The sequence below is a fragment of the Streptomyces sp. NPDC002680 genome, from assembly GCF_042889145.1.
GTDB classification, from domain to species: domain Bacteria; phylum Actinomycetota; class Actinomycetes; order Streptomycetales; family Streptomycetaceae; genus Streptomyces; species Streptomyces adonidis.
Window position 1 is genome coordinate 56260 of sequence record NZ_JBIAQP010000015.1, and the last position, 55379, is coordinate 111638.

At 70.9% G+C, this 55379-nt stretch carries 56 protein-coding genes (2 of these 56 only partly in view); 26 read left to right on the forward strand and 30 right to left on the reverse strand.

Annotated features, from left to right (window positions below; translation table 11 throughout):
• The 6 genes from ACFYXF_RS34205 to ACFYXF_RS34230 form a co-directional block, all read left to right on the forward strand.
• Positions 1-111 carry the 3' end of a phosphatidylglycerol lysyltransferase domain-containing protein gene (locus ACFYXF_RS34205; RefSeq protein ID WP_389355595.1) on the forward strand. The gene continues 1698 nt to the left of window position 1, outside the view, so the window shows 111 of its 1809 coding nt (coding positions 1699-1809); the start codon falls outside the window, past its left edge; the stop codon is at positions 109-111.
• A 95-nt stretch (positions 112-206) separates the two neighbouring features.
• On the forward strand, positions 207-1103 hold the full coding sequence (folP, locus tag ACFYXF_RS34210; protein WP_389355597.1) for a dihydropteroate synthase: 897 nt from the start codon (positions 207-209) through the stop codon (positions 1101-1103).
• Positions 1100-1603, forward strand: a complete 504-nt coding sequence (locus ACFYXF_RS34215) for a nuclear transport factor 2 family protein (protein ID WP_389355599.1) — start codon at positions 1100-1102, stop codon at positions 1601-1603. Before folP ends, ACFYXF_RS34215 begins: the two co-directional genes overlap by 4 nt.
• Positions 1604-1848: 245 nt before the next feature.
• Positions 1849-2208: a dihydroneopterin aldolase gene (gene folB, locus ACFYXF_RS34220; protein ID WP_189150548.1), complete on the forward strand. Its 360-nt coding sequence runs from the start codon at positions 1849-1851 to the stop codon at positions 2206-2208.
• A complete protein-coding gene (gene folK / locus ACFYXF_RS34225; RefSeq protein ID WP_389355601.1) occupies positions 2205-2816 on the forward strand; it encodes a 2-amino-4-hydroxy-6-hydroxymethyldihydropteridine diphosphokinase in 612 nt (203 codons plus the stop codon). The genes folB and folK overlap by 4 nt, the downstream gene beginning before the upstream one ends.
• An 80-nt stretch (positions 2817-2896) precedes the next feature.
• Entirely contained in the window at positions 2897-3361 is a 465-nt protein-coding gene (locus ACFYXF_RS34230; protein WP_389355982.1) for a DUF3180 domain-containing protein, read from the forward strand.
• Between the two features lie 76 nt (positions 3362-3437).
• Here the strand turns inward: ACFYXF_RS34230 and folE are convergent, their stop codons facing one another.
• The 6 genes from folE to dacB all read right to left on the reverse strand — a co-directional run bounded on the left by folE (position 3438) and on the right by dacB (position 11173).
• The gene (folE, locus tag ACFYXF_RS34235; RefSeq protein ID WP_389355602.1) at positions 3438-4043 is read right to left on the reverse strand and encodes a GTP cyclohydrolase I FolE; all 606 of its coding nucleotides are present in this window, start codon (positions 4041-4043) and stop codon (positions 3438-3440) included.
• Between the two features lie 148 nt (positions 4044-4191).
• Positions 4192-6228 (reverse strand): ATP-dependent zinc metalloprotease FtsH, encoded by a 2037-nt coding sequence (gene ftsH, locus ACFYXF_RS34240; protein WP_389355984.1) that lies wholly within the window; start codon positions 6226-6228, stop codon positions 4192-4194.
• Positions 6229-6425: 197 nt separating this feature from the next.
• Entirely contained in the window at positions 6426-6986 is a 561-nt protein-coding gene (hpt, locus tag ACFYXF_RS34245) for a hypoxanthine phosphoribosyltransferase (protein ID WP_044471976.1), read from the reverse strand.
• 52 nt (positions 6987-7038) lie between these two features.
• Positions 7039-8085, reverse strand: a complete 1047-nt coding sequence (tilS, locus tag ACFYXF_RS34250; RefSeq protein ID WP_389355604.1) for a tRNA lysidine(34) synthetase TilS — start codon at positions 8083-8085, stop codon at positions 7039-7041.
• Between the two features lie 190 nt (positions 8086-8275).
• Positions 8276-9409, reverse strand: a complete 1134-nt coding sequence (locus ACFYXF_RS34255; protein ID WP_235475905.1) for a zinc-dependent metalloprotease — start codon at positions 9407-9409, stop codon at positions 8276-8278.
• A 252-nt stretch (positions 9410-9661) separates the two neighbouring features.
• On the reverse strand, positions 9662-11173 hold the full coding sequence (gene dacB, locus ACFYXF_RS34260; RefSeq protein ID WP_389355607.1) for a D-alanyl-D-alanine carboxypeptidase/D-alanyl-D-alanine-endopeptidase: 1512 nt from the start codon (positions 11171-11173) through the stop codon (positions 9662-9664).
• A 319-nt stretch (positions 11174-11492) separates the two neighbouring features.
• Between dacB and ACFYXF_RS34265 the strand changes: the two genes are divergently transcribed.
• Both ACFYXF_RS34265 and ACFYXF_RS34270 read left to right on the forward strand, forming a co-directional pair.
• On the forward strand, positions 11493-11984 hold the full coding sequence (locus tag ACFYXF_RS34265; RefSeq protein WP_053746895.1) for an inorganic diphosphatase: 492 nt from the start codon (positions 11493-11495) through the stop codon (positions 11982-11984).
• Between the two features lie 114 nt (positions 11985-12098).
• Positions 12099-13772 (forward strand): threonine/serine exporter ThrE family protein, encoded by a 1674-nt coding sequence (locus tag ACFYXF_RS34270; RefSeq protein WP_389355987.1) that lies wholly within the window; start codon positions 12099-12101, stop codon positions 13770-13772.
• A 107-nt stretch (positions 13773-13879) separates the two neighbouring features.
• On the opposite strand, the gene ACFYXF_RS34275 is transcribed toward ACFYXF_RS34270, so the two are convergent.
• Positions 13880-14728 carry a DedA family protein gene (locus ACFYXF_RS34275; RefSeq protein WP_389355609.1) on the reverse strand — a complete coding sequence of 283 codons (849 nt, stop codon included), beginning with the start codon at positions 14726-14728 and terminating at the stop codon, positions 13880-13882.
• Between the two features lie 160 nt (positions 14729-14888).
• On the opposite strand from ACFYXF_RS34275, the gene ACFYXF_RS34280 reads away from it, so the two are divergent.
• The gene (locus ACFYXF_RS34280) at positions 14889-15254 is read left to right on the forward strand and encodes a YbjQ family protein (RefSeq protein WP_389355611.1); all 366 of its coding nucleotides are present in this window, start codon (positions 14889-14891) and stop codon (positions 15252-15254) included.
• Between the two features lie 29 nt (positions 15255-15283).
• Here the strand turns inward: ACFYXF_RS34280 and ACFYXF_RS34285 are convergent, their stop codons facing one another.
• Positions 15284-16045 carry a MerR family transcriptional regulator gene (locus ACFYXF_RS34285; RefSeq protein WP_389355613.1) on the reverse strand — a complete coding sequence of 254 codons (762 nt, stop codon included), beginning with the start codon at positions 16043-16045 and terminating at the stop codon, positions 15284-15286.
• An 88-nt stretch (positions 16046-16133) separates the two neighbouring features.
• On the opposite strand from ACFYXF_RS34285, the gene ACFYXF_RS34290 reads away from it, so the two are divergent.
• A complete protein-coding gene (locus tag ACFYXF_RS34290) occupies positions 16134-17561 on the forward strand; it encodes a glutamate decarboxylase (protein WP_389355615.1) in 1428 nt (475 codons plus the stop codon).
• A gap of 87 nt (positions 17562-17648) precedes the next feature.
• On the opposite strand, the gene ACFYXF_RS34295 is transcribed toward ACFYXF_RS34290, so the two are convergent.
• The 6 genes from ACFYXF_RS34295 to ACFYXF_RS34320 form a co-directional block, all read right to left on the reverse strand.
• Positions 17649-18413, reverse strand: coding sequence for an ABC transporter permease (locus ACFYXF_RS34295; RefSeq protein ID WP_389355989.1), 765 nt, complete (start codon positions 18411-18413; stop codon positions 17649-17651).
• 32 nt (positions 18414-18445) lie between these two features.
• Positions 18446-19402 (reverse strand): ATP-binding cassette domain-containing protein, encoded by a 957-nt coding sequence (locus tag ACFYXF_RS34300; protein ID WP_389355991.1) that lies wholly within the window; start codon positions 19400-19402, stop codon positions 18446-18448.
• A gap of 90 nt (positions 19403-19492) precedes the next feature.
• Positions 19493-20134, reverse strand: a complete 642-nt coding sequence (locus ACFYXF_RS34305; protein WP_389355617.1) for a PadR family transcriptional regulator — start codon at positions 20132-20134, stop codon at positions 19493-19495.
• A gap of 24 nt (positions 20135-20158) precedes the next feature.
• The gene (locus ACFYXF_RS34310; protein ID WP_389355619.1) at positions 20159-20707 is read right to left on the reverse strand and encodes a DinB family protein; all 549 of its coding nucleotides are present in this window, start codon (positions 20705-20707) and stop codon (positions 20159-20161) included.
• 119 nt (positions 20708-20826) lie between these two features.
• Positions 20827-22296: an aldehyde dehydrogenase family protein gene (locus ACFYXF_RS34315; protein ID WP_389355621.1), complete on the reverse strand. Its 1470-nt coding sequence runs from the start codon at positions 22294-22296 to the stop codon at positions 20827-20829.
• Positions 22297-22399: 103 nt separating this feature from the next.
• On the reverse strand, positions 22400-23224 hold the full coding sequence (locus ACFYXF_RS34320) for a helix-turn-helix domain-containing protein (RefSeq protein ID WP_369034109.1): 825 nt from the start codon (positions 23222-23224) through the stop codon (positions 22400-22402).
• A 346-nt stretch (positions 23225-23570) separates the two neighbouring features.
• Between ACFYXF_RS34320 and ACFYXF_RS34325 the strand changes: the two genes are divergently transcribed.
• Entirely contained in the window at positions 23571-24080 is a 510-nt protein-coding gene (locus ACFYXF_RS34325; protein ID WP_389355622.1) for an ATP-binding protein, read from the forward strand.
• 105 nt (positions 24081-24185) lie between these two features.
• Here ACFYXF_RS34325 and ACFYXF_RS34330 read toward each other — a convergent pair whose 3' ends face one another.
• From ACFYXF_RS34330 to rpmG, 5 genes are all read right to left on the reverse strand, one after another.
• Positions 24186-24461 carry a DUF397 domain-containing protein gene (locus ACFYXF_RS34330; RefSeq protein WP_389355623.1) on the reverse strand — a complete coding sequence of 92 codons (276 nt, stop codon included), beginning with the start codon at positions 24459-24461 and terminating at the stop codon, positions 24186-24188.
• Positions 24462-24742: 281 nt separating this feature from the next.
• Positions 24743-24976 (reverse strand): 30S ribosomal protein S18, encoded by a 234-nt coding sequence (gene rpsR / locus ACFYXF_RS34335; protein WP_389355624.1) that lies wholly within the window; start codon positions 24974-24976, stop codon positions 24743-24745.
• Positions 24977-24983: 7 nt separating this feature from the next.
• A complete protein-coding gene (locus ACFYXF_RS34340) occupies positions 24984-26258 on the reverse strand; it encodes a CobW family GTP-binding protein (protein WP_389355626.1) in 1275 nt (424 codons plus the stop codon).
• Positions 26259-26268: 10 nt separating this feature from the next.
• On the reverse strand, positions 26269-26517 hold the full coding sequence (locus ACFYXF_RS34345; RefSeq protein ID WP_105970889.1) for a type B 50S ribosomal protein L31: 249 nt from the start codon (positions 26515-26517) through the stop codon (positions 26269-26271).
• 8 nt (positions 26518-26525) lie between these two features.
• A complete protein-coding gene (rpmG, locus tag ACFYXF_RS34350) occupies positions 26526-26690 on the reverse strand; it encodes a 50S ribosomal protein L33 (protein ID WP_015658813.1) in 165 nt (54 codons plus the stop codon).
• 61 nt (positions 26691-26751) lie between these two features.
• On the opposite strand from rpmG, the gene rpmB reads away from it, so the two are divergent.
• The 3 genes from rpmB (at position 26752) to ACFYXF_RS34365 (ending at position 27940) form a co-directional block, all read left to right on the forward strand.
• On the forward strand, positions 26752-26988 hold the full coding sequence (gene rpmB, locus ACFYXF_RS34355) for a 50S ribosomal protein L28 (protein ID WP_319291850.1): 237 nt from the start codon (positions 26752-26754) through the stop codon (positions 26986-26988).
• Between the two features lie 37 nt (positions 26989-27025).
• Complete coding sequence (rpsN, locus tag ACFYXF_RS34360; protein ID WP_389355628.1) at positions 27026-27331, forward strand: 30S ribosomal protein S14; 306 nt, start codon at positions 27026-27028, stop codon at positions 27329-27331.
• A gap of 66 nt (positions 27332-27397) precedes the next feature.
• Positions 27398-27940, forward strand: coding sequence for a hypothetical protein (locus ACFYXF_RS34365; protein WP_389355630.1), 543 nt, complete (start codon positions 27398-27400; stop codon positions 27938-27940).
• Positions 27941-28417: 477 nt separating this feature from the next.
• Here ACFYXF_RS34365 and ACFYXF_RS34370 read toward each other — a convergent pair whose 3' ends face one another.
• Positions 28418-29560, reverse strand: a complete 1143-nt coding sequence (locus ACFYXF_RS34370; RefSeq protein ID WP_389355632.1) for a DUF2786 domain-containing protein — start codon at positions 29558-29560, stop codon at positions 28418-28420.
• Between the two features lie 80 nt (positions 29561-29640).
• Between ACFYXF_RS34370 and ACFYXF_RS34375 the strand changes: the two genes are divergently transcribed.
• Entirely contained in the window at positions 29641-30399 is a 759-nt protein-coding gene (locus ACFYXF_RS34375) for a Clp protease N-terminal domain-containing protein (protein ID WP_389355634.1), read from the forward strand.
• A gap of 58 nt (positions 30400-30457) precedes the next feature.
• Positions 30458-32182, forward strand: a complete 1725-nt coding sequence (locus tag ACFYXF_RS34380) for a bifunctional 3'-5' exonuclease/DNA polymerase (protein ID WP_389355993.1) — start codon at positions 30458-30460, stop codon at positions 32180-32182.
• Between the two features lie 6 nt (positions 32183-32188).
• Here the strand turns inward: ACFYXF_RS34380 and ACFYXF_RS34385 are convergent, their stop codons facing one another.
• The 3 genes from ACFYXF_RS34385 to ACFYXF_RS34395 all read right to left on the reverse strand — a co-directional run bounded on the left by ACFYXF_RS34385 (position 32189) and on the right by ACFYXF_RS34395 (position 36942).
• Entirely contained in the window at positions 32189-34315 is a 2127-nt protein-coding gene (locus ACFYXF_RS34385; protein ID WP_389355635.1) for a BTAD domain-containing putative transcriptional regulator, read from the reverse strand.
• Positions 34316-34587: 272 nt separating this feature from the next.
• Positions 34588-35520, reverse strand: a complete 933-nt coding sequence (locus tag ACFYXF_RS34390) for a glycosyltransferase family 2 protein (protein ID WP_389355637.1) — start codon at positions 35518-35520, stop codon at positions 34588-34590.
• Between the two features lie 87 nt (positions 35521-35607).
• Complete coding sequence (locus tag ACFYXF_RS34395; protein ID WP_389355639.1) at positions 35608-36942, reverse strand: PucR family transcriptional regulator; 1335 nt, start codon at positions 36940-36942, stop codon at positions 35608-35610.
• Positions 36943-37185: 243 nt separating this feature from the next.
• Between ACFYXF_RS34395 and ACFYXF_RS34400 the strand changes: the two genes are divergently transcribed.
• On the forward strand, positions 37186-38967 hold the full coding sequence (locus tag ACFYXF_RS34400; protein WP_389355641.1) for an FAD-binding dehydrogenase: 1782 nt from the start codon (positions 37186-37188) through the stop codon (positions 38965-38967).
• A gap of 516 nt (positions 38968-39483) precedes the next feature.
• Here the strand turns inward: ACFYXF_RS34400 and ACFYXF_RS34405 are convergent.
• The 5 genes from ACFYXF_RS34405 to ACFYXF_RS34425 all read right to left on the reverse strand — a co-directional run bounded on the left by ACFYXF_RS34405 (position 39484) and on the right by ACFYXF_RS34425 (position 43673).
• Positions 39484-40944, reverse strand: a complete 1461-nt coding sequence (locus ACFYXF_RS34405) for a Tat pathway signal sequence domain protein (RefSeq protein ID WP_389355643.1) — start codon at positions 40942-40944, stop codon at positions 39484-39486.
• A 187-nt stretch (positions 40945-41131) separates the two neighbouring features.
• Positions 41132-42406 carry an acyltransferase family protein gene (locus tag ACFYXF_RS34410; protein WP_389355644.1) on the reverse strand — a complete coding sequence of 425 codons (1275 nt, stop codon included), beginning with the start codon at positions 42404-42406 and terminating at the stop codon, positions 41132-41134.
• A 271-nt stretch (positions 42407-42677) separates the two neighbouring features.
• Positions 42678-43004 carry a hypothetical protein gene (locus ACFYXF_RS34415; protein WP_389355646.1) on the reverse strand — a complete coding sequence of 109 codons (327 nt, stop codon included), beginning with the start codon at positions 43002-43004 and terminating at the stop codon, positions 42678-42680.
• Positions 43005-43047: 43 nt separating this feature from the next.
• Positions 43048-43374, reverse strand: coding sequence for a hypothetical protein (locus tag ACFYXF_RS34420; protein ID WP_389355647.1), 327 nt, complete (start codon positions 43372-43374; stop codon positions 43048-43050).
• Complete coding sequence (locus ACFYXF_RS34425) at positions 43362-43673, reverse strand: hypothetical protein (protein ID WP_389355648.1); 312 nt, start codon at positions 43671-43673, stop codon at positions 43362-43364. Before ACFYXF_RS34425 ends, ACFYXF_RS34420 begins: the two co-directional genes overlap by 13 nt.
• A 294-nt stretch (positions 43674-43967) precedes the next feature.
• Between ACFYXF_RS34425 and ACFYXF_RS34430 the strand changes: the two genes are divergently transcribed.
• Positions 43968-44249, forward strand: a complete 282-nt coding sequence (locus ACFYXF_RS34430) for a hypothetical protein (RefSeq protein WP_389355650.1) — start codon at positions 43968-43970, stop codon at positions 44247-44249.
• Positions 44246-44638 carry a type II toxin-antitoxin system VapC family toxin gene (locus ACFYXF_RS34435; protein WP_389355652.1) on the forward strand — a complete coding sequence of 131 codons (393 nt, stop codon included), beginning with the start codon at positions 44246-44248 and terminating at the stop codon, positions 44636-44638. The genes ACFYXF_RS34430 and ACFYXF_RS34435 overlap by 4 nt, the downstream gene beginning before the upstream one ends.
• Before the next feature lie 67 nt (positions 44639-44705).
• On the opposite strand, the gene ACFYXF_RS34440 is transcribed toward ACFYXF_RS34435, so the two are convergent.
• Positions 44706-45473 carry a maleylpyruvate isomerase family mycothiol-dependent enzyme gene (locus tag ACFYXF_RS34440; RefSeq protein WP_389355654.1) on the reverse strand — a complete coding sequence of 256 codons (768 nt, stop codon included), beginning with the start codon at positions 45471-45473 and terminating at the stop codon, positions 44706-44708.
• A 185-nt stretch (positions 45474-45658) separates the two neighbouring features.
• On the opposite strand from ACFYXF_RS34440, the gene ACFYXF_RS34445 reads away from it, so the two are divergent.
• The 3 genes from ACFYXF_RS34445 (at position 45659) to ACFYXF_RS34455 (ending at position 51760) form a co-directional block, all read left to right on the forward strand.
• Entirely contained in the window at positions 45659-46666 is a 1008-nt protein-coding gene (locus ACFYXF_RS34445; protein WP_389355656.1) for a hypothetical protein, read from the forward strand.
• A gap of 137 nt (positions 46667-46803) precedes the next feature.
• A complete protein-coding gene (locus tag ACFYXF_RS34450; protein ID WP_389355658.1) occupies positions 46804-48561 on the forward strand; it encodes a SpoIIE family protein phosphatase in 1758 nt (585 codons plus the stop codon).
• Positions 48562-48682: 121 nt separating this feature from the next.
• On the forward strand, positions 48683-51760 hold the full coding sequence (locus tag ACFYXF_RS34455; RefSeq protein ID WP_389355660.1) for an FG-GAP-like repeat-containing protein: 3078 nt from the start codon (positions 48683-48685) through the stop codon (positions 51758-51760).
• Here ACFYXF_RS34455 and ACFYXF_RS34460 read toward each other — a convergent pair.
• Complete coding sequence (locus tag ACFYXF_RS34460; RefSeq protein WP_389355662.1) at positions 51754-52359, reverse strand: TetR/AcrR family transcriptional regulator; 606 nt, start codon at positions 52357-52359, stop codon at positions 51754-51756. The genes ACFYXF_RS34455 and ACFYXF_RS34460 overlap by 7 nt on opposite strands.
• Positions 52360-52490: 131 nt before the next feature.
• Between ACFYXF_RS34460 and ACFYXF_RS34465 the strand changes: the two genes are divergently transcribed.
• The 4 genes in view from ACFYXF_RS34465 to ACFYXF_RS34480 are tightly spaced (at most 3 nt apart) and all read left to right on the forward strand, a layout consistent with a single transcriptional unit that may run on beyond the window.
• Positions 52491-53561 (forward strand): zinc-binding dehydrogenase, encoded by a 1071-nt coding sequence (locus ACFYXF_RS34465; RefSeq protein WP_389355664.1) that lies wholly within the window; start codon positions 52491-52493, stop codon positions 53559-53561.
• A gap of 3 nt (positions 53562-53564) precedes the next feature.
• Positions 53565-54071, forward strand: coding sequence for a nuclear transport factor 2 family protein (locus tag ACFYXF_RS34470; protein ID WP_389355666.1), 507 nt, complete (start codon positions 53565-53567; stop codon positions 54069-54071).
• Positions 54068-54946: an NAD(P)-dependent oxidoreductase gene (locus tag ACFYXF_RS34475; RefSeq protein WP_389355668.1), complete on the forward strand. Its 879-nt coding sequence runs from the start codon at positions 54068-54070 to the stop codon at positions 54944-54946. The genes ACFYXF_RS34470 and ACFYXF_RS34475 overlap by 4 nt, the downstream gene beginning before the upstream one ends.
• A protein-coding gene (locus ACFYXF_RS34480; protein ID WP_389355670.1) for an NAD(P)-dependent oxidoreductase crosses the window boundary here: on the forward strand, positions 54943-55379 show its 5' portion. The gene runs 385 nt beyond the window's last position; the window shows 437 of its 822 coding nt (coding positions 1-437); the start codon lies at positions 54943-54945; its stop codon lies beyond the right edge, outside the window. The genes ACFYXF_RS34475 and ACFYXF_RS34480 overlap by 4 nt, the downstream gene beginning before the upstream one ends.

Consider the following 55379-nt stretch of genomic DNA (forward strand, 5'->3'; position numbering starts at 1 on the left):
GCGGAGGGCTTCGTGAACCTGGCCCTCCCCCGGCTCCTCCGCCGCCGCACCGCGACCCGGCGCCCGTGCGCCCACGGGGTGTCGGACAGAGGGACGGTCCGCGCGGCGTGACGGGAAGGGCGGTCGGGCGGGAAACAACGGCACAAACCACAACGCACCTCCACCAGACAGATCCCGCCAAACCGCCGGGGGCCTACGCTGAACGCATGAACAACCACAGCGGACGCGGCCGGGTCGCCGGCCTCCCGGCCTGGGACCGCTGCGCGGTCATGGGCGTCGTGAACGTGACCCCGGACTCCTTCTCCGACGGCGGCCGCTGGTTCGACACGACCAACGCCGTCAAACACGGCCTCGACCTGGTCACCGAGGGTGCCGACCTGGTGGACGTCGGCGGCGAGTCCACCCGCCCCGGCGCCACCCGCGTCGACGAGGCCGAGGAGCTCAAGCGCGTCGTCCCCGTGGTCCGCGGCCTCGCCGCCGAGGGCGTCACCGTCTCGGTCGACACCATGCGCGCCTCGGTCGCCGAACAGGCGCTCGCGGCAGGCGCCGTCCTCGTCAACGACGTCAGCGGCGGCCTCGCGGACCCCGCGATGATCCCGGTCGTCGCGGACGCCGGCGCCCCCTTCGTCGTCATGCACTGGCGCGGCTTCCTGGAGGGCGGCAACATCAAGGGCGTGTACACGGACGTCGTCACCGAGGTCGTCGACGAGCTGCACGCGCGCGTGGACGCCGTACTGGCCGGCGGTGTCGCCCCCGACCGGATCGTCGTGGACCCGGGCCTCGGCTTCTCCAAGGGCGCCGACCACGACCTGGCCCTCCTGGCCCACCTCGACCGGCTGCACGGCCTGGGCCACCCCCTCCTGGTCGCCGCGTCCCGCAAACGGTTCCTGGGCCGCGTACTGGCCGGCCCCGAGGGCGCCCCGCCGCCCGCGCGGGAGCGCGACGCCGCTACCGCCGCCGTCTCCGCGCTCGCCGCCCACCAGGGCGCCTGGGCGGTCCGCGTGCACGAGGTCCGCGCGACCGCCGACGCCGTACGGGTCGCCCGCGCGGTGGAGTGGGCCCGCGACACGGAGGCCGTCCGCGGCGCAGAGGGAGCCCGGTGAGCGCGCCCCACACCGACGTCGAGCAGGTCGAACTCGCCAACACGGCCTTCTACGAGGCGCTGGAACAGGGCGACTTCGAGGAACTGTCCTCGCTCTGGCTGACCCCCGCCGACCTGGGCGTCGACGAGGAGTACCACGACCCCGCGGAGACCGGCGTGGTCTCCTGCGTGCACCCCGGCTGGCCGGTGCTGACCGGACGCGGCGAGGTGCTGCGCTCGTACGCGCTGATCATGGCGAACACCGAGTACATCCAGTTCTTCCTCACCGACGTGCACGTCTCCGTGACCGGCGACACCGCCCTGGTGACCTGCACCGAGAACATCCTCAGCGGCGGCCCGCCCCCCGAGGACAGCGACGAGCTGGGCCCACTGGTCGGCCAGCTGGTCGTCGCCACCAACCTGTTCCGCCGTACGCCCGTCGGCTGGAAGCTCTGGTCGCACCACGCCTCCCCGGTCCTCGCCGAGAACGACGAGGACGAGGCGGACGACACACCCTCCTGAGCCGAACGTGGCCGAAGCCGACCGAACGTGGTTGGAATCACGAACACGGGGTAAGTGCGGCTACCAGCCCGTGAGCAGCCGTGTTCCCGCGGGGAAACACCCGATGAACCCTCATGACCATCACGTGGACGGGCCCCTCGCGGGGCGGGCACTGTCAGTGCCCGCGGGTAGATTCGGAAGTGGCCGACGGACCGGCCGCACCCGGTCCGAAACGGCCGCCAACGACGATTGCAGGAGTGATTCGCGTGGATCGTGTCGCGCTGCGCGGCCTGAGGGCCCGTGGACACCACGGCGTGTTCCCACAGGAGCGGGAAGAGGGCCAGACCTTCGTCGTGGACCTCTCCCTGGGCCTGGACACCCGTCCGGCCGCGGCCGACGACGACCTGGCGAAGACCGTGCACTACGGCATCGTGGCGGAGGAGGTCGTGGCCGTCGTCGAGGGCGAGCCCGTCGACCTCATCGAGACGCTCGCCGAACGCATCGCGCAGGTCTGTCTGAAGCACCAGGGGGTCCAGGAGGTCGAGGTGTGCGTCCACAAACCGGACGCGCCGATCACGGTCCCCTTCGACGACGTGACCATCACCATCACCCGGAGCCGAGTATGACCGCCTCGTTCACCGAGAGTCAGAGCGACCCGACCGTCCAGCCGGTGCCCGCCTCCGTCGTCCAGCAGGTGGACGCCGCCGACACCACCCTGCACAACCCGAAGCGCGCCGTGATCTCCCTCGGCTCGAACCTCGGCAACCGTCTGGAGACCCTCCAGGGGGCCATCGACGCCCTGGAGGACACCCCGGGCGTCCGGGTCAAAGCGGTCTCCCCGGTGTACGAGACGGAGCCGTGGGGCGTCCCGGCGGGCAGCCAGCCGTCGTACTTCAACGCGGTGGTCGTCCTGAAGACGACACTCCCCCCGTCCTCGCTCTTGGAGCGCGCCCACGCCGTCGAGGAGGCCTTCCACCGCGTCCGCGAGGAACGCTGGGGCCCGCGCACGATCGACGTCGACATCGTCGCGTACGCCGACGAGGTCTCCGACGACCCGGTTCTCACCCTCCCCCACCCGCGCGCCCACGAGCGGGCCTTCGTCCTCGCCCCCTGGCACGACGTGGACCCCGAGGCCCAGCTGCCCGGCCGCGGCCCGGTGGCGGCGCTCCTGGAGAAGGTCGCCCTGGACGGTGTCGCGCCCCGCGCCGACCTGGAACTCCAGCTGCCGGAATAGCCGTTAAGGTCATGACGGCCACAGGTCGGTGGTCCGGTCCGGGGAGCTGAAGGGGCACCGTGAGAGAGCTGCACGTCAAGATGCTGGCCGGCGTGTTCGTGGTCGCCGGAGTGCTCTCCTGGGCGGGCGCCCGGCTGTGGAATTCGGTGGGGACACTCCCGAGCGTCCCGCTGGCCGCCCCCATCGTCCTCGCCCTGATCGCCGCGGTCCTGCTGGCCACGGCCCTCTCCCTCCGCGCCCGCCTCAAGGCCCAGCGCGACCGCCGCCCCGGCGCCAAGGGCGTCGACCCCCTGATGGCGGCCCGCGCGGTCGTCTTCGGCCAGGCCAGCGCCCTGGTGGCCGCCCTGGTCGCCGGAATGTACGGCGGCACGGGCGTCTTCCTCCTGGAGTCCCTGGACATCCCCGCCCGCCGGGACCAGGCGATCTACGCCGGCTTCTCGGTCCTGGCAGGCATCGCGGTAATAGCGGCAGCCTTCTTCCTGGAACGGGTCTGCAAACTCCCGGAGGACGACGACAACAACGCGGGAACGGCGCCAGCAGCGTAAACAGGCGTGAGAGAAGCGCCCCATAGGGGCGCGGGGAACTGCGCGACCAGCCACGACGGCCCAGCAGTCGAAGAACTCAGCGAGCCATGATCAAACTCATCGCCTCGTTACGGGTGGCAGGATCCCGCAACTGCCCCCGAACCGCCGAAGTGATCGTCTTCGCCCCCGGCTTCCGAACCCCCCGCATCGACATGCACATGTGCTCGCACTGAACGACGACGATCACCCCACGCGGCTCCAGGATCTCCATCAGGGAGTCGGCGATCTGCGTGGTGAGCCGTTCCTGCACCTGCGGCCGACGGGCATAGACATCCACCAGCCGCGCCAGCTTGGACAGCCCGGTGATCTTGCCGTCGGTGGACGGGATGTAGCCGACATGGGCAACGCCAACAAATGGCACGAGGTGATGCTCACAGGAGCTCAGGACCTCGATGTCCTTCACCAGCACCATCTCGTCGTGCCCCAGGTCGAACGTCGTCGTCAGGACGTCCTCGGGCTTCTGCCACAACCCCGCGAATATCTCCCGGTACGCCCGCGCCACGCGCCCCGGCGTCTCCCGCAGGCCCTCACGGTCCGGATCCTCGCCCACCGCGATCAGCAGTTCGCGTACGGCGTTCTCCGCCCGCTTCTCGTCGAACTCGCCGATCGTGCCTTCGCCGTCCAGCGTCACGGGGTCGGTCATCTGGTGCCTCGTTCCTGTCCCTGTCACGCGTGTGGACCACGCGTCGCACGTGCGGACATACCGAAATGCCGCGTCCCCCAGGCTAGAACCTGAGGGACACGGCATCCATTCCGGGCCCACTGAGCGGGAGGAGGCGGGAGAACCGGGATCAGCTCTCCGGGCGGTCCTCCGGCACCGGCTCCGTCGCGGGGACGGACTCGGTGGCTCCGGCCTTGGTGGTGATCGCCGGGGCCGAGCCGTTCGTCCCGTTCGTCAGCGACAGCTCCTTGGGGGAGAGCACCGGCGGGCGGGTGGACGGCGTACGGCGGGAGGAGCCGGTCCACGCGGGGCGGGCCGGGCGCTTCACGATGGGAGCGAAGACCTCGGCGATCTGCTCCTTGCTCAGCGTCTCCTTCTCCAGCAGCTGCAGCACCAGCGCGTCGAGCACGTCGCGGTTCTCGACCAGGATCTCCCAGGCCTCGTTGTGCGCGTTCTCGATGAGCTTCTTGACCTCTTCGTCGACGAGCGCGGCGACCTCTTCCGAGTAGTCGCGCGGGTGCGACATCTCCCGGCCCAGGAAGGGCTCGGTGTTGTCGCCGCCGAACTTGATCGCGCCGAGGCGCTCGGTCATGCCGTACTGCGTGACCATCGCGCGGGCCGTTGCCGTGGCCTTCTCGATGTCGTTCGCGGCACCCGTCGTCGGGTCGTGGAAGACCAGTTCCTCCGCCGCCCGGCCGCCCAGCATGTAGGCCAGCTGGTCGAGCATCTCGTTGCGAGTGGTGGAGTACTTGTCCTCGTCCGGGAGCACCATCGTGTAACCGAGGGCCCGGCCGCGGGACAGGATCGTGATCTTGTGGACCGGGTCGGAGTTCGGGGAGGCCGCCGCGACCAGGGCGTGGCCGCCCTCGTGGTACGCGGTGATCTTCTTTTCCTTGTCCGACATGATCCGGGTCCGCTTCTGCGGACCCGCCACGACACGGTCGATCGCCTCGTCCAGCGCGGCGTTGTCGATCAGCTTCCTGTCGCCTCGGGCGGTGAGCAGCGCGGCCTCGTTGAGGACGTTGCTCAGGTCCGCGCCGGTGAAGCCCGGCGTGCGACGGGCGACCGCCGACAGGTCGACGTCCGGAGCGACCGGCTTGCCCTTCTGGTGAACCTTGAGGATCTCCAGTCGGCCGATCATGTCCGGGCGGTCGACCGCGATCTGGCGGTCGAAGCGGCCGGGACGCAGCAGCGCCGGGTCGAGGATGTCGGGACGGTTGGTGGCTGCGATGAGAATCACACCACCCTTGACGTCGAAGCCGTCCATCTCGACGAGCAGCTGGTTGAGCGTCTGCTCGCGCTCGTCGTGACCACCGCCGAGGCCGGCGCCGCGATGGCGGCCGACCGCGTCGATCTCGTCGACGAAGACGATCGCCGGAGCGTTCGCCTTGGCCTGCTCGAAGAGGTCACGGACCCGGGAGGCACCGACACCGACGAACATCTCGACGAAGTCGGAACCCGAGATCGAGTAGAACGGAACGCCCGCCTCGCCCGCGACGGCACGCGCGAGCAGCGTCTTGCCCGTACCGGGAGGCCCGTAGAGGAGCACACCCTTGGGGATCTTGGCGCCGACGGCCTGGAACTTGGCCGGCTCCTGGAGGAACTCCTTGATCTCGTGCAGTTCCTCGACGGCCTCGTCCGAGCCCGCGACGTCCGCGAACGTCGTCTTCGGGGTGTCCTTGGTGATGAGCTTGGCCTTGGACTTCCCGAAGTTCATGACCCGGGAGCCGCCGCCCTGCATCTGGTTCATCAGGAACAGGAACACGACGACGATGAGGACGAAGGGGAGCAGCGACAGCAGAATGCCCACGAACGCGTTCTGCTTGGTCGGGGAGACCGTGTAGCCGTCCGGAATCTGCTTGTTCTGGAACTTGTCCTGGAGAGTGTTCGCCAGGTTGACGCCCTGGTCGCCGATGTAGCTCGCCTGAATCTTCGAGCTGCCCTCGACCTTTTGGCCGTCCTTGAGCTGGACCTTGATGACCTGCTCGTCACCGGTGGTGATCTTGGCCTGCTCGACCTTGTTGTCATTGATCGCCTGGACGACCTGGCCGGTGTCCACCGTCTTGTAGCCGCCGGACGAGCCGACGACCTGCATCAACACGACCACGGCAAGGACGGCCAGCACGATCCACATGACCGGCCCACGGAAGTATCGCTTCACGTCCATCCATACGGAGCGATGCCGCCCCGTCCCTCCTGCCATAGTGAGTTTGATAAAGACTGTTCTAAAGACTGCTCTTCGGACGGTACCCCAGCTTTGTTGCCCGAAGGCGCACGGGCGGGCTGGCAATCACGTCCACGCAAGCTCCAACGGCGCGGAACCCGCAGGGGTTCCCGGACGTCCGAGAGGACCGGCCCTTTGGCTCAGCCGCCGTAGACGTGAGGCGCGAGCGTACCGACGAACGGAAGGTTGCGGTACTTCTCCGCGTAGTCGAGGCCGTAGCCGATCACGAACTCGTTCGGGATGTCGAAGCCGACCCACTCCACGTCGATGGCGACCTTCGCGGCCTCCGGCTTGCGCAGCAGGGTGCAGATCTTCAGCGACTCGGGCTCGCGGGAGCCGAGATTGGAGATCAGCCAGGACAGGGTCAGCCCGGAGTCGATGATGTCCTCGACGATGAGGACGTGCTTGCCCTTGATGTCGGTGTCGAGGTCCTTGAGGATCCGCACCACACCGGAGGACTGGGTGCCCGCGCCGTACGACGACACGGCCATCCAGTCCATGGTGAGGGGGGTGGACAGCGCCCGGGCCAGGTCGGCCATGACCATCACCGCGCCCTTGAGGACACCGACGATCAGCAGGTCCTTGCCCGCGTACTCCGCGTCGATCTTCGCGGCCAGCTCAACCAGCTTCGCGTCGATCTCTTCCTTGGTGATGAGCACCGACTTGAGGTCGGCACCCATGTCTTTCGCGTCCACCCGCATCACTTTCGGTCGTCCCACCTGCTGCCCGGCCCCGCTCGGAAGGGGGTGGGATTCAGCCTTGCCGAATCACCAGTCTGCCACCCTGCCGCTGGGCGACGACCCGGCCGGGGAGATTGATGGCTCCCTGACCGCGCCAACCGGTGATCAGCCGGTCGACTTCCTCGATGTGGCGGGCGAACAGCGAACCGGCCGGAGCGCCCGCCTCGATGGCGGCGCTGCGCAGGATGCGGCGGCGTACGGCGGGCGGCAGGGCGTACAGCTTGGCGCACTCCAGGAGGCCCGCCGCGTCCCGTACGGAGGCCTCGGCCTGGCGGGCCCAGGTGTCGAGGGCGTCGGCGTCGTCGCGGGAGAGCTGGGCCGTACGGGCGAGGGCCTCGACGACGCCCTTGCCGAGGGCCTTCTCCAGGGCGGGCAGGCCCTCGTGGCGCAGCCGTGACCGGGTGTAGGCCGGGTCGGCGTTGTGCGGGTCGTCCCAGACCGGCAGGGACTGGACCATGCACGCCTTGCGGGCGGTCTGCCGGTCGAGCTGCAGGAAGGGACGGCGATAACGGCCGTCGGCCCCCGAGACCGCGGCCATTCCGGAGAGGGAGCGGATGCCGGAGCCGCGGGCGAGGCCGAGCAGGACGGTTTCGGCCTGATCGTCGCGGGTGTGGCCGAGGAGGACGGCGGTGGCGCCGTGGCGCTCGGCGGCACCGTCCAGGGCGGCGTACCGGGCGTCGCGGGCGGCGGCCTCGGGGCCGCCCTCACGGCCGACGGTGACGGCGATCGACTCGACCGGGGCGAGGCCCAGTTCGGTCAGGAGCAGAACGACCTCGTCGGCGCGGAGGTCGGAGCCGGGCTGCAGGCCGTGGTCGACGGTCACGCCCCCGGCGCGCAGGCCGAGTTTGGGCGCTTCGAACGCGAGAGCGGAGGCGAGCGCCATGGAGTCGGCGCCGCCGGAGCACGCCACGAGGACGAGCGGGGAGGACTCGCCAGGTGTAGTGAGGCCGGGGAGGAGCGCGGCGTGCTGAGCGTGCGGGGTGTGGTGCCCGCTGAGGATGTCGTGGAGGGCGCGGCGAACCGCCAGGCGTATCGCCGCGACCGCAGGATGGGGACCCATGTCCGGTTCCCTTCATGAAGTTTTCGGGGGGTGAGCCGATTCCGGTCACTCAGAGTGTGTAGATGGTGACAGAAACGGGCCGTTCCCCGAGCATTGCACGCCTACCCATGCCCCACGGTCCCTCGGACGGGTGATTGAAGGGGCGTTCACCTGCCGTCGGCCGGATTCGTTCACCACGTACCCCATGGGCTCACGATTCCGCCTTGCGGTGCACCCTCGCGACCCAGTCCGCCGGTTTGGCGATCTCCGCCTTCGTCGGGAGGGTGTTCGGGGAGGTCCAGACGCGGTTGAAACCGTCCATGCCGACCTGGTCGACGACCGCGCGGACGAAGCGTTCGCCGTCCCGGTACTGCTTGAGTTTGGCATCGAGACCGAGCAGCTTGCGCAGGGCGAGGTCCAGGCGGGAGGCGCCCTTGGCCCGTCGTTGCTGGAATTTCTCCCGGATCTCGGCCACGGAGGGCACCACCGCGGGGCCCACTCCGTCCATCACGAAGTCGGCGTGCCCCTCCAGGAGGGACATGACCGCGGTGAGCCGGCCGAGGATCTCCCGCTGGGCCGGGGTCTGCACCAGCTCGACCAGGGAACGTCCGCCATCGTCCTCCTCGCCCTCCGGCCGGCCGCCCGCGAGGGACTGGGCGGCCTCCCTGATGCGCTCCAGGAACGTCATGGGGTCGACGTCGGTCTCCCCCAAGAACGACTGGATTTCGCCCTCCAGGTGGTCGCGCAGCCAGGGCACGCCGGTGAACTGGGTGCGGTGCGTCTCCTCGTGCAGACACACCCAGAGCCGGAAGTCGTGGGGCTGTACGTCGAGTTCGCGCTCCACGTGCACGATGTTCGGCGCGACGAGGAGCAGCCGGCCGCCGCCATTGGCTCCCGCCGGCAGTTCGCGGGTGGCCGGGGCGAACGTCTCGTACTGGCCGAGCACCCGCGACGACAGGAACGACAGCAGCATCCCCAGTTCGACACCGGTGACCTTGCCGCCGACCGCGCCGAGCACGGCCCCGCCGGGTGAACTCCCGCGCCGTTCCTCCATCTTGCCGAGCAGCGGCCTGAGCACCTCACGGAACCCGGCGACGTTCGCCCGCACCCAGCCGGGGCGGTCGACGACGAGTACGGGGGTGTCGTGGACGGCGTCGGTCCCCATCCGGGTGAACCCCCGGACGTGCTCCTCGGACGCCTTCGCGTGCCGGCGCAGCTCAGCGACGATGGCCCGGGCCTCGTCACGGCTCACCTCCGGGCCCGGCCTCACCAGCCGGGTCGCGGTCGCCACCGCGAGATTCCAGTCGACCATCCCAGCAGATGCCGCACCACCGATGCTCGTCATGCGTCAACGGTACGGGAGCGGTCCCCTTGGGGGCAGGTTGCGAGGTCGGCAGAGGCCAGGCTTGTTGGGCCGGCACCCGGCGTTGCAGGCTGTGCCCACCCGTTCCGCCCTGCGGAACGCCTGCCCACAGCGGTGCCGATGCGCTGCGGCGCGGGCGGGCTGGGGCCAGGAGCCGCGCCCCAAAGGGGCGCGGGGAACTGCGCGACCAGCCCCCACCGGGCCCGCGGACGAAGGACCGCCCAGCCGGCGGAGCTACCCGCAGCCGCAGGCCGCCAGGGCTGTTGCCGTGCGGTCCAGGGCTGCCTGGGCCTCTGTCGGGCTGGTGGTGTTCGCTGCCAGGAAGGCGAAGGCGAGGAGGCGGCCGTCTCGGTCCACCACCGTGCCCGCCAGGGCGTTGACGCCCGTCAGGGTGCCTGTTTTGGCCCGTACGACACCTGCCGCGCCGTCCGTGTAGCGGGCGCTCAGTGTGCCCGTGAAGCCCGCCACCGGAAGGCCCGTGAGGGCCGCGCGGAGGTCGGGGCGGGACGGGTCGCCCGCCTTGGCCAGGAGGGCCGTGAGGAGGTCCGGGGTGAGGCGGTCGGCGCGGTTCAAGCCGCTGCCGTCCGCGAAGCGGGCGCCGGACATGGGCAGGCCCAGCTTCTTCAGTTGGGCGTGGATCGCCTTGGCGCCGCCCGCGAAGTCGGGGCGGACGTCCGTCGCGAGCGCCGTCTGGCGGGCCAGGGCCTCCGCCAAGTCGTTGTCGCTGTTGGTCAGCATGCGCTCGACCAGGGCCGAGAGCGGCGGTGACGAGACCTTCGCGAGGGTGCTCGCGCGGCCCGTGGCCTTGGACGGGCCGGGGGACGTCGTCTTGATGCCGTGCTTCGCCAGCAGTGCCGCGAACGTGCGGGTCGCGGCCGCCGCCGGGTCGGTGACGCGCGGCGCCGGTCCGCTGGCCGTGTCGTCCGTGCGGGCCTCGTCGGCCATCAGGGCGCTGACCGGGGCGAGGTTGTCGTTGACCCCGATCGGGTGGAGTTCCTTGCCCGCGTAGAGCGTGGTGTCGTACGACAGCGTCACCTGGCGTACGCCGCGCTTCTTCAGGGCGGCGGCCGTCGAGTCGGCCAGGGTGCGCAGGCTCGCCCAGCCCTCCGGGTCCGTACGGGCCGTCAGGGTGGGGTCGCCGCCGCCGACCAGGACGAGTTCGTTCGTGTCGGGCTCCAGGGCGGCCCGGGTGGTGAGGCGGTGGTCGGGGCCCAACGCGGAGAGCGCGGCGACGGCCGTGGCGATCTTCGTCGTGGAGGCGGGGACGAGCGCCTCGCCGGCGCCCAGGCCGTACAGGCGCTTCCCCGTGGCCACGTCGACGACGGCGGCCGTACGGCGGGTGCCGAGCGCCGGGTTCTCCAGGAGAGGGGCCAGGACAGCCGCGAGGGCCTTGCCTGCGGGGGCCGCCTTCAGGGTGCCGGTGGCGCTGCCGAGGCCCGCCAGCACGGAGGGGGCGCTCGGTGCGGGTGCGGGCGCCCCGGCCGACGTACCGGAGGTACCGGATGGATCGGACGTACCAGAATTACGACCGTGATCTGTGCCACCGGATCGCTCCTGTACGGCCGCCCAGTCCCGCTCCGCCGTACGCTGACCGGAGGAGTCCCAGGGGCCGGCGGCGGTCACCACGCCGGCGGTCAACGCCAGTCCGGCGGTGGCGGCGCCCGCGGTGTACTGCCAGGTCCGCGGCAGTGTCGTCAGCGTCCTGAGGTTCTTCGGCCTCGGGAGAGCGGCGAGCCTCGGTGCCACGGCCCGTGTGATTCGTGTGACCCGCGGTTTCACGGCGGCTGTGGCTCGTCCGGCCCGTTCGAGTTGCGGTCTGACCGTCGCCGTCGCTCGTTCGAGTTGCGGCTTCACGGCCGCTCTGGCCCGTCCGAGCTGCGGTTTCACCGTCGCCTTGGCCCGGGTGAGACGCGGTCGTACGGTTCGCGCCAGCCGCGCCACACGCGGCCTCGCGGCCCGCCAAGGCCTCAGCTCTGGCACGAACCCCAGCCCCTTTCGCGATCACACACCGGCGTGAGGGACACTTAACCACCAGAACTATGTGCTGATCATGGAGGAGCCACCGGTGGAGTTCGACGTCACGATCGAGATTCCGAAGGGTTCGCGGAACAAGTACGAGGTGGACCACGAGACCGGTCGGATCCGCCTGGACCGTCGCCTCTTCACCTCGACCAGTTACCCGGCCGACTACGGCTTCGTCGAGAACACCCTCGGCGAGGACGGCGACCCGCTGGACGCGCTGGTCATCCTGGACGAGCCGACCTTCCCCGGCTGCCTCATCCAGTGCCGTGCGATCGGCATGTTCCGGATGACGGACGAGGCCGGCGGCGACGACAAGCTGCTGTGCGTGCCCGCGCACGACCCGCGCGTGGAGCACCTGCGCGACATCCACCACGTCTCGGAGTTCGACCGGCTGGAGATCCAGCACTTCTTCGAGGTCTACAAGGACCTGGAGCCCGGCAAGTCCGTCGAGGGCGCCAACTGGGTGGGCCGCGCGGACGCCGAGGCCGAGATCGAGCGGTCGTACAAGCGACTGAAGGAGCAGGGCGGCCACTGAGCCCCTCCAGCCCCGTCACGTCGAACGGGCCGCACGCGTGCGCGTGCGGCCCGTTCGTGTGTCTGTGCGCATACTGAGGCGTACCAAAGGGGCGTGCGCAGGGAGCGATACGGAGTGACGGACGAGGACCGCAAGCCGCCGTCGGACGAGGCCAGGGGCATCTTCGCGGGCACCGGCGACGGGGAGTCGTCCACCACCTCCGAGTTCGCGCTTCCCGAGGGGCTGGCCCCGCCGAAGCCCGTCGCCGGTGAGTCCGAGACCACCTCCGAGTTCGCTCTGCCGGAGGGACTCGACGTTCCGCATCCGCCCGGGGGCGACAGCGAAGGGTCCGCCTTCAGCACCCCGCGTACCTACCGGGCGCCCGCGTTCACACCGCCCAGCGGTATCCCTGTGGTGAGTCTCACCAAGGACGTGCCCTGGCAGGACCGGATGCGCACGATGCTGCGGATGCCGGTGGCCGAGCGGCCCGCGCCCGAGCGGTTGCAGAAGGCCGCCGAGGAGGGCGGGCCCGCCGTCCCGCGCGTGCTCGACCTGACGCTGCGCATCGGCGAGCTGCTGCTCGCGGGCGGCGAGGGCGCCGAGGACGTGGAGGCGGCCATGTTCGCCGTCTGCCGGTCCTACGGCCTCGACCGCTGCGAGCCGAACGTCACCTTCACCCTGCTGTCGATCTCGTACCAGCCCTCGCTCGTCGACGACCCCGTGACGGCGTCACGGACGGTCCGGCGCCGGGGCACCGACTACACGCGCCTGGCGGCCGTCTACCGGCTCGTGGACGACCTGAGCGACCCGGAGACCGCCCCGTCGCTGGAAGAGGCCTACGGGCGCCTCGCGGAGATCCGGCGCAACCGGCACCCGTATCCCGGCTGGGGGCTCACCGTGGCCGCCGGGCTGCTCGCGGGCGCCGCCTCCGTGCTCGTCGGCGGCGACGTGGTCGTGTTCGTGGCGGCGGCGCTCGGCGCGATGCTGGGCGACCGGCTGGCGTGGCTGTGCGCGGGGCGGGGGTTGCCGGAGTTCTACCAGTTCACGGTGGCCGCGATGCCGCCGGCCGCGATGGGGGTCGCGCTGACGCTCGCGGACGTGGACGTGAAGGCGTCCGCGGTGATCACCGGCGGGCTGTTCGCGCTGCTGCCCGGGCGGGCGCTGGTGGCGGGGGTGCAGGACGGGCTGACCGGGTTCTACATCACCGCGTCCGCGCGCCTGCTGGAGGTCATGTACTTCTTCGTGGGGATCGTCGTCGGGGTGCTGCTGATCCTGTACTTCGGGGTCGAGCTCGGCGCCGAACTCAATCCGGACGCGGCCCTGGGGACCGCGGAGCCGCTGTTGCAGATCGGCGCCTCCATGCTGCTGTCGCTGACCTTCGCGGTCATGCTCCAGCAGGAACGATCCACCGTGCTCGTCGTGACGCTCAACGGGGGTGTGGCGTGGAGCGTGTACGGCGCGATGCAGGACACCGGGGGGTTCTCGCCGGTGGCCTCGACCGCCGTCGCGGCGGGGCTGGTGGGGTTGTTCGGGCAGTTGCTTTCGCGGTACCGGTACGCGTCGGCGCTGCCTTACACCACCGCGGCGATCGGGCCCCTGTTGCCAGGGTCGGCGACGTATTTCGGGCTGTTGTCGATCGCGCAGAACGACATGGACGCGGGGTTGGTGTCGTTGGCGAAAGCGGCGGCGCTGTCGATGGCCATCGCCATCGGGGTGAACCTCGGGTCGGAGATCTCGCGGTTGTTCCTGAGGTTGCCCAGCGGGTCCGCCGGGGGACGGCGGGCCGCCAAGCGAACCCGCGGGTTCTGATGCCGGGCGCCTGCTAGCTCGGGAGCTTCCGGCTTACGGCGGGTGCGGGTTCGTTGTGGTTGATCGCGCGGTTCCCCGCGCCCCTTTGGGGCGCGTCCCGGCTCGGGTCAGTTCTGGGGGTAGCCGTTGTTCTGGTTGCCGTACGGGGGGTATTGCTGCTGGTAGCCGTAGTCCTGGTTGTACGGGTACTGCTGGGCGTATTGCTGGGCGTAGCCCTGGTCGTCGTTCTGCTGCTGGGTCGGGGGGATGCGGCGGAGCTGGGTCGTCGCGTCGTCCATCGGGGCCTGGTACTGCTGCTGCGTCGGCGGAGCCGGGGGCTGCTGGGGCGGGTTCTTCTTGGCCTTGCTGCGGGCCCGGGCGAACTCGATGATGATCGGGACGACCGAGATGAAGACGATCAGCAGCAGGATCGGCTCGATGTTCTTCTTCACGAACTCGATGTCGCCGAGCACGGAGCCGAGCACGGTGACGCCCGCGCCCCACAGGACGCCGCCGATGACGTTGAAGGTGAGGAACGAGCGGTACTTCATGCCGCTGACGCCCGCGATGATCGGCGTGAACGTGCGCACGATGGGCACGAAGCGGGCCAGGACCAGGGACTTCGGGCCGTACTTCTCGAAGAACTCGTGGGCCTTGGTGACGTTCTCCTGCTTGAAGAGCCGGGAGTCCGGGCGGCTGAAGAGCGACGGTCCGACCTTCTTGCCGAACATGTAGCCCGCCTGGTCACCGAGGATCGCGGCGACGCAGATCAGGGCGACCGCCCCCCACAGGGGGAAGTCCAGCGTGCCCGAGGTGATCAGCAGGCCCGCCGTGAACAGCAGCGAGTCACCCGGCAGGAAGAAGCCGATGAGCAGACCGGACTCGGCGAACACGATCAGGAGCAGGCCCCAGATGCCGAACTGGTCCAGCAGATAGTCCGGGTCCAGCCAGCTCGGTCCGAGGGCAAGCGTCGTCACTGTTCCGGGCTCCTGAGGCTTGGCAGAGATGAGCAGAGGGATGAGCGGGGAATCGGGTGGGGCAAAGCTATCAACGCAACGAGTCCCCTCCAGGTTCCAACAGCTTCCATGCGGCACTCCGGGGTGCGCTGTGCGGAAACTGGGGCCACCCTGTGAGGTTATGGGCATCGAAGAGTACGGCGGCGGCCAGGGGCCGGAGTCAGACGTGCTGGTCGTGACGACGAACGACGTCCCCGGCCACCGGGTCGAGCGAGTCATCGGTGAGGTCTTCGGGCTGACCGTGCGGTCGCGGCATCTCGGCAGCCAGATCGGGGCCGGGCTGAAGTCGATGATCGGCGGCGAGCTGAAGGGGTTGACGAAGACTCTCGTCGAGAGCCGCAATCAAGCCATGGAACGGCTCATCGAGCAGGCACGCGCGCGTGGCGCCAACGGAGTGCTGGCCTTCCGCTTCGACGTGGCGGACGCGCAGGACCTGGGCTCGGAGGTGTGCGCGTACGGGACCGCGGTGGTCCTGGTCCGGGAGTAGTCCCCCAGCCCCCCGGGACCAGGACATCCTTACGAGGTGTGCCGGGCCGCGTTCGCCGTGATCGCCTGCCTGAGGTGTTCGGCCAGGCCCGGTCGCATGGAGTCGTAGAACTCCTTGAAGCGCTCGTCCGAGACGTATGTCTCGGCGAGGCCCTTGTGGATGTCGTACGTGCATTCGTAGAACCACTTGGTGATGTGCCGTCGGTGTTCCTCGGCCAGGGCCATGGCGGCCTCGCCGGTCGGAGGCTCACCGGCGGCCATCAGAGCGTCGTAGCGCTCGCCCCAGGAGGCCACCTCGGCCTGCATGCGCTTCCAGTCGTCCTTGGTGTAGGCGGCGGCCCGGCGCTGTGACTCCGCGTACGTCTCCGTGCCGCCCCAGCGGGCCTCGGCCTCCTCCGCGTGTGCCTCCGGGTCCTTGTCGCCGAAGACCTCGAACTTCTCCTCGGGGGTCAGGTTGATGCCCATTCTGCGTGCCTCCATGGCGTGCTCCACGGCCGCCGCCATCTTCTGGAGCCGTTCGATCCGGGCGGTCAGCAGCTCGTGCTGACGGCGCATCTGCGCGCGCGGGTCCGCCTTCGGGTCGTCCAGCAGGGCGGCGACCTCGTCGAGGGGGAAGCCGAGTTCCCGGTAGAACAGGATCTGCTGCAGCCGGTCGAGGTCGACGTCGCTGTAGCGCCGGTGGCCCGCGTGGCTGCGCTCGCTGGGCACGAGCAGGCCGATCTCGTCGTAGTGGTGCAGGGTGCGCACCGTGACGCCGGCGAAACCGGCGACCTGGCCGACCGAGTAGCTCATCTCCGCTCCCTTCTGGGTACGCCCTTCACGATGAATCCTTACGTGACGTGAGATGCAAGTCCGACGGCCCGGACCTACCGTCGTAGACATGCCACTGCACCCAGGGGACAGCGGAGCACCTGACCACAAGGGCGACGGGCGCAGGCTCGCCGTCAACCCGTTCTACGGGGAGGCCAATCCGGTCGGCGGGATGACCGAGGCCCCGCCCACGCACCGGCTGCCGGACGCGCCGTTGCCGCCGACGACGGCGTACCAGCTCGTGCACGACGAACTGATGCTCGACGGCAACTCGCGGCTCAACCTGGCCACCTTCGTCACCACCTGGATGGAGCCGCAGGCCGGCGTCCTGATGGGCGAGTGCCAGGACAAGAACATGATCGACAAGGACGAGTACCCGCGCACCGCCGAGCTGGAGCGGCGCTGTGTGGCGATGCTCGCCGATCTGTGGAACGCGCCCGATCCGGCCGCCGCGGTGGGCTGTTCGACCACCGGTTCGAGTGAGGCGTGCATGCTCGCCGGGATGGCGCTGAAGCGGCGGTGGGCGGCGCGCAACGCCGACCGGTATCCGGCCCGGGACGTCCGGCCGAACCTCGTCATGGGCGTCAATGTGCAGGTCTGCTGGGACAAGTTCTGCAACTTCTGGGAGGTGGAGCCGCGTCTGGTGCCCATGGAGGGCGACCGGTTCCACATCGACCCGCAGGCGGCGGCCGAGCTGTGCGACGAGAACACCATCGGGGTCGTCGGAATCCTCGGGTCGACCTTCGACGGGTCGTACGAGCCCATCGCGGGGCTGTGCGAGGCCCTGGACGCCCTCCAGGAGCGGACCGGGCTCGACATCCCCGTGCACGTCGACGGGGCCTCAGGGGCCATGGTGGCGCCCTTTCTCGACGAGGACCTGGTGTGGGACTTCCGGCTGCCGCGCGTGGCCTCGATCAACACCTCGGGGCACAAGTACGGGCTGGTCTACCCGGGCGTCGGCTGGGCGCTGTGGCGGGACAAGGAGGCGCTCCCCGAGGAGCTGGTCTTCCGCGTCAACTATCTGGGCGGCGACATGCCGACGTTCGCGCTCAACTTCTCGCGCCCCGGGGCCCAGGTGGTCGCGCAGTACTACACGTTCCTGCGGCTGGGCCGCGACGGCTACCGGGCGGTGCAGCAGTCCACGCGCGATGTGGCGTGCTCTCTCGCCAGGAGGATCGAGGAGCTGGGCGACTTCCGGATGCTCACCCGGGGCGACGAGCTGCCCGTGTTCGCCTTCACGACCGGGGCGGACGTGACCGCGTACGACGTCTTCGACGTCTCGCGGCGGCTGCGCGAACGGGGCTGGCTGGTGCCCGCGTACACCTTCCCGGAGAACCGGCAGGACCTCTCCGTACTGCGGGTCGTGTGCCGCAACGGGTTCTCCGCGGACCTCGCCGAGCTGTTCGTGGAGGACCTGGAACGGCTGCTGCCGGAACTGCGCCGGCAGCCGCATCCGTCCACCCGGGACAAGGACGCGGCCACCGGTTTCCATCACTGAGTGCGCGACCGCGCCCCGAAAGGGGCGCGGGGAACTGCGCGACCAGCCCCCACCGGCCCACGGTTTCCGCACCGTCCGGCGGAGCCCTCAGCTGCTCAGGCGGCCGAACCTCCGTACCGCCAGCGGGAAGAAGACCGCCAGCAGGGCCAGTGGCCAGGCGACGGCCGCCCAGAGGTGGCCCGGTTCGCCGCCCGGGTTGCCGAGCAGGTCGCGTACCGCGGTGGCCGTCTGGGACATCGGGTTCCATTGGACGGCCGTGCCCAGCCAGCCCGGCATGGACTCGGGGGTGGCGAAGGCGTTGGACAGGAAGCCGACCGGCCAGACCAGGATCTGGACCGCCTGCACCAGTTCCGGCTTCCCGGCGACCATGGCCAGCTGGATGCCGATCCACAACATGGCGAAGCGGAACAGCAGGAGCAGGCCCACGGCCCCCAGGAGGGCCGCCACGCCCCCGTGGGCGCGCCAGCCGATCGCGTACCCCACCGCGAGCATCACGGCGAGCCCCAGGGCCGACTGGAGCATGTCGGCGGCCGAACGGCCCACCAGGACCGCTCCGTTGGCCATGGGCATCGACCGGAAGCGGTCGATCACGCCCTTGTTGAGATCCTGGGTGACGGCGAGCATCGTGCCCTCCAGGCCGAAGGCCATGGTGAGCACGAGCATGCCGGGGACCAGGTAGTCGACGTAGTCCCCGCTCACCTCCCGGCCGCCGCCGACCAGGTAGCCGAACATCAGCAGCAGCATCACCGGGAAGACCAGCCCGACGAGCACCTGGACCGGCTGCCGCGCCCAATGGGCGAGTTCGCGGCGGGTCATGGTCCAGCAGTCGGTCAACGCGCGCGTGCCCGGCATCAGGGCCGGAGCACCGCTCATCTCGTACGTCGTCACGCGGCCTCCTTCGTCCGTTCGTCGCCGCCGGTGAGGTCCAGGAACACCTCGTCCAGTGTCGGGCGCCGCAGGGCGATGTCCTCGGCCTCGATCCCGGCCGCCTCAAGGGCCCGTACGACCCCGGAGAGCGCCGCCATGCGGTCGGTGACCGGGGCGCTCAGCAGCCGCCGGTCGGGGTCCACGGAGACGCCGTCGGCGGGTATGGGCAACAGGGCGACGGCCGCGCCCAGTTGGCCCGCGTCGCGCAGGACGACGTCGATGCGGTCGCCGCCCGTGCGGGCCTTCAGCTCGTCCGGTGTGCCGTCGGCGACGACCCGGCCCCGGTCGACGACCGAGACTCGGTCGGCGAGCTGGTCGGCCTCCTCCAGGTACTGGGTGGTGAGCAGGACCGTCGTACCGCCGCCGACGAGGGAGCGGACCGCGGTCCACACCTCCGTCCGGCCGCGCGGGTCGAGGCCGGTCGTCGGTTCGTCCAGGAAGAGCACCTCCGGGTCGGTGATGAGGGAGGCGGCGAGGTCGAGGCGGCGGCGCATTCCGCCGCTGTAGTGCCGGACCGCCTTGCGGCCGGTGTCCGCGAGCCCGAAGCGGGCGAGGAGTTCACCGGCCCGCACGCGCGCGTGGCGGGCGCCCAGGTGGTAGAGGCGGCCGAACATCTCCAGGTTCTGCCGGCCGCTCAGCTCCTCGTCGAGCGCCGCGTGCTGGCCGAGCAGGCCGATGCGGAAGCGGACCTGCCGGGCCTCGGTCAGCACGTCGTGGCCGGCCACCTCGACCCGGCCGCCGTCGGGTCGCAGCAGGGTGGACAGGATGCGGACCAGGGTCGTCTTGCCCGCGCCGTTCGGCCCGAGCACGCCGTGCACCGTGCCTCGGGCGACCAGGAGGTCGAGTCCGGACAGTGCCTGGGTGTCGCCGTACTTCTTGTGTGCGCCTTCGACGGTGATCGCCGCGTCGGCCACGGAGTCCTCCTTGCTGGACGAAGCCAGCTCGCTAGTCAAACTTGATTACCTTTCGAAGGTAACCCGCCCGGAGCAATTGGTCAAACTTGATTAGCTGGCGTCCCCGGGGTGCTTCTCCCCCGTCGCGTACGGGTTCGCCTCGCCCTCGGCCAGGACTCCGACGAACGGCTCGCCCTCCCCCGCGAACGTGTACGCCCCGCCCTCGATCCGGGCGATCAGGCCCAGCGTCCACTCGGCCTCGGCGTCGGCCGTGTGGATCCAGAGGTTCATGATCTCGCCGATGTGGCCCAGCTGTTCGGGGCCGTCCTCGGGGACGTAGTGCTCGGTGACCGAGGCCCGCCACTCGCCGATGCGCCGGGTTCGTTCCTTGAGGAGGGTGACCGCCTCGGCGCGGGGCAGGTCGACGATGAAGCCGATGGCCGCCGACTTGACGTCCATCTTCTGGTCGTACGAGGTCAGGGCCTCGCGCAGCAGGCGCAGGAATTCGTCGGTGCCCCAGTCGGTGATCTCGTACTCCGTGCGGGGCGGGCCGCCGGCCGTGGAGGGCGCGATCTCGTGCGCGTGCAGCAGGCCCTGCTTGGCCATCTGCTTGAGCGCGTGGTAGATCGAGCCGGGCTTGGCGTTGGACCACTCGTGCGCGCCCCAGTACTCCAGGTCGTTGCGCACCTGGTAGCCGTGGGCCCGCCCGTGCTGACGGACCGCGCCGAGCACGAGGAGACGGATCGCTGACATGGGGCCAGCGTAGGACCCTTGACGTCAGCCCCAGCTCGTGCCCTGCTCCTTGGCCACCAGCTCGAAGGCGGTGGCGCCGTCGAGGGACTCGCGGACGATGTCGGCGTGGCCGGCGTGCCGGGCGGTCTCGCGGATCAGGTGCAGCGCCAGCCAGCGCATCGAGACGCGGCCCTCCGGCGGGAACCACGGGTCCGGCGGCAGCGAGAAGGTGTCGTCGAGGCTCGGTACGGACCGCAGGAACGCCTCGGTCTCGGCGGCGGTCTTCTCCCACTGCGCGAGCTGTGACGCGACCGTCTCCCCCTCGACGAGCACGAAACACTCGTGCCAGTTCGACTGGTCCCGCTTGACGGCCGGCGCCTCGCCCTTGGCCCGCGCGATCCAGCCCTGCTCGACCTCGGCGACATGCTTGAGGAGCCCGGAGAGGGACAGCTCGCTGGCGCTCGGACGCGAGGCCGCCTGCTCCTCGGTCAGCCCCAGTAGCGCCCGCCGGATACCGCCGCGCTGCTCCTCGATGAACGCGAGCAGGGCTCCGCGCTCGTCGCCGGGCGCCTCGGTGGGGACGTGAGTGACCATGGTCGGCCGCCTTTCATCGGGTCGTACAGGCGTTGCTGCCTGACACCGATGACGCTACGAGGGCTTTAGGACAGGTGCCGTCCTAAAGCCCTCGGGTCGCCCAAGACGTTCTGGAACGGCTAGAAGGGGAAGCCGCTCCGCCCGTGCTGTACCGAGATCCACTTCTGGGTCGTGAACGCCGACACCGTCGCCTCGCCGTTCAGGCGGCCGATGCCCGAGGACTTCTCGCCGCCGAAGGCGACCAGGGGCTCGTCGTGGACCGTGCCGTCGTTGACGTGGAACATGCCCGTGTCGATCTGCTTGGCGAAGGCGATGCCGCGTTCCACGTCGCCCGTGTGGACGGCGCCGCTGAGGCCGTACGGCGTGTTGTTGACCAGGCGGACCGCCTCCTCCTCGCCGTCGAAGGGGACGAGGAGGGCCACCGGGCCGAAGATCTCCTGCTGGAGGAGGGGCGAGTCGGCGGGGAGGTCGGTCAGGACCGAGGGCTCGACGAGGTTGTCCTTCGTCGTGCCGTGCAGCAGCGCAGTCGCGCCGTCCTCCAGTGCCCGTCGCACCACGCCCGAGAGCGCCTCCGCCTGGGACGAGTTGATCACCGGGCCGATGACCGTGGAGGGGTCGCTCGGGTCGCCCACCTTCAGGGACCTGACCTTGGTCACGAACTTCTCGGTGAACTCGTCGGCGATCGAGCGGTCCACCAGGACCCGGTTGGCGGCCATGCAGACCTGGCCCTGATGGACGTACCGGCTGAAGACCGCCGCGTCGACCGCGTAGTCGATGTCCGCGTCGTCCAGGACCACCAGGGCGCTGTTGCCGCCGAGTTCGAGGACCACGTTCTTGAAGTGGGGGGCGCAGACCGCCGCGACGTGGCGGCCGATCTTGTCCGAACCGGTGAAGGAGATGACCTTCGGGACCGGGTGCTCTATGAACGCGTCGCCTATCTCGGCTATGTCCGTGATCACGACGTTCAGCAGGCCGGGCGGCAGGCCCGCGTCCTCGAAGATCTTCGCGACCAGGGAACCGCCGACCACCGGGGTGTCCTGGTGCGGCTTGAGGACGACGCCGTTGCCGAGCGCGAGCGCCGGGGCGACCGACTTCAGGGAGAGCAGGAAGGGGAAGTTGAAGGGGCTGATCACGCCCACCACACCCACCGGGACGCGGTAGACGCGGTTCTCCTTGCCGTCGACCGGCGAGGGGATGATCTCTCCCTCGGGGGTCAGCGCCAGGCGGATCGACTCGCGCAGGAACTCCTTGGCGAGGTGCAGCTCGAAGCCGGCCTTGAGGTGGGTGCCGCCGAGTTCGGCGATGATCGCCGCGGCGATCTCCTGCTCCCGGTCCTCGATGATGCGCAGGGCTCTCTCGAAGACCGCGCGGCGGGCGTACGGGTTGGTCGTGGCCCAATCCTTCTGGGCCGCGGCGGCGGCGCGGTACGCCTCGTCGACCTCGTCCACCGTGGCGATCGTGATCGAGGCGAGCTTCTCGCCGTCGTACGGGTTGAAGTCGATGATGTCCCAGGAGCCGGTGCCCGGGCGCCACTCACCGCCGATGTACTGCTGCGCGAGGTCGGTGAAGTAGTACGCAGGTGCTGGCATGTGATCCCTCAATCCCTCAATACCGTAAAGCCCTTATCACGGTCTGATCGCACGTCATCGTACGTGCGTTCCAAGGGAGTTGGGGGATCATCCGGCACGCCGGTTACGACAGTTGCAACAGGCCCCTCAGCAGGTCCCTGCTCTCGGCCGGCCCGGGGCTGTCCTGCTGCAGCTCCTTCATCGCCTTCTCGTACTGGGTGACGTCCTCCGCCTTGTCCAGGTACAGGGCGCTGGTGAGCTGCTCCAGGAAGATCACGTCGGACAGGTCCGACTCCGGGAAGCTCAGGATGGTGAACGCGCCGCTCTCGCCCGCGTGCCCGCCGAAGCCGAACGGCATGATCTGCAGCCGTACGTTGGGCCGCTCGGAGACCTCGATCAGATGCTGGAGCTGGCCTCGCATCACCTCGCGGTCGCCGTACGGACGGCGCAGGGCCGCCTCGTCCAGGACGACGTGGAACTCCGCGCCGCCGTCGGAGAGGAGGTTCTTCTGCCGCTCCAGGCGCAGCGCGACCCGGCGCTCGATGTCATCGGGGCTCGCGCCCTTCATGCCGCGTCCGACGACCGCGTGCGCGTAGGCCTCGGTCTGCAACAGGCCGTGCACGAACTGGACTTCGTAGGCGCGGATCAGCGAGGCCGCGCCCTCCAGGCCCACATAGGTGGGGAACCAGCTCGGCAGGACGTCCGAGTAACTGTGCCACCAGCCGGCGACGTTGGCCTCCCTGGCGAGGGAGAGGAGCGCGTTGCGCTCGGCCTCGTCGCTCACGCCGTACAGCGTCAGCAGGTCCTCGACGTCCCGTGTCTTGAAGCTCACCCGTCCCAGCTCCATACGACTGATCTTCGATTCGGAGGCGCGGATCGAGTAACCCGCCGCCTCCCGCGTGATCCCCCGTGCCTCACGCAGTCGCCTCAGGTGTGATCCGAGCAGCATGCGCCGCACCACCGATCCCGGCTCTCCCGCGCTCACGTTCGACAACCTCCCCAACCTCTCCAGGGGCCGCAGTCTGCCACTAAAACACTCCGAGCAGTACTCGTCCGGTTACTCAAATGGGAAGACGTCAGAGCGTACGCACAGGATGGGGCAAGGGGAAGACCGGCCAGAGGTGAAAAGTTGGCGGAAAAAATGACCAAGAAGCGGTACGGGAGGGTCCAATTGGGGCGCGTGCACGTGCATCTGCCCTTGCATCCGCCGTACGCATCGGAAACCATGGTCTCGCGCCACCGCTGCAACGCAATGACTGCTTCGCAACGACCGCGATCTCCCGGGAGTGCCTCGCATGGGGACGAATGGATCAACCATGCTCGAGCCGTTAAGGCAGGGCCTTCCGCCACTGGATCCCGCCACCGTGTCCAACGCGGCGTCGTGCGCGCTGCCCGCCCGCTACGAAGCCGTGCGCGAGGCACGGCAGTTCAGTCGCAGAACACTCGCCCAGTGGGACATCGGCGACCGCTTCGACGACGTCTGTCTGGTCGTCTCCGAGCTGGTCACCAACGCCCTGCGGCACGCGGTGCCCAAGGACACCCAGCTCTCGCCGGCCCAGGAGCCGCCCGTACGGCTGCATCTGATGCGCTGGACCGAGCGGCTGGTGTGCGCGGTGCGCGATCCGAGCCGGGAGAGTCCGGTGACGTACGACGCCGAGGAGTTCTCGGAGGACTTCTCGGCCGAGTCGGGGCGCGGGCTGTTCCTGGTCGACTCGTTCAGCGACAGCTGGGGCTGGCACCCGCTCTCCGGCACGCTCGGCGGAAAGGTCGTCTGGGCGCTGTTCCGGCTGCATTCCGCGGAGTGAGGCGGGGCGTTTTTTCGGGTCCCGGTTCTACGCGCGTCACCGTGAGTTGATCAGCGGTTACGCCCCGCTTCGGCCGGCTTCGGTGCCGGGCCGGACGCGGGGCGGTCAGCTCGCGATCAGGTGGTCGAACTCGCCGTCCTTGATGCCGAGGAGCATCGCCTCGATCTCGGCGCGCGTGTAGACGAGCGCCGGACCGTCGGGGAAGCGGGAGTTGCGTACCGCCACCTCGCCGCCGGGCAGCCGGGCGAACTCGACGCAGGAACCCTGCGAGTTGCTGTGCCGGCTCTTCTGCCAGGCGACGCCGTCCAGCCCGGCGGCGGCCATGCCGTTGTACACGGCGGACTCATCGGCTACGCCAACGTCGTACACGTCGTGGTCCACAGGTCGCTCCCTGGTGGTGCACTGGCTGGTGAGGCCATTGATGCAGTGGTCAACTGACCCGGATCATAACTCTGTTCACGTGCAGACGCATGGACGTATGCACGGGCGTATGCATGCGCATGCGCACGGTCAGATGCACGTGCACGCGGGGTGTTCGCGCCGCTACCCACCTTGACGCACGCGCGCCCCTACGCGTTCCACTCAGGGGCCCGCGCACGCCCGTACCCCCACCTCCTGGGACAAATGGAGGCGGGGGTACGAGGCTGAAGGGACGCGTGGGGCTAGCGGGACACGTACGGCAGCAGCGCCATCTCCCGGGCGTTCTTGATCGCGCGGGCGAGCAGCCGCTGCTGCTGGGCCGAGACGCGGGTGACCCGGCGGCTGCGGATCTTGCCCCGGTCGGAGATGAACTTCCGCAGCAGATCCGTGTCCTTGTAGTCGATGTACGTGATCTTGGCGGCGTCCAGCGGGTTGGGGCGGGCCTTGACGGGCTTGCGTTCGATCTTGCGGGCCATGGCGGGGTCAGACCTCCAGGAGGGTGTCGAAGGCGGGCGGCAGACGCTTCCAGGCGGCCCGGCCACCGGCGTACTCGGCATCGGTGAGCAGGCAGGACTCCAGCAGCTCGGCGAGTCCGTCGCGGTCGAGGCCCGGGGACGTGAACACCAGGTGCTGGCAGCAGTCGCCGTGCTCGGGGTGCCAGTCGAGGGCGGCGGCGGCCCGGCGCACCGGCGGGACCATGTCCCAGGCGGCGTCCGGGAGCGAGGCGAGCCAGGGGCCCGCGCTCTCCACGCACAGCGCACCGCCCGCCGCGTCCCAGTGGAGCAGCGTGTCCGGGTGGTCGGCGAGCCAGAACCGGCCCCGGCTGCGCGCGGCGGCACAGGTCAGGTCCTCCAGCGCCTCGTACAGCCGCTCCGGGTGGAAGGGGCGGCGCCGGTGCCAGACGAAGGTGGACACGCCGTGCGCGTCGGCCTCGGCGGGCAGCAGGGCGCACGCCGGGTGCTGGGCAGCGGCGGCGGCCTCGACGTCGAATCCGGCGAGGGCGGCGGAGGCGAGAGGGGAGAGTGGGGCGAGGGGCGAGAGTGGCGCGCCGCCTGCACGGGATTCTGCTTCTGCTTCTGCGGGTGTGGGCGCAGCTGCGGGGCCTGCCAGGTCCCCTGGGTGGCCGCCCGTTACGGGGACCTGGCGGGCTGTCGGGTGGAGCTGGGCGAGCAGCTCGCGGTCCTCGTCGTCGGCATCCGGGGAGTCGACGAGGGCGAGGACGGTGGCGTACTCCAGCTGGCGGGCGAAGGTGTCCGCGACGGTGCGCTGGTCGGTGGCCGCGGCGGCGAGGCCGCGTTCAGCCAGGTCGTCGCCGTTGCCGAGGTACGGCAGCAGCAGTGCCGGGTCGACGGCGGTGATGACGCCGGTGACCGTGAGGCCGCCGGCCGTCACCACCTCGGCCATCGCCTTGGGCTCGACGGAGTCCCACAGTTCGACGATCGCCAGCCGGGTCAGCCCGGCGTCCGCGAGCCGCCGCAGCTCCGGGACGAGGTCCTCGCGCAGGGCACAGCACGCACAGTCGTTGACCAGCGGCGCCTCTCCCGCGGAGAGGATGCCGCTCGCGTCGCTGACGGTCCGGACGACCGTGCCGGCGACGGCCGTGGCGAGGTCGTGGTGGAGTACGACGCTGCCGGGGACGTCGACGAGCAGCCGGGCCACGGCCGCCTTGCGGGCGTCGGCGTGGAGTCCGCCGACGATCGCCACGGAGAGTTCGTGAGCCGGTCCGGAAGGCTCGTGCTCATGCTTGTGCGCCTGCACGTGTGGTCCCTCAGCCCTTCTTGCCGTACCGGCGCTCGAAGCGCTCCACGCGGCCGGCCGTGTCCAGGACGCGGGCCGTGCCGGTGTAGAAGGGGTGGCTGATGTTCGAGATCTCGACGTCGACGACGGGGTAGGTGTTGCCGTCCTCCCAGTCGACCGTCTTCTCGCTGGTCATCGTGGACTGGGTGAGGAAGGCGTGGTTCGCGGCCCGGTCGCGGAAGACGACGGGTCCGTACGCCGGGTGGATTCCCTTACGCATGGCGCTGATCAGCGCTCCTCTCGGAAGTCGACGTGGCGGCCGGCGACCGGGTCGTACTTGCGCAGGGTCATACGGTCCGGGTCGTTGCGGCGGTTCTTGCGGGTGACGTAGGTGAAGCCGGTCCCGGCCGTGGACCGGAGCTTGATGACCGGCCGGAGTTCGTTGCGAGCCATGCTGATATCTTACTGAAAACGACTTCCATTTGCACAACCTGATCGAGAGAGGTGCGTCACCTTGTCCGCCCACTGCATGCTGACCGGCGCCCAGCCGGGCTTCGGCAACAACATCAGCCACTCGCACCGGCGTACGTCGCGCCGTTTCAACCCCAACATCCAGTCGAAGCGGTACTGGCTGCCGAGCGAGGGGAGGCATGTGCGGCTCCGGCTGAGCACGAAGGGGATCAAGACCGTGGACACGATCGGGGTCGAGGCGGCGGTGGCCCGGATCCGGGCGCGTGGGGTCAGGGTCTGAGGGGTCGGAAGGGCAGAAGGGGTAAGGGAGTAGCGGCATGGCGAAGAAGAGCAAGATCGCGAAGAACGGGAAGCGGCAGGAGATCGTCGCGCGGTACGCGGAGCGGCGGGCCGAGCTGAAGGAGATCATCAGGCGGCCGTCGTCGACGGAGGCGGAGCGCGTGGCCGCGCGGCGGGAGCTGGAACGGCAGCCACGGGATGCGAGTGCGACGCGCGTGCGGAACCGGGACCAGGTGGACGGGCGGCCCCGCGGGTACTTCCGGGCGTTCGGGTTGTCCCGGGTGAGCCTGCGTTCACAGGCGCATGCGGGGTTCCTCCCAGGGGTTCGCAAATCGTCCTGGTAGCTTGCTGCGGTCGTGTCGTGCGGTCGTGACGGCTCTTGCCGGCGGCTACTGGTTGGGAGCTTCCCGGTGACTTCGGTGTTGTACGCGCGCGGGCTGGTGCGCAGGGCTGGCGTGGTCTCGGCGGCCGGGGTGGCCGGGGTGGTGTTGCTGGCCGGGTGCAGTGGTGACGGGGGGTCGGACGGCGGGGCGGCGAGCGGCGGTACGGGCTCGTCGGCCGCGTCCGCTTCGCCGTCGCCCTCCGCCTCGGACTCCGGCTCGGGCGGTGGCGGTGGCGGTACGACCGCGGTGGACAGTGCGTTGGTGGGCAGTTGGTTGACCACCAGCAAGGGGAGTGCCGTGGCGTTGGTGGTCACCGGGGCGAAGGCGGGGTTGTTCGCGACCGGGGGGATGGTCTGCAGCGGTACGGCGGGCAAGGAGACGGGGATGCAGATGATCCGGCTCACGTGCTCCGACGGGAACAAGGACCGGGCCGAGGGGATGGTCGACTCCGTCGACGGGACGTCGATGAAGGTGACGTGGGAGAGCGGGCTCGGGACGGAGACGTACACGAAGGCGGAGGGCGGGCAGCTTCCGTCTGGGTTGCCTACGGCGGGGCTGGGGTCCTCCTGAGGGGGTCCCTCCGGGGGCGGGCGGTGTCTTAAGGCACCCCTGGTTGACGTGAACCTCGGGTGGGTCGCGCAACCCGGCGCTGTACGGGGTGCCGCTCTCGGTGGGACGGGAGCCGCCCTTAGCGGCACGCATGCCCGCAGCTGGGTGGGTCGGGCGGGAGCCGCCAGGATGGGCACCGCCCGATGGCAAGCGCGCCCGCAGCTAGGCGGATTGACAGGCACCGCCCAACGGCGCGCGGGCCCGCGGCCAGGCAGGTTTGCGGGCGCCGTCACGATGGGTGCCGCCCAACAGCGGGCGAGCTGGACGCGCGGCTCGGCGCCTGCAAGCTCCGGCCCGCTGGGCCCCGTCAGGGGCGCGGGGAACTGCGCGCTCAACCCCCACCGACCCGCAGCCAAACGGATCGGGACAGGCGAGGTTTTCAGGGGCGCGAGGAACCGCGCGACCAGCCCCCGCCGGGCCGCAGCCGGACAAGGCGCCCTAGGCGCCCGGTAGGCGTTGGTGGTTGTGTAGGGATGCCTGGGATGCCGCCCGGGTGCCCTCTGTCCAGCCTGCCTCGTCCGATACGCCCCTCAGGCGCGTTGTCGTTGTCGTCGGGAACAGGTTGGTCAGGTGGGCCGTGACCGCCAGATCCCGGGTCGCCAGGATCGGGAGCAGGGAGTCGGCGGTCTCCGGCGCCGGAGTTTGCGCTGCCGCCGCCTCCAGGCGTGCGCCCATCTTGTGGGCGTACGCCGCCAAGAAGGACTGGCGGAATGTCTTCGTGCGCCTGCGGCCCTGCGCCCGCTGCGCCGCCTCCGCCCTCGTCATCGCCGTCGCGGCCTGCACCAGCAGCGACGTGTACAGGAGTTCCACCGTCTCCAGGTCCGGCTCGAAGCCCACCACCGTCGAGAAGCCCAGCGCCTCGTTCCACACCGCTCGGCAGCGGTTCGCGTCGGCCACCGCGTGGAGCAGGACCGCCTTCGCCTCCTCGTACGGCGCGTCCACGCCCAGGCGGCACGCGCGCGGGGCGTCGGGTACGGGGGCGCCGGCCGCCAGCAGGGCCTCGTCGATGCTGTGCCTGGCCATCAGTTCCTGGGCCTTCGCGCTCAGCGCCTCCGCCTCCTCCGGGAAACCCGTCGCCTCCGCCTTCGCCAGCAGCGCGCGGATTCGGGGCAGCATCCGGGACTCCGGGCGAGCCGCCGTACCTCCGGGCGACCCGCCGTCCAAGGGCTCCAGCGTCGGCAGTGTCAGTAGGAGGCGGTACAGCTCCAGGACCGTCGTCGCGTGGGTGAAGCGGTCCACGCGGGCCGCGGGGGGCGTGGTCTCCGTACGCAGGTCGGTCAGTTGTGCCGTCCAGCGGCGGTCCCGGGCGCGGTCATTGCGGGCCTGGGTGACGATCAGGGTCGACACCGCGCGTACGTGTGCCTCGTCCAGTTCGCGCCGGACCAGGCGTACGACATCCGCCGGCTGCCAGCCCCGGCGCCAGGCCGACGCCACGAACTCCTCGCCCCGGCGGGCGAGTTCGGCGTCCGCCGTCGGGTCGGCGGCGAGGAGGGACGCGCCCGTGTCGAGGGACGTGTCCGTGTCGGCGTACAGGGCCGCCTTGAAAGCTTGTTCGACGGTGTTGCCGGTGCTGCTGGTCACCCGTCGATCGTGCCATGTCCGCCGACTTCGAGTGTCAACTCTTGGTTGACAGTCCACCACTGCCAACCTACGGTTGACACATGACGACGAACGAGCCCGTCCGGGCCTCCGTACGCCTCGACGACCTCATCGAGGCCATCAAGAAAGTCCACACCGACGCCCTCGAACAGCTCCAGGACGCGGTGATCGCCGCCGATCACCTCGGGGAGGTGGCCGATCACCTGATCGGGCACTTCGTGGACCAGGCACGACGCTCCGGGGCCTCCTGGACCGACATCGGCAGGAGCATGGGCGTCACCCGGCAGGCCGCGCAGAAGCGGTTCGTGCCGAAGGGCGAGTCGGACCTCGACCCGAGCCAGGGCTTCAGCCGCTTCACGCCACGGGCCAGGAGCGTGGTGGTCCTCTCCCAGGAAGGGGCCAGGGCCGCCGGCAACGACCAGATCCGCACCGAGCACCTGATCCTCGGCCTCCTCGGCGACCCGGAGAGCCTCGGGGCGAAGGCGATCACCGCGCAGGGCGTCTCCCTGGACAGCGTGCGCGAGGCCGCGACCGCCGGTCTCCCGCCACGCGGCGAGAACGACCCGGCCCTCATCCCCTTCGACGCCAACGCGAAGAAATCCCTCGAACTCACCTTCCGCGAGGCCCTGCGCCTGGGCCACAACTACGTCGGCACCGAGCACATCCTGCTCGCCCTGCTGGAGTTCGAGAACGGCGAGGGAGTGCTGTCCGGCGCCGGTCTCACCAAGGCGGCGACCGAGGAGTACGTCGTCGCGGCCCTCGCCAAGATCAAGGTGGACTTCGAGGGGGAGGGCGCAGGGAAGGACGCAGGGAAGGGCTGAAAAGCCCAGGTCAGGGGCGTTGTCAGACCCTCCTGCCACACTCTCGGACATGGCAGGCATGGCGGACACGGTCGAGCGGTGGGCGCTCGCTCCGGCCGAGGACGGTGGCGTGGAGATCGCCCCCCTCGGTCCGGACGGGCTGCCCGCCGGGCCGGTGCGGCGGGAGCGGGATCTCGGCGCGGCCGTCCGTGACCGGCCGGAGGTCACGCGGTGGGTGTGGCGGTCCACCGCCGAGGTCTATCCACGGCTGCTCGCCACGGGGGTGCGAGTAGAGCGGTGCTACGACATCGAGGACGCCGAGACACTGCTGCTCGGGCACGAGGGGCGGCTCGGCGAGCCCCGGTCCGCGGCGGCGGCCCTGGGCCGGCTGCGCGGTGGTCCCGTACCGCCGGATCCGCCGCAGCGGGCCGCCGAGCCCGGCGCGCAGTCGCCGCTGTTCGAGCCGCAGAGCGTCCGGCTGCCGCTGGCGGATCTGCTGGAGGTGTACGCCGATCAGCAGCGCCGGCACGACGCGACCGCGCACCCGGAGCGGATGCGGCTGCTGACGGCCGCCGAGTCGGCGGGGATGCTGGTGGCCGCCGAGATGAACGCTGCGGGGCTGCCGTGGCGGGCGGACGTCCATCGGGAGCTGCTCCACGAACTGCTGGGCGAGCGGTACGCGGGCGGTGGTGAGCCCCGGCGGCTCGCCGAGCTGGCGGACGAGGTGTCGGCGGCGTTCGGGCGGCGGGTGCGGCCGGATCTGCCCGCCGATGTCGTCAAGGCCTTCGCACAGGCCGGGATCAAGGTGCGGTCGACGCGGAGATGGGAGATCGAGAGCCTTGATCATGCTGCTGTGAAGCCGCTCGTCGAGTACAAGAAGCTGTATCGCATCTGGGTCGCGCACGGCTGGTCCTGGCTTCAGGACTGGGTGCGGGACGGGCGGTTCCGGCCCGAGTTCCTCGCGGGCGGGACGGTCACCGGGCGCTGGGTCACCAACGGCGGGGGCGGGCTGCAGATCCCCAAGGTGATCCGGCGGGCCGTGGTCGCCGACCCGGGGTGGCGGCTCGTGGTCGCCGACGCCGACCAGATGGAGCCGCGGGTGCTGGCCGCCATCTCGCGCGACCCCGGGCTGATGGAGGTCGCGGGGCGGGAGACCGACCTGTACAAGTCGGTCTCCGAGCGGGCGTTCTCCGGTGACCGGGAGCAGGCCAAGCTCGCCGTGCTGGGCGCGGTGTACGGGCAGACGTCCGGGGACGGCCTCAAGAACCTCGCCGCGCTCAGACGCCGGTTCCCGAAGGCGGTGGCGTACGTCGACGAGGCCGCCCGTGCGGGAGAGGAGGGGCGGCTCGTACGGACCTGGCTGGGGCGTACGTGTCCCCCGGCCGTGCGGACCGGCGACGACTCGGTGGAGGAGGCCGGCATCCCGCTCTCGGAGGACGAGGGCGCCGACCAGGCAGGGGCTGGAGCCGGGGCGGGGGCTCAGGAATGGGTTCCCGGGTACGCCTCCTCCAACTCCCGTGCCCGGGGCCGCTTCGCGCGCAACTTCGTCGTCCAGGGCAGCGCCGCCGACTGGACGCTGCTGCTGCTCGCCGCGCTGCGCCGGACCTGTGCGGGGATGGCGGCCGAGCTGGTCTTCTTCCAGCACGACGAGGTGATCGTGCACTGTCCCGAGGAGGAGGCGGAGACGGTCGTGGCGGCGATCCGGGAGGCGGCGGAGCTGGCGGGGCGGCTGACGTTCGGGGAGACGCCGGTGCGGTTTCCGTTCAGTACGGCGGTGGTGGAGTGCTATGCCGACGCCAAGTGACGCGCGTCAACCCCGCCGTCCGGTGGCCTGGGCATCGACCGCCGCTTCGCCCGGCGCTTCGGCCTCGGCCAGTTCGCGGGCGAAGTCACGGACCAGGTCGTGGGGCGCGTAGTGGCCGTACGCCGTCTCCTCCAGGAGTGCCACGTCGGTCAGGCGGTCCAGGGCCGCCTCGGCGCGGTGTTCGTCGGTCTCGGTGAGGCGGGCGAGGAGCTGGATGTCGTACGAGGGGAGGTCGAGGGTGCCGATGCGGCGCAGGGCGAGGGCGGCGTCGCGGTCGGCCTCGTGGGCGGAGGTGTGCAGCGCGTCGTGGGCGCCGGCCAGGGAACGGCGGACGCTCAGGTCGTCGTACTCCAGATACGGCAACCTGCTGATGGCGGCGGCCAGTTGACCGGCGAGCAGGTCCGGGGTGAGGGCCTGGCGGGCGGCGAGCCGGGCGGCCACGACGCGCAGGGCGAGCGGGAGGCGGCCGGTGAGTTCGACGAGGGGGTGTGCGGCGTCGAGACCGTCCCGTCCGGAGACGGCGCGCAGCAACTCGGCGCTCTCCGTGGCGGTCAGGGGGGTGAGGGGGAAGCGGCGGGCACCGTCGAGGGCGGTCAGCGGGGACCCGCTGGTGACGATCACCGCGCAGCCGGGGCCCGCCGGGAGCAACGGCCGTATCTGCGCGGCGTGTCGGGCGTCGTCCAGGACCATCAGCGTGCGTGTCGGTGCGAGCAGGGAGCGCAGCAACGCGGCTGCCGCGTCCGGGTGTTCGGGGATACGGAGTGGCTCGGCGCCGAGGTCGCGCAGTAATGCGGTGAGGGCGTGGGAAGGGGTGAGCGGGGGTGTGCCGGGACCGGGAGTGGTGCCGTGCAGGTCGAGGTACAGCTGGCCGTCGGGGAAGCGGTCCCGGAGGGTGTGGGCGGCGTGCAGCGCGAGGGCGCTCTTGCCGACGCCGGGCATGCCGTGGATCACCGCCACGGGAGCGATGGGCGTGACGTCCTCGGGGCCGGGGTGCCTCTCCGGGGTGAGGGTCCGGCACAGGGCTTCGGCGAGTGCGGTGCGGCCGGTGAAGTGGGTCGGGGGTGGGGGGAGTTGGGCGGGGTGGGGCATGGGGGACGGTTCCGGTGCCGACGCGGCTGCTCGCGGTGTCGGGGCGGATCGTGGTGGCGGGGCGGGAGCCGGTCGCGGGGCCGAACCCGACGTCGGCTGTGCGGGGACGTAAGGAACCGCGAGGTCGGCGGGCGTCGCAGCGCCGCCCTGAGCCGCTGCCCCCTCGGAGTCCGCCGGACCGCCCGACCCCGCCGGACTCTCCCGATCCGCCGGACTCCCCAGTCCTGCCGGACCCGCCGGACCGCCCGAACCCCCAACCCACTTCACCGACCCCACCGGACCCCCCGGAACCCGCAGCACCTCCACATGCGCCGCCCGCACGGCCTCCCCCGGTTCCACCCCCAGTTCCTCCAGTAGCCGGTTGCGCAAGTCGCGGTGGACCGCGAGGGATTCGGCTCGGCGGCCTGTGCGGTGGAGGGCGAGCATGAGTTGGCGGTGGTAGGACTCGCGCAGGGGGTGTTCGGCCGCCAGGGCCGTCAACTCCGGGACCAGGGCTGCCAGTCGGGGGCCGCCGATGTGCAGTTCCGCGTCGTAGCGCCATTCCAGGAGGAGGAAGTGAGCCTCCGTCAGGCGTTGGGTGAAGGCGTAGCCGACCGTCTCGGGCGGTGGCGTGCCGCGCCACAGGGCCAGGGCCGATGCGCACTCCCCCAGGACTCGGCGCCAGTCCTGGTTGGCGTGCGCCGCCCGCGCCCGTTCGACGTGTGCGTGGAAGACGTGGACGTCCAACTCGCCCGGGCCTACCCGCAGTAGGTAGCCGGGCGGGACCGCTCGGAGGCGTGTCGGATCGTCGAGGCGGCGGCGCAGTCGGGCCACGTGGTTGTGCAGCGAGGCCTGTGCGGAGGCCGGCGGGGCCCCGCCCCACAGCGCGTCCTTGAGCGCCTCGACCGGGACGACCCGGCCGGGTTCGAGGAGCAGGGCGGCGAGCAGGGTGCGTACCTTGGCGCCGCCGATCGGCTGAATTCCGTTGCCCGTACGGCCGTTGGGGACGTCGAAGTCGTACAGGACCGGCGCGCCCAGCAGTCCGAACCGCAGACCGCGCCGCATGTTCTCGCCCCATTGCCGTCTCGTCCGCTTGCCGGACGCACATGTTAGCGATTTGTTGGCGTGGCCTGATGTGATCACCTCAACGGAGCCGGTCCGAGGGTGCGCGCGTGGATCGCGCAGCTCGGGGGAGTGTCGCCGTCGCGACCGGATCCGGGTACGCGAGAGGGCCCCGGTCGCCAGAGGTGACGGCCGGGGCCCTCGTATCGCGGACCTCACGGGACCACTCGGTTCACAGGATCACTGGTTCATGTGGTTCATGTGGTTCATGTGGTTCACAGGATCGGTGGACGGCCCAGTCGCGTCAGTCTCCACACCGTTCGCCAGCTCATCGGGCGGCGCTCGCCCGCCGGTTCGCGCAGGCCCTCCGCGAAGCCGGCGAACCAGGCCCGCAGCGCGCCCGTGGAGCGGGCCCGCAGGACGGTGATCGCGATCCAGACGGCCAGGTGCACCGGGATCAGCGGCAACGGCAGCCGACGGCGGACCAGCCAGACCCGGTTGCGGGCGGTGACCCGGTGGTAGATGGCGTGCCGCGCGGGCGAGGTGCTGGGGTGGCGGAGCAGGAGACGCGGTTCGTAGAGGATCTTCCAGTCGGCGTCGACGGCCCGCCAGGCGAGGTCGGTCTCCTCGTGCGCGAAGAAGAAGGCGGCCGGCCAGTCGCCGGTCTCGTCGAGCATCTCCATGCGCAGGGCGTGGCCGCCGCCGAGGAACTGGGTGACGTACCCGCCGAGCATCGGGTCGCCCGCGCCGGGCCGGGGCACGTGCCGGCGCTGGGTCACGCCGTTCTCGTCGGCGATGCGGAAGCCGACGATGCCGAGCCGGGGGTCGGCGGCGTACAGGTCCCGTACGCGGCTGAGCACATCGGGATCGACGAGGAGGCCGTCGTCGTCGAGGTCGACCACGACGTCGATGTCGCCGAACTCCCGCAGCCGGGCCAGCGCCACGTTGCGGCCGCCCGGACAGCCGAGGTTCTCGTCGACCTCGATGGTGGTGACCTCGCCGGAGAGGCCGGGGAGTTCGGGGAGCGGACAGCCGTTGCCGACGAGCACGATGCGGTCGGGGGCGAGGTCCTGCTTGGCGATCGACTCCAGCAGCGCGTTCAGCGCAGCGGGCCGGTTTCCCATGGTCACCACGGCCACCGCGATACGCGGCTCCACCGTCATGCCACCCACCAGACCCACCTCGTTCCGGCCGCCGACGTCCACCATCGCGGTCGGATGCTATCTGTTTACAGTAAGGATGTATTAAGTACGCATTAAGTACGTCTCTTCTCCATAACACCCTTGCACAGCACCCTACGACTCCCGGGCGGGGCCGGACTCCAGCCACGTCCGCAGCGCCCACCACCAGTGCAACGTACCCAACGGCCCGGAGGAGATGCCCGGCAGATCGTCGGTCAGGGACTCACCGGTGAGCTGCTGGAGACGGGCGAGGCGGTAGCGGACGGTGTTGGGGTGGGTGAACAGGGTAGCCGCCGTCCGGTCGAGGCGGCGACCGTGATCGAGAAATGTGAGAGCGGTGACCGCTATCTGACGGTGGAAGTCGTCCCGGGGGTCCAGGTCCGCGAGCAGATGGGCGCTGAGCCAGGCGCCCAGCAGCGGCTGGTCGGCGAGGGCGATCTCGGCGGCCAGCTCGGTGAGTTCGTACACGCCGGGGTGCGGACGAGGGCCCAGGGCGAGGGCGCGGACGCAGAGGCCGTGCGCCGCCCGAAGTCCGTCCAGCGGTACGGCCGGTGAGACCACGACCAGCGGCCCGCCGCCCTCCGTACCGTCACCGTTCTCGCCCCACTCCCCCTCCCCTTCTGTGTCCCCGTCGTCGATCCGCTCGCCCGCGGGGAGCCGTGGGTACAGGCCCACCAGCCGACCGTCGAGCATGCCGAAGAGGCAGCCGCGCAGGGCGGCGAGCCGGTGGGCCAGGCGTCGGGTGCGGGCGGGGTCGCCGCCGGGATCGGCGACCAGGAGGTGGCGTACGGCGCCCTGGCGCAGCCCGGCCCGCGTCAACTCCTCGGCGGCGGGCGGTGGTTCGCCCTCGACGAGGAGCCGGCGGAGCAGTCGCGCCCGGGTCTCGCCGAGGGCGCGCGGGGGGTCCCACTCGGCGGCGCGGTAGCCGTGGACGACATGCCGTTGAAGGGCGTCGCCGTACTCCTTGAGGCGCAGGACCGCGGTGAGCAGCGCGGCGTCGGGGACCCCGGCCGAGCGGCAGCGGTCGACGGTGATCTCGACGGCGCGGGTGTGCGCGGCCTGGACTCCGCGCAGTACGGCGGTCATCGGCACGCCCTGGGCTGCGCGGTCGGCGCCGAGGAGGAGGGCGGCGGCGAAGTCCTGGGCGTCGATGCCGTGTTCGTCGCTGACCCCTGTACCGCTGCTCCCTGTACCGCTGTCCCTTGCACCGAGGCCGCGTTCACCGAGGTCCGTGTCGCCCAGCCAGGCGCCGGCCGCGTTGATCATGGCGGTGACGTGCCAGTGGGTCTCCGCCTCGGCGAGCCGGGCCACCTCGGGAGAGTGCGACCGGGCCGCGTGCACGAGTTCGCCCTGGACGTCCGCGTCGGCGGCCATGGCGCGCAGCACCTCGGCGACGGTCTCGCGGTCGGGCCTTCCGGACCGCTCGGTGACGTCGGTGAGGACCGTCATGGGCCTCCCCCTTCCGCGTCGGTGCGGTGTCGCCGGGACACAACGGAGGGTCGGACGCGTTGGCTCCCGGCTACTACCGCGCTGTCGTACCGACCTGATTCCCTGGGCGCTACCGACGGTAACCCCAGGCTCGCCAGAAACACACCCTTCGCGCGGACGCCCCACACGCCCGTGCGTGCGCATTCGTGTCTGCATCCGCACTCGCACCCGCATCCGCCGTACGTCCTCCCGGAAGGCACCCCCATGGAGCACTTGACTGACCCGGTCAGCCGCCGCCGGGCCCTGACCCTGGCCGGCGGCGCGGTCGCCGCCACCGCCCTCACCCAGACGGGTACGGCCTTCGGGGCCTCGGCGGCGGCCACGTCCGCCGACGCGATCGTCGTCGGCCACGGTCTCGCCGGGCTGGTCGCCACAGCCGAACTCGCCGCCGCGGGCCGCAAGGTGCTGCTGCTCGACCAGGAACCGGAGACCAACCTCGGCGGCCAGGCGTTCTGGTCGTTCGGCGGGCTGTTCTTCGTCGACTCCGTCGAGCAGGGCCTGATGGGCGTCAACGACTCGCAGGAACTGGCCTGGCAGGACTGGCTGGGCACGGCCGGCTTCGACCGGGGCGTCGACGACCCGCTGGGCCAGGACTACTGGGCCTACAAGTGGGCGGAGTCGTACGTCGACTTCGCGTCCGGCGAGAAGCGGTCCTGGCTGGCGGGCCTCGGGATGCAGTGGTTCCCGATGGTCGGCTGGGCGGAGCGCGGTGGCGGTCTCGCGGACGGCCACGGCAACTCCGTACCGCGCTTCCACGTCACCTGGGGTACGGGTCCCGCCGTGGTGGAACCGTTCGAGAAGAAGGTGCGGGCGGCGGTGGCGAACGGGCTGGTGACGTTCAAGCACCGTCATCGCGTGGACGAGATCGTGCGGACGAACGGCGTCGTCACCGGCGTACGCGGCGCGGTTCTCGAAGCGAGTACCGCCGCGCGGGGCAAGGCCAGTTCGCGGACGGTGGTCGGCAGCTTCGACCTGAGCGCCGAGGTGGTGATCGTGACGTCCGGCGGTATCGGCGCCAACCACGATCTCGTACGGGCCAACTGGCCGGCCCGGATGGGCAACGCGCCCAAGTCGATGATCACGGGTGTGCCCGCGCACGTGGACGGGCGGATGCTCGGGATCACCGAGAAGGCGGGCGGGCGGATCGTCAACCCGGACCGGATGTGGCACTACACGGAGGGCATCAAGAACTACGACCCGATCTGGGCGGGCCACGGCATCCGGATCCTGCCCGGGCCGTCCTCGATGTGGTTCGACGCGACGGGCAAGCGGTTCTCCGCGCCCGACATGCCGGGGTACGACACCCTCCACACCCTCAAGTCGATCGTCGACACCGGCTACGACTACTCGTGGTTCGTGACGACCCAGAAGATCCTCGCGAAAGAGTTCGCGCTCTCGGGATCCGAACAGAACCCCGACCTCACCAACAAGGACATCTGGATGCTGCTCTCGCGCATCTGGCAGACACCGGAGCCGCTGGAGCGGTTCAAGAAGTACGGCGAGGACTTCATCGTCTCCGAGACGCTGTCCGAGCTGGTGCGGGGCATGAACAAGCTGACCGGGACGAGTCTGATCGACCTCGCCTCGCTGCAGCGGCAGATCGAGGCTCGGGATCGGGAGATCGACAACGCGTACAGCAAGGACGCGCAGGTCATGGGTATCCGGAACGCGCTCTCGTATCCCGGGGACGTGCTCAGTCGTACGGCGTCGGCGCACAAGATTCTGGACTCGTCCGCCGGGCCGCTGATCGCTGTGCGGCTCAACATCCTGACGCGCAAGACGCTCGGCGGGCTTCAGACCGATCTGTCGGGGCGGGTTCTCGATGCTGCCGGGGCGCCGGTTCCCGGGTTGTATGCGGCTGGGGAGGTCGCGGGGTTCGGGGGTGGCGGGGTGCATGGGTATCGGTCGCTGGAGGGGACGTTCCTCGGTGGGTGCCTGTTCTCTGGGCGGCAGGCGGGGAGGGCGGCGGCTGCGGCCACCGCCTGACTGTCCTTCAGGTCCCTTGGGTGCGGTCCGGGGGCGGTGCCGGTCAGGGGTTTTCGCCCCCGCCGCCCCTACCCGTTCCCATCCTTCTGGGGGCTGCGCCCCCAGACCCCCGCTGTCGGCCTGAACGGCCTCGTCCTCAAACGCCGGACGGGCTGAGTGGGTGGGTGGGGGTGCGGGTGTAGTGGTGGGAAGGTCGCGCTGAACGCGCTCGTCCTCAAACGCCGGACGGGCTGAAATGCCTGGGGCTGGGCTGAATGATCAAGCCCCGACGGCCACCCTCCGGCTCCGACGGCCACCCTCCAGCCTCGGCGGGCACCCTCCAGGCTCGGTCGGCACCTCCAGGCTCGGTCGGCACCACCCAGCCCGGCCAGCACCACCCAGCCCGGCCGGCACCCTCCAGCCCGTCCGGCACCCTCCAGCCCGTCCGGCGTTTGAGGACGAGCGCGTTCAGCGCGACAAAGGGGGGTCTGGGGGCGCAGCCCCCAGAGATGGGAACGGGTAGGGGCGGCGGGGGCGTCAGGCCCGTAGCGGGTTCGTGCGGGTCGCCGCCAGGAGGTACCAGGCGGTCGCGCCCGTGTGGCGGTACGGGTAGTAACCGAAGCCGAAGCCGGTGTCGAGGGGGCTGCTCGCCGAGACGACACCGGCACGTTCGGGCAGGGCCCGGCTGCCGACGGTCTGGGCGGTGCCGAGGAGTTCCTGGGCCCGTTCGACGGAGGCGATCAGCCGGTGGGCGCGTGCCTCGTCGCCGTGGCCGGCGCGGTCCCGGAGGGCTAGGGCGAGGTGCGCGGTCCCCTCGAACCAGACGCCGTTGCGGTCCGGCTTGGGCTGGAACTCGGCAATGGGCGCGTCCTCGTTCGCCAGCAGGCTCGCGGAGCTGAAGGTGACTCCCTCGTACGACTGGCCTGCGGGGACTGTGCTGTTGGTGCGGTCGGAGCGGTCCAGGACGGCGAGTTCGGTGGCGGCCCAGTCCAGCGAGCGGGAGTAACGGCTGGGCTGTGCACGGGAGTTGAGGGCGAGGTGGGTCCAGGTCTGGGTGTCCTCGGGGATCGGGGACCTGTTGACGGTCTCGCCGTCGTTGGTACCCGTGTAGAAGAAGCCTCCCGGCACTCCGGCCGCTGTTCCCTCCGGCTCCCACATCTTCTCGACGAACGCCCTTGCCCGCGCCCGCCGTTGGCGCCACACCGGGTCGCCGGTGAGCAGGGCGAGGCGTCCGAAGAGGCAGACCAGGTCGGTGTTGTGCTCGGTCGAGCTGAAGGGAAGCTTCGCGTTGGCGCCGTCGACGCCGAACTTGTAGCCGCCGAGGGGCTGTTCGGTACTGGCATTCACCTCGATCCAGGTGCCGATCCGTACGGCGCCGTCGAGGAAGCGGCGCGCACCGGTCCGGCGGGCGAGGGCGCTCAGCGCGATACCGGCCCAGGCCATGTCGCCCACGGCCGTGCCGGTGAACCCGAACTGGGTGCCGACGTTGGCGGTGCCGTCGGCGCGTACGAAGCCGTCGGGCTGGGCGACGCCGTCGAAGAAGACGTACGGGCCGACGTTGTAGGCCTGGCGGAGTCTGCCGTCGTCGTACGCCGGGTCGTGGGCCTGGGCGTACAGCAGGGCGTCCCCGAGGGCGACGGCTCGCGTCCGGCCCGCCTCGGTGCGTACGGCGAGGTGGGCGAGGATCGCGAGGGCGTTGTCGTAGGTGAACGCCGTGCTGAACAGGCCCGCCTGGTCGGTGTAGCTCTGGGTGAGGCGGAGGTCGCCGTGGTCGGGGTAGGCGTCCATGGCGGCGGCGAGGAAGGTGTGGGCTCGGCGCTGGGCGGAGGAGGTTCCGGCGGAGGTTCCGGTGGATCCCGAAGTCCCCTTGGAGGAAGGGGAGTTGACGGCCGCGTAGGCGGTTCCGGAGGCCGCGACCGTGAGGGCCGCGGCGCCGAGGAGCGTACGGCGGCTGAGTGCGGAACCTTGTGGGCCTGGTCTGTCGGGGCTGGCGTCCATGGGTCTCCTCCGGTGGCCTGAGAGCGCTCTCATGAACGCGCGGGCTCATTCTGCTGGTGTGCCCGGGGCGGGTCAACGCCCTTGGGGCGGACGTCTGTTGGACCGTCCGCGAACACCGAGAAACCCCGGGCCAGGAGGGTGACCCGGGGTTTCGGCGGTGGGGGCGCGGTCGGCCGGTCAGTGCATGTCAGTGCATGGACGAGGCGTTGCGCAGTCTCGCGAACGACGTGTCCAGGCCCCGCTTGATGGTCCGCGCCAGGGGTGCTTCGACGTACTTGTGGACGAACCAGCTCAGCACCAGGAAGCCGGCGATCACGGAGACGACCAGGAGGCGGGCGTCCATGGTGTCGCGCAGGCGGTTGATGATCGTCGTACCGACGAGGTAGTGCATCAGATAGAACGGGTATGTCAGCGCACCGGCCGTGACCAGCCATTTCCAGCGGATGCGGTCGGTGTAGCCGAGCGAGACGGCGACCATGACGAGCAGGAACACGGTGAAGATCAGCACGCTGCCGCGCCAGCTGGAGACGCGTTCGACCGTGTCGATGCGATGCCCCAGTTCCCGCTGGCCCATCAGCCAGGACAGGGCGAGGATGCCCCAGAGCAGCAGGTCCTGGCCGAAGCGGTGCATGAGGTAGAGGGCGAGGCCCGCGATGAAGTACCAGGCACCCTCCGGGTTGATGATCAGCGTCGCAGGCCGGAAACCGGCGGCAGGGGCGATCATCGCGGCGGCGCCCCAGAGGCAGCAGAACACCACGACCTTGCGGTACGTCAGCCCGGTCACGACGACGGCCATGAAGAGCAGGTAGAAGCGCAGCTCCGACCAGAGGGTCCAGTACACGTTGTCGACATTCGGGCCGAACGAACCGGACTGCAGCATCGTGAAGTTGAGCAGGATGTCGCGTGTCCGGTGCCGCTGCCACACTCCGGGCAGGACGGTCAGGGCCACCGAGGTGAAGATGATGGCGAACCAGTACGCCGGGTAGAGCCGGATCACGCGGGAGGTGAAGAACTGCCTCGGGGTACGCCCCCAGCAGGACATGCAAATGACGAAGCCGCTGATCACGAAGAAGATCTCGACGCCGATCCAGCCGTACGCGGAGAACCGGAACCAGGTCGGCATGATGTCGGACACCGGCCGGTCCCAGATCACGTTGTCCGGCTGGTTGACCCGCCAGGTCCCGGCGTAGTGATGCAGGGCCACGACGAGGGCGGCGAGCAGACGGAGCCCGTCGATGGCGTAGAGCCGACGGTCGCCGCGCCCCGGGAGGGCGGCGTGCTTGGCCGTCGTCCGGGTGGGCTTCTTCGTCGACCCCGCGGCCCCGGCGGGCCCCGCGGGCCCCGGTGCGCGCTCGGCCGTGGCCAGCGGGAGGGGCTGGCGCGGCGACGGGATCATCTTCTGCATCCCGGCCGTGACCCGCCCGCGCATCGGCGGCCCGCTGTCCGCACCCTGCATCGACACCTGTTTTTCCCCCATCGGAAAGCTCGCCCGCACCGACCGTCTGCGCCCCTGGAACGGCGACAGCGGCCGACAGCGGAACGGCGAGCGCTTGCCCATCGACAGTCACGGCAAACCCGCGAACACCGTAGAACCTCATGGTTCACGCAAAGAGACTTCTGGGTCAGTTCAAGGGTTGTAGAGCGAAAGGGATCGGTTTTCGACGGGATCCGGAGGGTTCTGTTCCTGATCCTGATCCTGCTGCGGTCAGGGCGACGCGCCGACGACTGCCGTCCTACGCGACGGGCTCGTCGAAGGGCTCGTCGCTCCAGCGGAACCAGGCCTGGTCGCCCTCGATGTGCAGGAGGAACTCCGCGACGGGGCCCGACGGGGAGGCGAGGGTGAGGGCGCGGGCGATGCGTTCGTGTGCGGCGTCGAACCGCTCATGGTCCTCCGACTCGACGAGCGCGAGCAGCTCGACGAACCAGGGCTCGACCTCGGCGAAGGCCGGCTCGGGGGCGAAGCGGCCACTGAGCCAGGGGAAGTCGGCGTCGTCGATCAGGATCTCGCCGAGGAGCTGCTGGTCCCGCTCCAGGCGCCAGACCTGTCCTTCAAAACCCATCCCGGCACTCCCATCGCCCGTGACCGCAGCCTAGATCCCGGCGTCACCACTCCTCGCCGAGGGCCTGGAGTACGTAGAGGCGTACGGGGTCGTCATGCGGTGTCCGGTTCAGGGGGCGGCGGGGCGGGGTGGGGGCGGGTTGCTGCCAGCAGGGTTCTTCGGGGCAGAGGGGGGAGGTTCGGTCCTGGGGTGGGGTGTGTTGGGTGCGTCGGTGCCAGCGGCGCCAGCGGGCGTGGTGGGGGTTGGGGAGGGTCCAGACGTACGGGTCCGGGGTGCGGGGTGGCTGGGTGAGTGTGGGTGTGGGGGCTGGTGGGCGAGGGTGGAGTACGGCGGTCAGGCTGGTGAGGAGTCTGGCGGTCAGGCGGAGCATGCGGGGGTGACGGCCGGCAGGGGGAAGGTGGCCCAGGCGCACTTGGTGTACCGGCGCAGGTCGTATCCCCATTGGTTGGTCAGGGCCGCGATGACTGCCAATCCGCGTCCGTCCTCGTCGTGTTGACCGGCGGTGCGGGGTGCTGGGGTCTTCTCCTTGTCGGGGTCGGAGACCTCCAGGAGGAGTTGGGTGCCCTGGAGGGTGAGGGTCACTTCGACCAGGGAGAAGGTCACCTCCGGCGCCTCCGCGAACGGCATCGACGCCGAGTACGCCGCAAGTGGCTGGTCCGCCACCGACATCCCGCGTCTCCTCGGCATCCCGAACGTCACCGACGATGGCATTCCCGACATCTGGGCGCACGTGAGCGACGGGAGCGTCCGCCTCTATTCCGGGGGCAGGTCGGCGGTGGGCGGGTACACAACCGTGATCAACGGCTGGACGGGGAAGCTCGCGTTCGGGTGAGTCCGTCGTGACGGTGGGCCGACCGGATGACCTGTCATCAGTCGGCCCTCCGTCGTCCAGCAGCGGAGACGGCCCGTAGGAATCCGATCCGCCACCAACCGCTATAACAAAACTCTTGTTAAAGTGGCCCCATGGGTACACCCCCCTCATCCCCCGCCCCCGGCGAAGGCCCCGTCCGCCCCGTCTCCGTCTCCCTCCACGAGGGCACCATCGCCGCCCTCAAGGAGCGGACCGGCAAGCGAGGCATGTCCGCGTACGTCGAAGCCCTGATCCAGCGTCAACTGGAACGTGAGCGGCTCCGCGAGCTCATCGAGGACGCGGAAGCCGAGCACGGGCCGGTCGACCAGGCAGCGGTCGAGGCCAAGCGAGCCGTTCTGCGCGGCGAGGCCACGGGTTCGGTGAACGCCGCGTGAGCGGCACCCTTGTCCTGGACTGCGAGGGTCTGTCGAAGCTGGTACGCCGAACCCCCGAACTCACCGAGTGGCTGGCCGCGGCCGAGGGCGAGGACATCCGCGTCGTCACCAGCTCCGTCACCCTCGTCGAGGCCCGCGATCCCAGGACCGGTCAGGCCCGCTTCGACCACGCCGTCTCCCGCGTCAACATCATCCCGCCCACCGAGGCCATCGCCCGCCACGCGAGCAAGCTCCTGGCCGCGGCGGGCCTGCACGGCCACAAGTACGCCCTCGACGCGATCGTCGCGGCCACCGCGCTCGCGTCACCGGCCCCGGTGACCGTCCTGACCTCGGATCCCGAGGACCTCGTCATGCTGTGCGGCACGGGTGCCCATGTGATCAAGGTCTGATCTCCGCCACGTCTTCGAGGTCCGCACAATGCTCACCTTCGGCCCCAACACCTGGCACCGCTTCCTCCTACTCCTCCGGCTCCCACTCACGGAGCAGGTCGAACAGAGTTGCGTCTCCGTCGAGCCGCAAGGTGTCCGCCGGGATGCGGTCGTACACGAAGAGGACCAGTTCGTTGGCTGTCCCGTGGACGGAGACGCCGGGCTCGTCCGGGGTCTCGGCGGCGGGGGTGACGCGTGCGCCGGCGGCGTCGACCGTGAGGCGCCAGGAGCGGCCCTCGGTGGCGTGGAAGTCGAAGGCCGTGGGCTTGTGCGGCCAGGCGCTCGTCGTGGCGACGCAGGTGGAGAGGAACTCCTCGACACCGTCCAGTGCCACCTCGGCCGGCAGCGGCTGCGGGGCACCCACGGTGACCTGGGCGTCGTACGTGTGCACCGCGATCTGCTGGAGCTGGTGCCGGGCTACGGCGCCACAGGTCTTCGGCGACTGCGACGCGCCCCACCACGTCCAGCAACCGCGATCCGGGCCGGCCTCCCGCAGGGCGTCCACCAGTTCGCGCGTCGACTCGGCCAGCCAGGCCAGCAGGGCCTCGCGCTCCCGGGGCGCGGCCGGGGCGTCCTCCGCCGCGGACTTGGCCGTCGCGGTGGGCCCCGCGGCGACGGTGGCCGCCCAGGCGTGGCGCCCCTCGCCCAGGTGATGCACCAGATCGAGCAGCGTCCACTCGGGGCAGGTCGGCACCTGCACGTCCAGGCTGGGCGCGGAGGCGACCGCGGCACGGAAGGCGGTCGACCGTTCGTCGATCAGCCGCAGCAGATCGGGGAAGTCCAGAGTCTTTTCCACTCCGGCTGTCTATCACCGTGATCCGGCAGACCGGCAGCGATTTTCGGAGGCGACGCGGCGGGCGGGCGGTCGGCGAGTTCGAGGTCCTCAGCGATCCGGCTATCCGCTGTCTGCTGTCCCGGCGGACGATCCCTCTGCATACTTGTCAGTACGCGATCACACGAGCAGCTGGGGAGTCCGTCGCCGTGACCATCGTCTTCTCCCGCCGTACCGCCCTGCTGGCGACCGGCCTCGGCGCGCTCGGCGCGGCAGCGGCCCCGGCCCGCGCCTCGGCTGGTACGTCGGTCCGTCCGTCGGTCGTGCACGGTTCCGCGCCCGCGCTTCATCCCGAGGGAGTCACCTGGGATCCCGCCCGACGGGCGTTCCTCGTGGGTTCCGTCAGGCACGGCACGGTCTCGGTCGTACGGCGGGACGGCACGGTACGGACGCTGGTCGACGACGGCGTGATGGTGTCCACGCTCGCAGTCCACGTGGACCCCGCACGCGGCCGGGTCCTCGCCACCTATCAGGACCCCGGAGTGGGCGCCAGGTCGAGCGCGGCGACGATGTACCGGCAGTCCGGGCTCGGCGTCTTCGACCTGGCCACCGGTGCGGTGCTCCACCGGGTCGACCTGTCCGCCGTACCCGGGAGCGCCGCCGGTGTCCACGGCGCGAACGACTTCGCCCTCGACGCCTCGGGCAACGCCTACGTCACCGACATCGTCAGCGGCGAGATCCTCCGGGTCGACCCGGCCGCCGGGCGGGCGACGCTGCTGCTGAGCCGTCCGGATCTGCTGGGCCGCGACGGTGTGGGTCCGAACGGTGTGGTGTGGCACCCTGGCGGCTTCCTGCTGGTGGTGCGCTACGACACCGGCGCGTTGCTGCGCGTACCGGTGCACGCGCCCGGCCGGATCTCCGAAGTACGGCTGGACGAGCCCGTCGTGGGCGGTGACGGGCTGGCGCTCCGGCCGGACGGCACCCTCGCGGTCGTCATCAACCGGCTGGCCTCCACCGCCACTCCCGGCGTCGCGACACTGCGCTCCGAGGACGGCTGGTCGTCCGCGCGCACAGTTGCCCGCTCTGCCCCCTGGCCCGACCCCGACCCGACCACCGCCGTGGCCACCGCGCACGGCACGTACGTGATCGAGGGACGCCTCGCCGACCTGTTCGGGGGCACGCTCGACGACACGTTCACCATTCGCGCACTGCCGTAGGACGATCCGGACGATCCGGCCCGCCCGGCACCGCGTGCGCCCGTACACGGCCCCCACATGGACGCGTACTGGCTCCGGCGCCGGATCTCGCCGTATCTCCGCGTGCGCTCGCCCGCCGGCCGTGATCGGATGCTGTAGTGGGCCGTCATCGGGCCGGCGACAAGGGCGCGGGCGAGCGTGGGAGCGAGGGCGAGGCCGTGGGGCCGCCGGAGGGTGATCCGGGCTTCCCGGACGCCTGGTCCGCACAGGTGCGCGAGCTGCTGGGGCAGCTCCTCGACGGGACGCCCGCGGCGATCGCCGTCCTCGACACCCAGCTGCGCTTCCGGTACGTCAACGCCACCCTGGCCGACATGAACGGCGTACTCGCCGAGGACCACATCGGACGTACCGTCGCCGAGGTCGTCCCGGGGGTCGATCCCCGCGAGGACGTACTGCGGGCCGTGATCGCCGACGGCATCCCGCGCGAGACGATCTCCAGCGGGCACACCCAGGCCGACTCCCCGCTGGAACGCCGCTACTGGCACGGCGCCTACCACCGGCTGCGGCAGGACGGCCGGACCCTGGGCATCGTCGGCATCGTGCTGGAGATCTCGGCCGCCCGGCAGGAGCAGCGGGAGCTGGAGCGGGCCCGCGAGCGCCTGGCCCTGCTCGACGAGGCCGCCACCCGCGTCGGCACCACCCTGGACATGGACACCACCTGCCAGGAGCTGGCCGAGTTCCTGGTGGCGAAGCTCGCCGACGCCGCCACCGTGAAGATCCTCCCCGAGCACGGCACCAGCCGGGCGCCCCGCGACGGCTCGCTGCGGCTGCGCCGGGCCGCGCTGGCTGCCGTGCCCGAGCTGGAGACGGTCATGCGGCCGCTCGGCCGGCCCGGCGAGTACGTCGATCACAAGCCCGGCTCGTCCCTCGTCCGCTGTCTGGAGACCGGACGTCCGGTGATCGACAACCTGATGGACGAGGAGGAGATGAGCCGCTCGGCGCCCCACACCGGGAACGTCGCCGCCTACCTGGCCGCCGGTATCCACTCGGCCCTGATCGTGCCACTGACCGCGCGCGGTCAGCAGGTGGGCACCGTCACCATGGTCCGCGCGGGCGACTCGCCCCTGTTCGGCGAGACCGACGCCGTGATCGCCCAGGACCTGGCCGGGCGGGCCGCGATCAGCCTCGACAACGCCCGCCGCTACACCACCGAGCACAACGCCGTCGTCCAGCTCCAGCGCGCCCTGCTGGCCGAGCCGGGCCGGCCGCACCCGGACGTCGACGTCGCCTACCGCTACCGGCCCGCCGGGCGCGGTGTCCTCGTCGGCGGCGACTGGTACGAGACGGTCGCCCTCGACGACGGACGCACCCTGCTCGCCCTGGGCGACGTGATGGGCCACGGTCTGGAGGCCGCCGTCGCGATGAGCCGCTACCAGGCCATGCTGCGCGTGGTCGCCGCCCGCGAACCCGGCCCCGACCGCATCCTGCTCGAACTCGACCACCTGCTCCACACCACCGCCGCCGACCGCCCCGCTACCTGCGTGATCGCCATCGCCGACCCCGGCAAGGGCATCTGCACCTACGCCAGCGCCGGACACCTCCCGCCCGTCGTCTTCCGCCCCGACGGCCGCGCCACCCTCCTCCCCGTCCCGCCAGGACCGCCCCTGGGCACCGGCCACAGCCGGTACGTCTCCTACACGGCCCCCTGCGAGCCCGGCCACACCCTGCTCCTCTACACCGACGGCCTGATCGAACGCCGCCACGAGGACATCGACGCCTCCCTGCGCCGACTGACCCGCATCCGTGGCTGCCCGGGCCCCGAGGACCTCCTCGACCTGGTCCTCGACCGGGTCGCCCCCGACGACCCGGAGGACGACATCGCGCTGGTTGCCGCGCGGTACAACCGGGGCGGGTAGCGGAGCCGCGTCCAGGGGGCTGCTGTTAATCTCGTGGCGCTTGATATGTGCTTGTCATGGGGGGACAGCCGGGGGGCTGGACCATCTTCCTTCCGTCCAGCCGCTGTCCAGGAGACCCGAGTTGGCCCGTCGTCGTACCGCCGCGCGTGGCGTCATCGCCACCTTCGCCGTTCTTGCCGTGACCGCGGGTCCCGGCCCGCTCTCCGTCCCGGCCGGCGCGGAGACCGCCGCAGCAGCAGTCGCCGCGGACACCGTCTTCCAGTCCGACCGCTACGTCCCGCGCTCGGACCAGCTGTACTCCGCCGGTCCGAGCGGCTATCTGCACGTCCAGGAGGGCCGGTCGGGCTACCTCTGGACGTCGTACGACAGCGGTACGACCACCGAGCTGGGCGACCTCGCCCGGACCGGCATCACGGCGTACCTCGGCTCGTCCTCCGACACCGTGACCGACGTCGTCTCGCCGACCGAGAAGGTCGTACTGCGGGACATGAGCGCCGGTACGGCCACGGACGTCGCCCTCACCCACGGCCGGTACTGGGCCACGTACGGCAGACATGTGCTGACGCAGGCTCAGGACACCGACGGCAACCGGGTGCTGTGGCTGTACGGCGAGGGCGCGCCCGCCGAGGGCACGACCATCGACGGCTGGCCGACCGGGATCACCGCCAACTTCACCGTCCTGGGCGGCGACAGCGACACCGCCGTCGTCAGCTACGCGCTCGGCGGCAAGCGGCATCTGGCGCTGGTGGACCTGGCCGCCGCGAAGGTGACCGGCGACGTGGTGGTGTCCGCCGCTCCGACGGCCGCCGCGCTGAGCGCCGACCGGCTGGTCTGGTACGCGTCCGGCAGCACCGCACACGTCCTGGACCGCGCCGACCTGTCCGCCGCGGAGACGACGGTGACGATGCCCAACGCCCTCGGCACCCCCTACCTGGGCATCGCCGGCCGCTGGCTGGTGATCGCCCGTTCCGCTTCGTCGTCCGGCAACATGGCCGACGTGTCCGGCCGGCAGCTCATGGCCGTTCCCCTCGCGGGCGGCGACGCGCTCACCCTCCTCCGGCACGCGAACACGTCGGTCACCCCTACGCCCGACGGCGGACTGCTGGTCGCGGGCGGCGCCGACTCCGGGCACTGGGCGGTACGAAAGGTCGCCGACACGGGGGCAGCCGCGCCGACGCTGACGGAGGTGACCGCCGTCCCTCCGGTGGTCGCCAAGATCGACCGGCTGTCGCTACAGAACGGCCATCTGGCCACCGCCGAGTCGGACAGCAGCTTCTTCAGCGCCTTCTACTCCCGGCGCGTCTCGACCGCCGGTACGTCCTACTCGCCCGGCGCTCCGACCTTGCGGGCGTGGGACGACGGCGAGGCGGGCCCGTACTCCACCGGCGACGGCCGCGCGGTGACGTTCGCGACCGACCGCACCCCCGACGGCAAGTCGGCCATCCGCTCCATCGACGACTCCGACACCGCGGGCTTCGTCTATCTCCCCTCGACCGCCGGAACCGTCCTCGACGTCACCGGCCGCTACGCGATCGTCAACGGCTCCTCCCCCGCCAAGCAGTACATCGGCGACCTCGGCGTCTACACCGACCTCCAGCCGATCCTCACCCGCTCCGTCACCGCCGCCTCCGTCTGGGGAGTCAGGCTGTGGACCCCGGGCACCGCCAAGGGTGTCGTCAACGCGCGGGACGTGCGGACCAACAAGACCACCGACACCGTGAACACCGGCGCCCCCTGCGTGCCCAAGGAGCTCCAGGCCGTGGGCCGTTGGCTCTACTGGTCCTGCGGCCCGACCGCGTCCGCCGGTGTCTGGGACCGTACGGCGAAGAAGAACATCCCCGTTCCGTCCGGCGAGGCGCTGCTCGGCGACGGCTACCTCGTACGCCACGACACCTCGGCCGGGGCCCTCCTGCTCACCGACTTCGCCGACGGCAGCGCGGCCACCCGGAAGATCGGCGACCTGGCGGCGGGCAACTCCAGCCTGCGCGGGGTGACTTGGACCGTGGACAAGTTCGGCGGACCGGCGGCATATGTGGATGCGGACCAGCGGATCCATCTGGTGCCCAGCGGGGTCACCGCCCAGCCGCTCGGCGTCATCGAGTCCGAGGTGAGCGACAACGCCTGGGACAGCAGCGCGAGCACCAGCCCGTGGTGGCTGTGGCGCGGACTGCTCTCCAAGCCCGCCGCCTCCTGGACGGCCACGTTCACCAGCAGGGCGACCGGCGCCGTGGTGCGCACGCTCACCGGCGGCGAGGTCAACGGCAACCTGGCCACGACGTGGAACCTCCGTGACACCGCGGGTGCACTCGTACCCAACGGCATGTACACGTTCAAGCTGACGGCACGGCCCGCCGACGGGTCCGGCGCCCCGCTGACGATGTCGCAGGCGATGACCGTCTCCACCGGGGCCGCCGTACGCCACGACTTCACCAACGCCGCCAGTTGGGCGCCCGACGGAATCGGCGACATCCTCACCCTCACGACGACCGGCGTCATCAGCTACCGGCCCGGCACCGGCAAGGGCACGTTCGGCTCCGCCATGGCGGCCGGGGACAACTGGCCCTCCTCGGTGACGCTGGTCCCGTTCGGCGACCTGAACGGCGACCGCCGGGGCGACATCCTCGTACGGTTTGCCAGCGGCGAACTGCGGGCGTACCGAACCATGCGCGGCCAAGCCTTCCTCACCGAAACCCCGCGCACATCCTTGGGCACCGGCTGGAACCAGTACAACCTGCTGACTTCCCCGGGTGACATCAGCGGCGACGGCCGCCCGGACCTGATCGCGCGCAAGGCGTCGACGGGCGAGGTGTTCCTCTACAAGGGCACGAGCGCGGGCAAGCTGTCGGCGCGCGTCCGCATCGCCACCAACTGGTCCGGCTACAAGAAGATCGTGGGCGTCGGCGACTTCAACGGCGACGGCCGCGGCGACCTGTTGGCCCAGGACAAGTCCAACACCCTCTGGCGGTACGACGGTACGGGCACCGGCGGCTTCAAGGCCCGGGTGAAGGTCGCCGCCAACTGGGGCTCGACCTACAACGCCGTCATCGGTGTCGGCGACATCACCGGCGACGCCAAGGCGGACATCGTCTCCCGCGACACGGCCGGGAACGTGTGGCGCAACACCGGCAACGGAAAGGGCTCGTTCGGGCCCCGGACGAGGATCGCGACAGGCTGGAAGGGATTCAAGGGCCTTTACTGACCCTCGGTTTGAGGGCCTGGCAGCGGGCGCAGCATCCGCAGGACCATGTCCACGGTGCGCTCGACGGGACGGCGGCGCGTGGTGACCGGCATCAGGAGGGTGCGGGCGAGCACCGCGCCCAGGAGCATGTCGAAGACGTCGTCCGGGTCCACGGCGGGGTCGATGCTGCCGGGCGGCGCCGCGCGCAGGATGTCCAGGAACTGGGGGCGTGCCGACACCCGCAGGTCCGTCTCCGGCGTGCGGGGACGCCCCGAGGTCTGGTGGTGGGCGAGGAGACCGGCCGCCGCCGCGCGTGCCGCAGGGGCGCCGAAGGCCGCCAGGTAGGCGCGGACGAACCGGCGGACGTCGCGGCGCAGATCGCCCGTGGGCCGGACGCTCAGCGGGCTGAGTCCGGGGAACGTGGCCTCCTCGATCAGCTCGATCCGGGTCGGCCAGCGCCGGTAGATGGCGGACGCGTGGACGCCGGAGTGCTCCGCGACGGCCTGGATCGTCGTCGCGTCGAAGCCGCGCTCGACGAGCAGTTCGCGGGTCGCCGCGAGGGCCCGCTCGTCGATGCTCGTGTCGCGTGGACGCCCCGGGCGGCGGCGGGACTCTGTCATGGCGGCAAGCGTAGGCCGTGATTCCCACAATTACAGGAGGTAATTACAGGAGGCGGTCTTCTATAACTCGCCCGGCGTCGCTAGAGTCCCCTGACGTAGGCGAGAACCGGCTTCTCGGGTGGGAGAACCTGATGCGCGCTGCGGTGCTGCGGGGCGGAACGGTCGAGGTACGGGTCGTCGACGACCCGGTTCCCGGCCCCGGACAGCTCCTCGTCCGCTCGCTCGCATGCGGGATCTGCGCCTCCGACCTGCACTTCATGGACCATCCGGAGGCGGGCGCCGACGACGACAGCGGCATGTCGACGTACGACCAGGACGTCGACATCGTCATGGGGCATGAATACTGCGCCGAGGTCGTCGGCCATGGCCCCGGCACCGAGCGGCGCATCCCCGTCGGGACCCGGGTGAGTTCCCTGCCGGTGCTGTCCACGCCCGCCGGGCGCCGCATCATCGGGCAGAACCCGGACGCGCCCGGCGGATTCGGCGAGTACTTCCTGCTCACCGAAGCGATGACCCGGGTCGTGGCCTCGGATCTCCCGAGCCAGGTCGTGTGTGTCGCCGACGCGATCTCGGTGGGCTGGTCGACGGCGTCACGGGCCCACGTCACGCCCAGGGAAGTGCCGTTGGTCATCGGGTGCGGTGCCGTCGCCCTGTCGGTGATCGCGCGGTTGCGCCGGCTCGGCGTGGGACCGGTCGTGGCGGTGGACTTCGTGGCCTCGCGGCGCGCGACCGCGCTGGCCATGGGGGCCGACCTGGTCGTCGATCCCGCCGAGATGTCGCCGTACCGGGCCTGGCGGGATGTGGCGTACGGGCCGGACGGACCGACGAAGGACCTGATGGCGTCCATGACCGGCCGCCTGCCCGGCTGCGTCGTCTTCGAGTGCGTCGGGGTTCCGGGCGTCCTCGACTCGATCATCAAGGGGTGCGAGCCCGGCACCCGGATCTTCTCCGTGGGCGGCCCGCCCGAGGGCGACCACCTCCACACCCTGACCGCCAAACGCAAGGGCATCAACATCCAGTTCGGCGGCGGCCCGTCACCGGACCACTGGGACGAGGCGTTCGAGGCGGTCTGCTCGGGCGGCCTCGACGTCACGCCGATGCTCGGCCGGACGGTCGGGCTCGACGAGGTACCGGAAGCGCTCGACGCCGCACGCGACGCGGACGGACCGGCCCGCATCGTCGTCCTGCCCGGGGAGCTGTGACGGATGAGCGAGACCGACGAACTCACCCAGCTGCGCACCACCGTCGAGACACTGACGGCCCAAGTACGCGCCCTCCAGGACCAGTTGGACATCATGCAGCTCGTCGCCCAGTACGGGCCCGCCGTCGACAGCGGCTCCGGCGAGGCCGCCGCAGGACTGTGGACCGACGACGGCGTCTTCGACGCGATCCCCCATCTGCGGATGGAGGGACAGGACGACATCGTCGGCATGGTGCACGGCACCGGCCACCAGAGCCTGATCCACAAGGGCTGCGGTCACGTCCTGACCGCGCCCCACATCGTCGTCGACGGCGACGAGGCCACCGGCCGCAGCCACGCGCTGCATCTGCGCTGGGACGCCGACGCCGGCCGCTTCTGGGTCTTCCAGGTCTCCGCGAACACCTGGCGCTGGGTCCGCACCGAGCGGGGCTGGCGTATCGCCGAACGCGTCAACGCCAACCTCGACGGCTCCCCCGGCCCCCGCGCGATGCTGGCCCCGGAGGGGACATGAGGCTCGGATTCATCGGGGCGGGCCGGATGGGCCGACCGATCGTCGACCGGCTGCGGGCCGCGGGACACGACGTCACCGTCCTCGTACGCCGTCCACAGTCCCGCGCGACCGCCGAGACCGAGGCCGACGCCGACGGCCTGACCTGGGCCCCCACGATCGCGGAGACCGTCCGGGACGCCGACGCCGTGTTCGTCGCCGTCCTGACGGACGAACAGGTGCGGTCGGTGTGCCTGGGCCCGGACGGAGCCCTCGCGGCCATGCGCCCGGGGGCGACGCTGATCCAGCACACCACCTCCGACCCCGCGACCGCCCACCTGCTCGTCGAGGCGGCAGCGGAACGCGGCACCGGGATCAGGGTGCTCGACGCCGCGCTCTCGGGCGGCCCGAACGACATCGCCGAGGGCCGGCTCACGCTGTGGGTCGGCGGCGACGAAACGGTTCTGGAGGACGTACGACCGCTGCTGGCGACGTACGCCTCGCCGGTCCTGTGGGTCGGTCCGGCCGGGAACGGGCAGCGGGTGAAGCTCGTGAACAACGCGCTGTTCGTCGCGCAGGTCGGCCTCGCGGTCGACGCGGTACGGCTGGCCGGATCGCTCGGGATCGACGAGCGGGCGATCCTGGGCGCGTTGCAGCACGGCAGCGGCGCCAGTCGGGCCCTTGCCGTAGTGGCCGGCGGGGGTTCGGTCGACGCGGTCGCCGCCCGGCTGTCGGCGCTCATGCTCAAGGACGTCACCGTGGTGCGCGAGGTCGCGCGGAACGCGGGAGCCGACCTCGGGATCATCGGGACGGTGCTGTCGTCGGACGCGGTGGAGGACAAGGTGCTGCGGGTGGCCGACGCGGCGGACAACGACAACACGCGGAGGGCGGCATCGTGAAGGTCGGTTTCATCGGGCTCGGCAGCATGGGGTTGCCGATGGCGCAGCGCATCCGGGCCGAGGGGCACGACCTCACCCTGTACGCCCGTAGGCAGGCGTCGCTGGAACCCTTCGCGGGCGCTGACGACGTCACGTTCGCGGCGACCCCGGCCGAGCTGGGCGCGGCGGTCGACGCGGTCGGCGTCTGCGTCTTCGACGCGGCGGGCGTGGAGGAGGTCCTGTTCGGGCCGGACGGACTGGCCGGGGCCATGGAACCGGGGAGCGTGGTGCTCGTGCACAGCACGCTGTCGCCCGCGCAGATACGGAGCATCGCCGAGCGGGCGGCGCCGTACGGCCTGCGCGTCCTCGACGCACCGGTGAGCGGGGGCAGCCCCCGGGCCCTCGCGGGCGAGCTGACCATCATGGTGGGCGGTGACGCCGAGGCACTGGCCGA

Excerpts from the sequence above, each read along its gene's own strand:
- folP (WP_389355597.1), top strand. The coding sequence starts at position 207 with ATGAACAACCACAGCGGACGCGGCCGGGTCGCCGGCCTCCCGGCCTGG.
- folK (WP_389355601.1), top strand. The coding sequence starts at position 2,205 with ATGACCGCCTCGTTCACCGAGAGTCAGAGCGACCCGACCGTCCAGCCG.
- ACFYXF_RS34230 (WP_389355982.1), top strand. The coding sequence starts at position 2,897 with ATGCTGGCCGGCGTGTTCGTGGTCGCCGGAGTGCTCTCCTGGGCGGGC.
- folE (WP_389355602.1), bottom strand. The coding sequence starts at position 4,043 with ATGACCGACCCCGTGACGCTGGACGGCGAAGGCACGATCGGCGAGTTC.
- ftsH (WP_389355984.1), bottom strand. The coding sequence starts at position 6,228 with ATGGACGTGAAGCGATACTTCCGTGGGCCGGTCATGTGGATCGTGCTG.
- hpt (WP_044471976.1), bottom strand. The coding sequence starts at position 6,986 with ATGCGGGTGGACGCGAAAGACATGGGTGCCGACCTCAAGTCGGTGCTC.
- tilS (WP_389355604.1), bottom strand. The coding sequence starts at position 8,085 with ATGGGTCCCCATCCTGCGGTCGCGGCGATACGCCTGGCGGTTCGCCGC.
- ACFYXF_RS34255 (WP_235475905.1), bottom strand. The coding sequence starts at position 9,409 with ATGACGAGCATCGGTGGTGCGGCATCTGCTGGGATGGTCGACTGGAAT.
- ACFYXF_RS34280 (WP_389355611.1), top strand. The coding sequence starts at position 14,889 with ATGGGCATCGAAGAGTACGGCGGCGGCCAGGGGCCGGAGTCAGACGTG.
- ACFYXF_RS34285 (WP_389355613.1), bottom strand. The coding sequence starts at position 16,045 with ATGAGCTACTCGGTCGGCCAGGTCGCCGGTTTCGCCGGCGTCACGGTG.
- ACFYXF_RS34290 (WP_389355615.1), top strand. The coding sequence starts at position 16,134 with ATGCCACTGCACCCAGGGGACAGCGGAGCACCTGACCACAAGGGCGAC.
- ACFYXF_RS34295 (WP_389355989.1), bottom strand. The coding sequence starts at position 18,413 with ATGCCGGGCACGCGCGCGTTGACCGACTGCTGGACCATGACCCGCCGC.
- ACFYXF_RS34305 (WP_389355617.1), bottom strand. The coding sequence starts at position 20,134 with ATGTCAGCGATCCGTCTCCTCGTGCTCGGCGCGGTCCGTCAGCACGGG.
- ACFYXF_RS34310 (WP_389355619.1), bottom strand. The coding sequence starts at position 20,707 with ATGGTCACTCACGTCCCCACCGAGGCGCCCGGCGACGAGCGCGGAGCC.
- ACFYXF_RS34315 (WP_389355621.1), bottom strand. The coding sequence starts at position 22,296 with ATGCCAGCACCTGCGTACTACTTCACCGACCTCGCGCAGCAGTACATC.
- ACFYXF_RS34320 (WP_369034109.1), bottom strand. The coding sequence starts at position 23,224 with ATGCTGCTCGGATCACACCTGAGGCGACTGCGTGAGGCACGGGGGATC.
- ACFYXF_RS34325 (WP_389355622.1), top strand. The coding sequence starts at position 23,571 with ATGGGGACGAATGGATCAACCATGCTCGAGCCGTTAAGGCAGGGCCTT.
- rpsR (WP_389355624.1), bottom strand. The coding sequence starts at position 24,976 with ATGGCCCGCAAGATCGAACGCAAGCCCGTCAAGGCCCGCCCCAACCCG.
- ACFYXF_RS34345 (WP_105970889.1), bottom strand. The coding sequence starts at position 26,517 with ATGCGTAAGGGAATCCACCCGGCGTACGGACCCGTCGTCTTCCGCGAC.
- rpmG (WP_015658813.1), bottom strand. The coding sequence starts at position 26,690 with ATGGCTCGCAACGAACTCCGGCCGGTCATCAAGCTCCGGTCCACGGCC.
- rpsN (WP_389355628.1), top strand. The coding sequence starts at position 27,026 with ATGGCGAAGAAGAGCAAGATCGCGAAGAACGGGAAGCGGCAGGAGATC.
- ACFYXF_RS34375 (WP_389355634.1), top strand. The coding sequence starts at position 29,641 with ATGACGACGAACGAGCCCGTCCGGGCCTCCGTACGCCTCGACGACCTC.
- ACFYXF_RS34380 (WP_389355993.1), top strand. The coding sequence starts at position 30,458 with ATGGCGGACACGGTCGAGCGGTGGGCGCTCGCTCCGGCCGAGGACGGT.
- ACFYXF_RS34385 (WP_389355635.1), bottom strand. The coding sequence starts at position 34,315 with ATGCGGCGCGGTCTGCGGTTCGGACTGCTGGGCGCGCCGGTCCTGTAC.
- ACFYXF_RS34390 (WP_389355637.1), bottom strand. The coding sequence starts at position 35,520 with ATGGTGGACGTCGGCGGCCGGAACGAGGTGGGTCTGGTGGGTGGCATG.
- ACFYXF_RS34395 (WP_389355639.1), bottom strand. The coding sequence starts at position 36,942 with ATGACGGTCCTCACCGACGTCACCGAGCGGTCCGGAAGGCCCGACCGC.
- ACFYXF_RS34400 (WP_389355641.1), top strand. The coding sequence starts at position 37,186 with ATGGAGCACTTGACTGACCCGGTCAGCCGCCGCCGGGCCCTGACCCTG.
- ACFYXF_RS34405 (WP_389355643.1), bottom strand. The coding sequence starts at position 40,944 with ATGGACGCCAGCCCCGACAGACCAGGCCCACAAGGTTCCGCACTCAGC.
- ACFYXF_RS34415 (WP_389355646.1), bottom strand. The coding sequence starts at position 43,004 with ATGGGTTTTGAAGGACAGGTCTGGCGCCTGGAGCGGGACCAGCAGCTC.
- ACFYXF_RS34420 (WP_389355647.1), bottom strand. The coding sequence starts at position 43,374 with ATGCTCCGCCTGACCGCCAGACTCCTCACCAGCCTGACCGCCGTACTC.
- ACFYXF_RS34425 (WP_389355648.1), bottom strand. The coding sequence starts at position 43,673 with ATGTCGGTGGCGGACCAGCCACTTGCGGCGTACTCGGCGTCGATGCCG.
- ACFYXF_RS34430 (WP_389355650.1), top strand. The coding sequence starts at position 43,968 with ATGGGTACACCCCCCTCATCCCCCGCCCCCGGCGAAGGCCCCGTCCGC.
- ACFYXF_RS34460 (WP_389355662.1), bottom strand. The coding sequence starts at position 52,359 with ATGACAGAGTCCCGCCGCCGCCCGGGGCGTCCACGCGACACGAGCATC.
- ACFYXF_RS34465 (WP_389355664.1), top strand. The coding sequence starts at position 52,491 with ATGCGCGCTGCGGTGCTGCGGGGCGGAACGGTCGAGGTACGGGTCGTC.
- ACFYXF_RS34470 (WP_389355666.1), top strand. The coding sequence starts at position 53,565 with ATGAGCGAGACCGACGAACTCACCCAGCTGCGCACCACCGTCGAGACA.
- ACFYXF_RS34475 (WP_389355668.1), top strand. The coding sequence starts at position 54,068 with ATGAGGCTCGGATTCATCGGGGCGGGCCGGATGGGCCGACCGATCGTC.